The organism is Pseudoduganella rivuli, assembly GCF_009674485.1.
Classification (GTDB): Bacteria; Pseudomonadota; Gammaproteobacteria; order Burkholderiales; family Burkholderiaceae_D; genus Rugamonas; species Rugamonas rivuli_B.
The window spans coordinates 1-57,671 of record NZ_WKJJ01000030.1 but is presented as its reverse complement, the minus strand read 5'-3'; the positions used below and the strand labels follow the sequence as shown (position 1 = coordinate 57,671).

Annotated in this window: 46 protein-coding genes and 1 pseudogene (1 of these 47 running past the window's edge); 14 read left to right on the top strand and 33 right to left on the bottom strand. The window is 60.1% G+C overall.

Going from position 1 to position 57,671, the window contains the following annotated elements; genetic code table 11:
* Positions 1–645, top strand: partial view of a LysR family transcriptional regulator gene (locus tag GJ700_RS31870; RefSeq protein WP_154381709.1) — the 3' portion only. 252 nt of this gene lie to the left of the window's left edge; 645 of the gene's 897 nt are visible here — the last part of the coding sequence; its start codon lies off the left edge, out of view; the stop codon is at positions 643–645.
* 64 nt (positions 646–709) lie between these two features.
* Here GJ700_RS31870 and mnmE read toward each other — a convergent pair whose 3' ends face one another.
* From mnmE to rpmH, 5 genes are all read right to left on the bottom strand, one after another.
* Positions 710–2,089, bottom strand: coding sequence for a tRNA uridine-5-carboxymethylaminomethyl(34) synthesis GTPase MnmE (gene mnmE, locus GJ700_RS31865; protein WP_154381707.1), 1,380 nt, complete (start codon positions 2,087–2,089; stop codon positions 710–712).
* Between the two features lie 71 nt (positions 2,090–2,160).
* Positions 2,161–3,849, bottom strand: a complete 1,689-nt coding sequence (yidC, locus tag GJ700_RS31860; protein WP_154381705.1) for a membrane protein insertase YidC — start codon at positions 3,847–3,849, stop codon at positions 2,161–2,163.
* Positions 3,850–3,860: 11 nt separating this feature from the next.
* On the bottom strand, positions 3,861–4,109 hold the full coding sequence (gene yidD / locus GJ700_RS31855) for a membrane protein insertion efficiency factor YidD (RefSeq protein WP_229507368.1): 249 nt from the start codon (positions 4,107–4,109) through the stop codon (positions 3,861–3,863).
* A 5-nt stretch (positions 4,110–4,114) separates the two neighbouring features.
* Entirely contained in the window at positions 4,115–4,525 is a 411-nt protein-coding gene (gene rnpA, locus GJ700_RS31850; protein WP_371868226.1) for a ribonuclease P protein component, read from the bottom strand.
* Between the two features lie 24 nt (positions 4,526–4,549).
* Entirely contained in the window at positions 4,550–4,687 is a 138-nt protein-coding gene (gene rpmH / locus GJ700_RS31845; RefSeq protein ID WP_078035393.1) for a 50S ribosomal protein L34, read from the bottom strand.
* Between the two features lie 414 nt (positions 4,688–5,101).
* Here rpmH and dnaA point away from each other — a divergent pair, with 414 nt between their 5' ends.
* From dnaA to GJ700_RS31820, 5 genes are all read left to right on the top strand, one after another.
* The gene (gene dnaA, locus GJ700_RS31840; RefSeq protein ID WP_154381699.1) at positions 5,102–6,520 is read left to right on the top strand and encodes a chromosomal replication initiator protein DnaA; all 1,419 of its coding nucleotides are present in this window, start codon (positions 5,102–5,104) and stop codon (positions 6,518–6,520) included.
* Between the two features lie 178 nt (positions 6,521–6,698).
* The gene (gene dnaN / locus GJ700_RS31835; protein WP_154381697.1) at positions 6,699–7,805 is read left to right on the top strand and encodes a DNA polymerase III subunit beta; all 1,107 of its coding nucleotides are present in this window, start codon (positions 6,699–6,701) and stop codon (positions 7,803–7,805) included.
* 150 nt (positions 7,806–7,955) lie between these two features.
* Positions 7,956–10,460 carry a DNA topoisomerase (ATP-hydrolyzing) subunit B gene (gene gyrB / locus GJ700_RS31830; RefSeq protein WP_154381695.1) on the top strand — a complete coding sequence of 835 codons (2,505 nt, stop codon included), beginning with the start codon at positions 7,956–7,958 and terminating at the stop codon, positions 10,458–10,460.
* 115 nt (positions 10,461–10,575) lie between these two features.
* Complete coding sequence (locus tag GJ700_RS31825) at positions 10,576–12,270, top strand: TonB C-terminal domain-containing protein (protein WP_154381693.1); 1,695 nt, start codon at positions 10,576–10,578, stop codon at positions 12,268–12,270.
* A 267-nt stretch (positions 12,271–12,537) separates the two neighbouring features.
* Positions 12,538–13,002: a hypothetical protein gene (locus GJ700_RS31820; protein WP_154381692.1), complete on the top strand. Its 465-nt coding sequence runs from the start codon at positions 12,538–12,540 to the stop codon at positions 13,000–13,002.
* A 38-nt stretch (positions 13,003–13,040) separates the two neighbouring features.
* Here GJ700_RS31820 and GJ700_RS31815 read toward each other — a convergent pair whose 3' ends face one another.
* From GJ700_RS31815 to GJ700_RS31790, 6 genes are all read right to left on the bottom strand, one after another.
* Positions 13,041–13,922: an HNH endonuclease gene (locus tag GJ700_RS31815; protein ID WP_154381690.1), complete on the bottom strand. Its 882-nt coding sequence runs from the start codon at positions 13,920–13,922 to the stop codon at positions 13,041–13,043.
* Positions 13,923–13,989: 67 nt separating this feature from the next.
* The gene (locus GJ700_RS31810; protein WP_154381688.1) at positions 13,990–14,397 is read right to left on the bottom strand and encodes a very short patch repair endonuclease; all 408 of its coding nucleotides are present in this window, start codon (positions 14,395–14,397) and stop codon (positions 13,990–13,992) included.
* A 58-nt stretch (positions 14,398–14,455) separates the two neighbouring features.
* Positions 14,456–15,451 (bottom strand): PD-(D/E)XK motif protein, encoded by a 996-nt coding sequence (locus GJ700_RS31805; RefSeq protein WP_154381686.1) that lies wholly within the window; start codon positions 15,449–15,451, stop codon positions 14,456–14,458.
* Positions 15,444–17,810 carry a Z1 domain-containing protein gene (locus tag GJ700_RS31800; protein ID WP_154381684.1) on the bottom strand — a complete coding sequence of 789 codons (2,367 nt, stop codon included), beginning with the start codon at positions 17,808–17,810 and terminating at the stop codon, positions 15,444–15,446. The genes GJ700_RS31805 and GJ700_RS31800 overlap by 8 nt, the downstream gene beginning before the upstream one ends.
* Positions 17,810–19,813: an ATP-binding protein gene (locus GJ700_RS31795; protein WP_154381682.1), complete on the bottom strand. Its 2,004-nt coding sequence runs from the start codon at positions 19,811–19,813 to the stop codon at positions 17,810–17,812. Before GJ700_RS31795 ends, GJ700_RS31800 begins: the two co-directional genes overlap by 1 nt.
* On the bottom strand, positions 19,801–21,333 hold the full coding sequence (locus GJ700_RS31790; RefSeq protein WP_154381680.1) for a DNA cytosine methyltransferase: 1,533 nt from the start codon (positions 21,331–21,333) through the stop codon (positions 19,801–19,803). The genes GJ700_RS31795 and GJ700_RS31790 overlap by 13 nt, the downstream gene beginning before the upstream one ends.
* A gap of 542 nt (positions 21,334–21,875) precedes the next feature.
* On the opposite strand from GJ700_RS31790, the gene GJ700_RS31785 reads away from it, so the two are divergent.
* The 3 genes from GJ700_RS31785 (at position 21,876) to GJ700_RS31775 (ending at position 26,257) form a co-directional block, all read left to right on the top strand.
* Positions 21,876–22,958, top strand: a complete 1,083-nt coding sequence (locus GJ700_RS31785; protein ID WP_154381679.1) for an SMP-30/gluconolactonase/LRE family protein — start codon at positions 21,876–21,878, stop codon at positions 22,956–22,958.
* Positions 22,959–23,050: 92 nt separating this feature from the next.
* Positions 23,051–23,380 (top strand): helix-turn-helix domain-containing protein, encoded by a 330-nt coding sequence (locus GJ700_RS31780; protein ID WP_154381677.1) that lies wholly within the window; start codon positions 23,051–23,053, stop codon positions 23,378–23,380.
* Positions 23,381–23,395: 15 nt separating this feature from the next.
* Positions 23,396–26,257: a UvrD-helicase domain-containing protein gene (locus GJ700_RS31775; protein ID WP_154381675.1), complete on the top strand. Its 2,862-nt coding sequence runs from the start codon at positions 23,396–23,398 to the stop codon at positions 26,255–26,257.
* Positions 26,258–26,320: 63 nt separating this feature from the next.
* Here GJ700_RS31775 and GJ700_RS31770 read toward each other — a convergent pair whose 3' ends face one another.
* The 10 genes and pseudogenes from GJ700_RS31770 to GJ700_RS31725 form a co-directional block, all read right to left on the bottom strand.
* Positions 26,321–27,922 (bottom strand): tetratricopeptide repeat protein, encoded by a 1,602-nt coding sequence (locus GJ700_RS31770; protein WP_154381673.1) that lies wholly within the window; start codon positions 27,920–27,922, stop codon positions 26,321–26,323.
* A gap of 3 nt (positions 27,923–27,925) precedes the next feature.
* Positions 27,926–29,998 carry a phospholipase D-like domain-containing protein gene (locus GJ700_RS31765; protein ID WP_229507364.1) on the bottom strand — a complete coding sequence of 691 codons (2,073 nt, stop codon included), beginning with the start codon at positions 29,996–29,998 and terminating at the stop codon, positions 27,926–27,928.
* 467 nt (positions 29,999–30,465) lie between these two features.
* The gene (locus GJ700_RS31760) at positions 30,466–31,074 is read right to left on the bottom strand and encodes a lysozyme family protein (RefSeq protein WP_229507363.1); all 609 of its coding nucleotides are present in this window, start codon (positions 31,072–31,074) and stop codon (positions 30,466–30,468) included.
* A gap of 286 nt (positions 31,075–31,360) precedes the next feature.
* Positions 31,361–31,612, bottom strand: a pseudogene (locus GJ700_RS35785) (PAAR domain-containing protein); the annotation flags it as partial.
* 12 nt (positions 31,613–31,624) lie between these two features.
* Positions 31,625–34,363, bottom strand: coding sequence for a type VI secretion system Vgr family protein (locus tag GJ700_RS31750; protein ID WP_154381667.1), 2,739 nt, complete (start codon positions 34,361–34,363; stop codon positions 31,625–31,627).
* A gap of 89 nt (positions 34,364–34,452) precedes the next feature.
* A complete protein-coding gene (locus tag GJ700_RS31745; RefSeq protein ID WP_154381665.1) occupies positions 34,453–35,370 on the bottom strand; it encodes a hypothetical protein in 918 nt (305 codons plus the stop codon).
* A gap of 79 nt (positions 35,371–35,449) precedes the next feature.
* Positions 35,450–36,496: a bifunctional nicotinamide-nucleotide adenylyltransferase/Nudix hydroxylase gene (locus tag GJ700_RS31740; RefSeq protein WP_154381663.1), complete on the bottom strand. Its 1,047-nt coding sequence runs from the start codon at positions 36,494–36,496 to the stop codon at positions 35,450–35,452.
* The gene (locus GJ700_RS31735) at positions 36,493–38,217 is read right to left on the bottom strand and encodes an NAD+ synthase (protein WP_154381661.1); all 1,725 of its coding nucleotides are present in this window, start codon (positions 38,215–38,217) and stop codon (positions 36,493–36,495) included. The genes GJ700_RS31740 and GJ700_RS31735 overlap by 4 nt, the downstream gene beginning before the upstream one ends.
* Before the next feature lie 21 nt (positions 38,218–38,238).
* The gene (gene pncB, locus GJ700_RS31730) at positions 38,239–39,441 is read right to left on the bottom strand and encodes a nicotinate phosphoribosyltransferase (protein ID WP_371868225.1); all 1,203 of its coding nucleotides are present in this window, start codon (positions 39,439–39,441) and stop codon (positions 38,239–38,241) included.
* A 15-nt stretch (positions 39,442–39,456) separates the two neighbouring features.
* Positions 39,457–40,320, bottom strand: a complete 864-nt coding sequence (locus GJ700_RS31725) for a cysteine hydrolase family protein (protein WP_154381659.1) — start codon at positions 40,318–40,320, stop codon at positions 39,457–39,459.
* A gap of 138 nt (positions 40,321–40,458) precedes the next feature.
* Here GJ700_RS31725 and GJ700_RS31720 point away from each other — a divergent pair, with 138 nt between their 5' ends.
* From GJ700_RS31720 to GJ700_RS31710, 3 genes are all read left to right on the top strand, one after another.
* On the top strand, positions 40,459–41,115 hold the full coding sequence (locus GJ700_RS31720; RefSeq protein WP_154381657.1) for an NUDIX hydrolase: 657 nt from the start codon (positions 40,459–40,461) through the stop codon (positions 41,113–41,115).
* Positions 41,116–41,300: 185 nt separating this feature from the next.
* Positions 41,301–41,696, top strand: coding sequence for a DUF5675 family protein (locus tag GJ700_RS31715; protein WP_154381655.1), 396 nt, complete (start codon positions 41,301–41,303; stop codon positions 41,694–41,696).
* A gap of 6 nt (positions 41,697–41,702) precedes the next feature.
* Entirely contained in the window at positions 41,703–45,062 is a 3,360-nt protein-coding gene (locus tag GJ700_RS31710; RefSeq protein ID WP_154381653.1) for a patatin-like phospholipase family protein, read from the top strand.
* Here GJ700_RS31710 and GJ700_RS31705 read toward each other — a convergent pair.
* Genes GJ700_RS31705 through GJ700_RS31670 form a run of 8 tightly spaced genes read right to left on the bottom strand, consistent with a single transcriptional unit; the run spans position 44,973 to position 51,680 of the window.
* Complete coding sequence (locus GJ700_RS31705) at positions 44,973–46,247, bottom strand: NAD(P)/FAD-dependent oxidoreductase (RefSeq protein ID WP_154381651.1); 1,275 nt, start codon at positions 46,245–46,247, stop codon at positions 44,973–44,975. The genes GJ700_RS31710 and GJ700_RS31705 overlap by 90 nt on opposite strands.
* The gene (locus GJ700_RS31700) at positions 46,244–46,852 is read right to left on the bottom strand and encodes a c-type cytochrome (RefSeq protein ID WP_195764075.1); all 609 of its coding nucleotides are present in this window, start codon (positions 46,850–46,852) and stop codon (positions 46,244–46,246) included. Before GJ700_RS31700 ends, GJ700_RS31705 begins: the two co-directional genes overlap by 4 nt.
* A gap of 10 nt (positions 46,853–46,862) precedes the next feature.
* Positions 46,863–47,672: a sulfur oxidation c-type cytochrome SoxA gene (soxA, locus tag GJ700_RS31695; protein ID WP_154381647.1), complete on the bottom strand. Its 810-nt coding sequence runs from the start codon at positions 47,670–47,672 to the stop codon at positions 46,863–46,865.
* Complete coding sequence (gene soxZ / locus GJ700_RS31690; RefSeq protein WP_154381645.1) at positions 47,669–47,992, bottom strand: thiosulfate oxidation carrier complex protein SoxZ; 324 nt, start codon at positions 47,990–47,992, stop codon at positions 47,669–47,671. Before soxZ ends, soxA begins: the two co-directional genes overlap by 4 nt.
* Entirely contained in the window at positions 47,992–48,480 is a 489-nt protein-coding gene (locus GJ700_RS31685; protein WP_371868224.1) for a SoxY-related AACIE arm protein, read from the bottom strand. Before GJ700_RS31685 ends, soxZ begins: the two co-directional genes overlap by 1 nt.
* On the bottom strand, positions 48,480–48,989 hold the full coding sequence (soxX, locus tag GJ700_RS31680; RefSeq protein ID WP_154381643.1) for a sulfur oxidation c-type cytochrome SoxX: 510 nt from the start codon (positions 48,987–48,989) through the stop codon (positions 48,480–48,482). The genes GJ700_RS31685 and soxX overlap by 1 nt, the downstream gene beginning before the upstream one ends.
* Before the next feature lie 7 nt (positions 48,990–48,996).
* Positions 48,997–51,183 carry a xanthine dehydrogenase family protein molybdopterin-binding subunit gene (locus GJ700_RS31675; RefSeq protein ID WP_154381641.1) on the bottom strand — a complete coding sequence of 729 codons (2,187 nt, stop codon included), beginning with the start codon at positions 51,181–51,183 and terminating at the stop codon, positions 48,997–48,999.
* Positions 51,180–51,680 (bottom strand): (2Fe-2S)-binding protein, encoded by a 501-nt coding sequence (locus GJ700_RS31670; RefSeq protein ID WP_154381639.1) that lies wholly within the window; start codon positions 51,678–51,680, stop codon positions 51,180–51,182. The genes GJ700_RS31675 and GJ700_RS31670 overlap by 4 nt, the downstream gene beginning before the upstream one ends.
* 142 nt (positions 51,681–51,822) lie before the next feature.
* Here GJ700_RS31670 and GJ700_RS31665 point away from each other — a divergent pair, with 142 nt between their 5' ends.
* The gene (locus GJ700_RS31665; RefSeq protein ID WP_154381637.1) at positions 51,823–52,449 is read left to right on the top strand and encodes an OmpW/AlkL family protein; all 627 of its coding nucleotides are present in this window, start codon (positions 51,823–51,825) and stop codon (positions 52,447–52,449) included.
* Here GJ700_RS31665 and GJ700_RS31660 read toward each other — a convergent pair.
* Positions 52,437–52,895, bottom strand: a complete 459-nt coding sequence (locus GJ700_RS31660) for a DUF2244 domain-containing protein (RefSeq protein ID WP_154381635.1) — start codon at positions 52,893–52,895, stop codon at positions 52,437–52,439. The two genes, GJ700_RS31665 and GJ700_RS31660, sit on opposite strands and share 13 nt — an antisense overlap.
* 161 nt (positions 52,896–53,056) lie before the next feature.
* Between GJ700_RS31660 and GJ700_RS31655 the strand changes: the two genes are divergently transcribed.
* Complete coding sequence (locus tag GJ700_RS31655; protein ID WP_154381633.1) at positions 53,057–54,745, top strand: methyl-accepting chemotaxis protein; 1,689 nt, start codon at positions 53,057–53,059, stop codon at positions 54,743–54,745.
* Between the two features lie 182 nt (positions 54,746–54,927).
* Here GJ700_RS31655 and GJ700_RS31650 read toward each other — a convergent pair whose 3' ends face one another.
* From GJ700_RS31650 to GJ700_RS31640, 3 genes are all read right to left on the bottom strand, one after another.
* The gene (locus GJ700_RS31650; RefSeq protein ID WP_154381631.1) at positions 54,928–55,560 is read right to left on the bottom strand and encodes a chemotaxis protein CheB; all 633 of its coding nucleotides are present in this window, start codon (positions 55,558–55,560) and stop codon (positions 54,928–54,930) included.
* Positions 55,557–56,372: a CheR family methyltransferase gene (locus GJ700_RS31645; protein WP_154381629.1), complete on the bottom strand. Its 816-nt coding sequence runs from the start codon at positions 56,370–56,372 to the stop codon at positions 55,557–55,559. The genes GJ700_RS31650 and GJ700_RS31645 overlap by 4 nt, the downstream gene beginning before the upstream one ends.
* Positions 56,373–56,381: 9 nt before the next feature.
* Positions 56,382–57,671 (bottom strand): response regulator (locus tag GJ700_RS31640; protein WP_154381627.1); only part of this gene is annotated, 1,290 nt, incomplete at its 5' end.

Genomic DNA, 57,671 nt, shown 5'->3' with positions numbered 1-57,671 from the left:
GCCGCCACGGGCGAAGGGCAAGGTATTCATGGCGTGGTGCGGGTCACGGCCAGTGAAGTGATCGGCGTGGAAGTGTTGCCGCCCGTTGTGGCGGCGCTGCGCGAACAGCATCCGGCGCTGAAAATCGAACTGGTGCTGTCGAACCGCGTGCAGGATTTGCTGCACCGGGAAGCGGACATCGCCGTGCGCATGACGCCGCCGAAGCAGACGCAGTTAATCGCGCGCCACGTCGGCAATATCGAACTGGGCTTGCATGCCCGCGCGGATTACCTGGCCCGCCATGGCACACCTGCCACGATCGAAGACTTGTCCTCCCACACGGTGATTGGTTTTGACCAGGTCACGCCCTTTATCCGCAAGGCGTTAAGCAGCATGCCCGCCTTCAGCCAAGACGTGTTTTCCGTGCGCACCGACAGCGACCTGGCGCAACTGGCGATGATCCGCACCGGCGTCGGCATCGGTTTTTGCCAGGCGCCACTGGCCCGGCGCGATCCGGCCCTGGTGCGCGTACTGCCGCAGGCATTTGCGCTGCAATTGGGCACGTGGATCGCCATGCATGAAGATTTGCGCAACAGCCCGCGCTGCAGGGCTGTGTTTGATGCGCTGGCGGGGGGATTGCGGGCTTACCTGGATACTGAGATTTGACGATGTTGAGCCGCATTGGCTGAAATGCGCCTCACAACATGAGGCGTATTTCACTGATGCTGACTTACTTGCCAATACAGAACCGGCTAAAGATCACCCCCAGCAAATCATCCGGCGTAAACTCCCCGGTAATGCTGGACAACTGGTTCTGCGCCAGCCGTAACTCTTCCGCGAACAAGTCCAGCGACTGGTCCGACACGGCTGCATGCTCGCCCGCCAGCGCCAGGTGTTTGGCGGCCGACTTCAGTGCGATCAGGTGCCGCTCGCGCGCCAGGTACAGCGATTCGCCCGTCTGCTGCCAGCCCGCGATGCGCAGCAGTTCCGCGCGCAGCAGGTCGATGCCCTCGTGCTCGTGCGCGGACAGGTAAATGTGCGTGGCGTCTTCCGCCGCGTCGACACCCGGCTTGTGGCCGGACAAGTCGATCTTGTTCCACACGCGCACCACCGGCACGCCCTCGGGGAAATTGGCGACGATGGCTTCGTCCTGCCGCGTCGGGCCCTGGTCGGCGTCCAGCAAGTGCAGGATCACGTCCGCCTTTTCCACTTCGCCCCACGTGCGCTCGATGCCGATGCGCTCCACCAGGTCGGTGGCTTCGTCATGGTGGCGGATGCCAGCCGTGTCGATGATGTTGAGCGGGATGCCTTCGATCTGGATGGTCTCACTGACCTTGTCGCGCGTGGTGCCGGCGATCGGCGTGACGATGGCGACGTCGGCGCCGGCCAGCGCGTTGAGCAGCGACGATTTGCCCACGTTCGGCTGGCCCACCAGCACCACGTTCAATCCTTCGCGCAGCAGCGCGCCCTGCGCCGCCTGGCGGAACACGGTGTCCAGCGCTTCCACGATGCCGGTCAGTTGGCCACGCGCATTGGATTTTTCCAGGAAGTCGATTTCCTCTTCCGGGAAGTCCAGGGTCGCTTCCACCAGCATGCGCAAGTTCGTCACGCGGTCCACCAGCGCGTGGATGGTTTTCGAGAAAGCGCCCGACAGCGATTGCGACGCGGATTTCGCGGCAGCTTCCGTCGACGCATCGATCAAGTCCGCCACCGCTTCGGCCTGCGCCAGGTCCAGCTTGTCGTTCAGGTAGGCGCGGCGCGTGAATTCGCCCGGTTCCGCCAAACGCAGGCCGGATTCGTGGCCCGCTTCCAGCACGCGCTGCAACAGCATTTGCAGCACGATGGGGCCGCCGTGGCCTTGCAGTTCCAGCACGTCTTCGCCGGTGTACGAATGGGGCGCCTTGAAATAGATCGCGATGCCCTGGTCGATGACCGTGCCATCCGCCTGCTTGAACGGAATGTAGGTGGCGTGGCGCGCTTTCAGGCTGGTGTCGCCGAACAGCGCCTGCGCCAGCGGCTGCAAGTTCTTGCCCGAGGCGCGGACCACGCCGATGCCGCCGCGGCCGGGGGCGGTGGCGATGGCGGCGATGGGGGAGGTGTCGAGTTTCATGTCGTCGATTCTAAAGAAAAAGCCCGTGGGGGACACGGGCCTTTGGTACAGCTTGTGGTGTTGACGCTGCGTTACTTCGCGTCAGGCGCAAACTTCTTGGTGATCACGTATTGCTGGCCGATGGACAGCACGTTGTTCACCACCCAGTACAGCACCAGGCCGGACGGGAAGAAGAAGAACATCACGGAGAATGCCAGCGGCATGAACAGCATCATCTTCGCCTGCACCGGATCGGCCGGCTGCGGGTTCAGCTTGAAGGTCACGTACATCGAGATCGCGTACAGCACCGGCAGCACGAAGAACGGGTCAGGCTGGGTCAGGTCGGTAATCCAGCCCACCCATGGCGCGCCGCGCATTTCGACCGACGCGTTCAGCACCCAGTACAGCGCCAGGAAGATAGGCATCTGGATCAGGATCGGCAGGCAGCCGCCGAACGGATTGATTTTCTCCGTCTTGTACAGTTCCATCATGGCCTGGTTCAGCTTTTGCGGATCGTTCTTGAAACGCTCGCGCAGCGCCGTCATTTTCGGCGTCACGACTTTCATGCGCGCCATGCTGCGGTAGCCGGCTGCGGACAGCGGGAACAGCGCCAGTTTGATCAGGATGGTGAACGCAATGATGGTCCAGCCCCAGTTACCCAGCACCACGTGGATCTGGTCCAGCAGCCATTGCAGCGGCTTGGCCACCACGGTCAATTTGCCGTAATCCTTCACCAGCTCCAGGCCGGTGGCGACTTTTTCCAGCGCCTTGTCGTCCTGCGGGCCGGAATACAGCTTGGCCGTGTTCGACAGTGTCGCGCCTGGCGCCACGGTGCCCAGTGGTTCCAGCACGCCGATCGCGTACAGGTTGGTGTCGACCTTCTTGGTGAAGATCTCGCGCTGCTGCTTATCCTGCGGCACGAATGCCGACACGAAGAAGTGCTGCGAAATCGCGATCCAGCCGTTGTCGGCTTTCTCGGCATGGCCTGGATCGAGCTTGGTGCCTGGATTTTTCTTCAGCGATTCGTCGTTTTTCTCGACCTTATCGAAGGTCAGTTTTTCATAGTGCTTGTCTGCCGTGTACAGGGTCGGGCCCGTGTAGCTGGAATTGAACCAGGTGTCGCCTTCCGGCTTGTTGCCGTCGTGGACCAGCTGCATGTACAGCTGCGGCGCCAGCGGCGCGGTGGACAGGTTGGTCACGTCGTGGCGCACGTCGATGGTGTAGTCGCCGCGCTTGAAGGTGAAGGTTTTCACCAGTTTCACGCCGCCCTGCTCCGACTCCAGCACCAGTTGCACCTGGTTGCCGTCGCCCAGCACGCGGGCGCCCGGTTTCGCGGTGAAGCCGCTGGTGTGGTTAGGCAGGCCAGGCGCGCCAACCAGGCCGGTTTGCGCCAGGAATTTGCGGTTGCCTTCCTGCTGGAACAGCACCTGGTTTTTCTTGGTATCGAGCTTGTCGTGGTGCTTCAACAGCTCCAGGCGCGTGATCACGCCGCCCAGGGTGTCGATGTCGGCCTTCACCACGTCGGTGGTGATGGTGACGGTTTCGCGCTTGAATGGCGCAGCGTCGGTCGCGCCCGATGCGGCGGCCACCGCGGCCGCACTTGCGGCAATCGCGGAGGTGGACGCAGGCAGGTCCGATTTCTTGGCGGCTGCCGTGCTTGACGCCGGAGCAGGCGGCGCGAACATGGAAGGACGGCCGGTGGAGATCATCCAGTTGTTCCAGAGCAGGAACAGCGATGCGCCGAACACGATCCACAGTATGGTACGTTTATTGAGTTCCATTACGACACTTATCAGGAGTGGTTGCAACCGCAAGCGGTCGAAGAATGCTTGGCCGGGACGGGATCAACTCCGCCCGCGTTCCAGGGGTGGCAGCGGCACACGCGGCACACTGTCAGCCAGCTGCCACGCGCGGCGCCGTGGACACGGAGCGCTTCCAGCGCGTAGTTGGAACAGCTGGGATAGAAACGGCAGCGCGGCCCCAGCATGGGGCTGATGGCTACCTGGTAAAAGCGCAGCAGCAAAGTCAGCAGCTTGCTCATGTGGCTCATTTTGGAATGCGTGCCTTCTTTTGGGAGGCAAACAGGCGCGTGAGTTCCTGGCGCAGTTCCACCTTGAGTTTGGTGGTCGTGGCCGGCTGGTCTTTGCTGTTGACGGGGCGCGACAAGCGCACCACGCAGTCGATAGGAGGCAGAGCGGTCACGCGGAACAATTCGCGGGTGACACGTTTGATGGTGTTGCGCGTAACGGCGCGCGGCGCAAATCGTTTCGCCACCACTACCCCGAGCCGCGCATGCGCCAGCTCATTGGGACGGGTGTAGAGCACGAAGTGCGCGCTTTTTTGCACAGGGCGCAAACGAAAAACGGATGAAAATTCATCCGTTTTTATGATGCGCCGAGCGCGTGCGAAGTCGTGTGAACCTTCGCCTGTCGAGCCGTTCGTCTGAAGGCTGTCCACGCGATCAGCTAACAAGCGGATGGCTTATACCACTGCCAGACGCTTGCGGCCTTTGGCGCGACGCGCGTTCAGGACCTGGCGGCCACCACGGGTAGCCATACGAGCACGGAAGCCGTGGGTACGCTTGCGGCGCACTACGGAAGGTTGGTAAGTACGTTTCATGTTGGTCTCGCTGAAAAAGCAAACAAAACCGGAGCAAAAAGCCCCGTCTTTAATATGGTGCCAATGACATTTCGCGCACCTATGCCGTCCGGCACAGCTGGGTCCATCTCATCGCCCGCTACTGTAAATCCACGCTTATCCATATATGTTCATGTGAATAAACACGGCATACGGGCGGGGAACCCTGAATTATCAATAGATTGGCGGCCCTTGTCAACCATCAATGCGTTTCGGCACGGAGATGCATCCCCGGCCACAGTGCATTTCCAGCCACAAATCGACCGCAGAGTATACCCTCCAAACACAAAAAAAATCCCCGCGCGCCTGTGGATAACCTTGTGCATAGGGAGTAGAATAGCGCGTTACGCTTGGCGATCGGACCGCCTTGCAGCACCTTAACTGATAGAAGATTCAATGGAAAATTTCTGGCAGACCTGTTCCGCGCAACTGGAACTGGAACTGACCCCGCAACAATTCAATGCGTGGATTAAACCGCTGGTCCCTCTCGATTTCGAAGAGGGAAAGCTGCGCATTGCCGCGCCCAATCGCTTCAAGCTGGACTGGGTGAAGTCCCAGTTCGCGAGCCGCATTACCGCGCTGGCCTGCCAGTACTGGGAAGCGCCGACGGAAGTCCAGTTCGTGCTCGACCCGCGCCTGTCCGCCAATAAAAAACCGCCCGTGGCGACTGCCGCAGCCCCCGCCGCGTCCGATGCGGCGAGCGCCCCCGGTTTCAATGGCGCGCCGGCGGCACCGGCCATCACCGGCATCTCGAATGCGGTGCAGGAAAACCTGGCCAACTCGCCGCGCCGCGAACAAAGCCGCATCAACACCGACCTGACGTTCGACAGCTTCGTGACCGGTAAGGCCAACCAGCTGGCGCGCGCCGCCGCGATCCAGGTGGCGAACAACCCGGGCGTGTCGTACAACCCGCTGTTCTTCTACGGCGGCGTGGGCCTGGGCAAGACCCACTTGATCCACGCGATCGGCAACCAGGTGATGGCGGACCAACCCAATGCGCGCATCCGCTACATCCACGCGGAGCAATATGTGCGCGACGTGGTGACGGCGTACCAGCGCAAGGGCTTCGACGACTTCAAGCATTACTACCACTCGCTGGACATGCTGCTGATCGACGATATTCAATTCTTCGGCGGCAAGAGCCGCACGCAGGAAGAATTCTTCTATGCGTTCGAAGCGCTGATCGCGGCAAAAAAACAGATCATCATCACGTCGGACACGTATCCAAAAGAGATCACGGGCATGGACGACCGCCTGATCTCCCGTTTCGATTCGGGCCTGACGGTGGCGATCGAGCCGCCGGAGCTGGAAATGCGCGTCGCGATTTTGCTGAAGAAGGCAAAATCCGAAGGCGTGACCCTGAACGACGACGTGGCCTTCTTCGTGGCCAAGCACCTGCGTTCCAACGTGCGTGAACTGGAAGGCGCGCTGCGCAAGATCCTGGCTTATTCGCGCTTCCACGGCAAAGACATTTCCATCGACATCGTCAAGGAAGCGCTGAAGGATTTGCTGTCGGTGCAGAACCGCCAGATCTCCGTGGAAAACATCCAGAAGACGGTGGCGGACTTCTTCAACATCAAGGTCGCCGACATGTATTCGAAGCGCCGCCCCGCCAACATCGCGCGGCCGCGCCAGATCGCGATGTACCTGGCCAAGGAGCTGACGCAGAAAAGTTTGCCGGAGATCGGCGAGCTGTTCGGCGGCCGCGACCACACGACCGTGCTGCACGCCGTGCGCAAGATCGCCCAGGACCGCACCAAGAACCCGGAATGCAACCACGAACTGCACGTGCTGGAGCAGACGTTGAAGGGTTAATGGGATGCGGGCATGGCGGCGTCGCTGCGCGAAACCGCCCTACGGAATACAGGAGTTGGCCATAACAAAATCCGTGGCCCGGAATCCGTAGGTCGGTTTTGCGCAGCAAAGCCGACAGCCTTCCGCAAAATTTGTTATTAGAAGAATATCGTTAATTTTTCACATTGAGGATACACACATGCAATTGGTCAAAACCACCCGAGATACGTTACTTCGGCCACTGCAGATCGTGAGTGGTATTGTCGAGCGTCGGCACACTATGCCGATTCTGGCCAATATCCTCATCCGCAAAGATGGCGAAAACGTATCGTTCCTGTCGACCGACACGGAAGTGCAGATCACCACGCACGCGGAAATCGGTTCGGGCGCCGACGTGACCGGCACCACCGTGGCCGCGCGCAAGCTGCTGGACATCCTGCGCGCGCTGCCGGAATCCGGCGACGTGACGATGACGCTGCTGAACAAGCGCCTGACGGTACAAACCGGCAAATCGCGCTTCGCGCTGCAAACGCTGGCGGCCGAGGAATTCCCGACCGTGCAGCAAGCCGACAGCTACACCGCCTCGTTCGCCCTGCCGCAAAAAACCCTGAAGCACCTGTTCAACATGGTGCACTTCTCGATGGCGCAGCAGGACATCCGCTACTACCTGAACGGCCTGCTGCTGGTGCTGGACGGCCAGAACGTGATCGCCGTGGCCACCGACGGCCACCGCCTGGCGTTCTGCCAGGTGGCGACGGAGCAGACGTTCGAGCGCCAGGAAGTCATCATCCCGCGCAAGACCATCATCGAGCTGCAGCGCCTGCTGGAAGAAAACGACGAGCCGGTGCAAATGGACATCGCCGCCAACCAGGTGAAGCTGACCTTCTCCGACATCGAACTGATTTCGAAGCTGGTGGAAGGCAAATTCCCCGACTACACGCGCGTGATCCCGAAGGGTTACAAGAACGACTTCACGATTTCCCGCGACGAGCTGCTGCGTTCCCTGCAACGCGCGGCCATCATGACCAGCGATAAATTCAAGGGCGTGCGCTGCATCCTGGCGCCAGGCAGCCTGAAAATCAGCTCGACCAACGCGGATCAGGAAGAAGCCGTGGAAGAACTGGAAATCGACTACGGTGGCGACGCCATCGACATCGGCTTCAACGTGACGTACCTGCTGGACGTGCTGAACAACCTGAAGTGCGACCAGATCAACATCTCGCTGGGCGACTCGAATTCGTCGGCGCTGATTTCGATTCCTGAGAACCAGGACTTCAAGTACGTTGTGATGCCGATGCGGATTTAAAATGCCCGCGTGCCGCGGGAAGCAACGGCGGACGGCGGCTTCGTAGAAACCGCCCTACGAAACGCCTGATTCCCGTAGGGCGGCTTTTACAAAGCCGCCATGCCAGCAGCAACCCAGAATTAAACAGTTTCGCTATAGAGAAAGCAGTCCATGTCCGAAAGCCCTAACGAGAAACCCGTACCAGCAGCACCAAAGGCGGAAGAATACGGCGCCGCATCGATCCAGATCCTGGAAGGCCTGGAAGCCGTACGCAAACGTCCAGGCATGTATATCGGCGACACTTCGGACGGCACCGGCCTGCACCACCTGGTGTTTGAGGTGCTGGACAACTCGATTGACGAATCGCTGGCCGGCCACTGCTCGGAAATCCACGTCACGATCCACTCGGACAACTCGATCTCGATCACCGACAACGGCCGCGGCATCCCGGTCGGCCTGAAGATGGACGACAAGCACGAACCGAAGCGCTCCGCCGCGGAAATCGTGCTGACGGAATTGCACGCGGGCGGCAAGTTCGACCAGAACTCGTACAAAGTGTCGGGCGGCCTGCACGGCGTGGGTGTGTCTTGCGTGAACGCACTGTCGAAACTGCTGCGCGTGACGATCCGCCGCGACGGCAAAGTGCACCAGATGGACTTCGTGCGCGGCGTACCGCAAAACCGCGAACTGGAAATGCGCGACGGCGTGCAAGTGTCGCCGATCAAGGTCATCGGCGAAACCGACAAGCGCGGCACCGACGTGCACTTCTGGGCCGACGAGGAAATCTTCACGCACGTGGAATTCCACTACGAGATCCTGGCCAAGCGTATCCGCGAACTGTCGTTCCTGAACAATGGCGTCAACATCAAGCTGACCGACCAGCGCAACGGCAAGGAAGAAATCTTTGCGTTCGAAGGCGGCACGCGCGGCTTCGTCGAGTACATCAACAAGGCGAAAACCGTGCTGCACCCGACCGTGTTCCAGGCCGTGGGCGAGCGCCAGTCGGACCAGAACACCACGATTACCGTGGACGTGTCGATGCAGTGGAACGACGCGTTCAACGAGCAGGTGCTGTGCTTCACCAATAACATCCCGCAGCGCGACGGCGGCACCCACCTGACCGGCCTGCGCGCCGCGATGACGCGCGTGATCAACAAGTACATCGACGAGAACGATTTCGCCAAGAAGGCGAAAGTCGAAATCGCCGGCGACGACATGCGCGAAGGCCTGACCTGCGTGCTGTCGGTGAAAGTGCCTGAGCCGAAATTCTCGTCGCAGACCAAGGACAAGCTGGTGTCGTCCGAAGTGCGCGGCCCGGTGGAAGAAATCGTCGCGAAAACGCTGTCCGACTTCCTGCAAGAGAAGCCGAACGACGCCAAGATCATTTGCGGCAAAATCGTGGAAGCGGCCCGCGCCCGTGAAGCGGCGCGCAAGGCACGCGACCTGACGCGCCGTAAAGGCGTGATGGACGGCCTGGGCCTGTCGGCCAAGCTGGCCGATTGCCAGGAAAAGGATCCGGCCCTGTCCGAACTGTACATCGTCGAGGGTGACTCCGCAGGCGGCTCCGCCAAGCAGGGCCGCGACCGTAAGTTCCAGGCGATCCTGCCGCTGCGCGGTAAAGTCCTGAACGTGGAAAAGGCGCGCTTTGAAAAAATGCTGTCGTCCGAACAGATCACGACCCTGATCGCGACGCTCGGCACGTCGATCGGCCCGGACGAATTCAACCCCGATAAGCTGCGCTACCACCGCATCATCATCATGACCGACGCGGACGTCGACGGCGCCCACATCCGCACGCTGCTGCTGACGCTGTTCTACCGCCAGATGCCGCAGCTGGTGGAACGCGGCCACATCTACATTGCACAGCCGCCGCTGTACAAGGTCAAGGCAGGCCGCGACGAGCGTTACCTGAAGGATGACGTGGAAGAAGCGAGCTACATGATGACGGTGGCGCTGAACACCGCGGCGCTGACGCCGCGCGAAGGCGCCGACATCATCCAGGGCGAGCAACTGTCCGAACTGGCGCGCCAGTACAACCTGGCCAACGCGATCATGACGCGCCTGACCCGCGTGATCGACCGCGCGGCGCTGACCGCCATCATGACCGGCGTGCAGCTGAACCTGGACACCATCGACAACGCCAACGCATCGGCGCGCGCGATGGAAGAGCGCATCAACGACGCCTCGGTACGCGTTTCCGTGCGTTCGGATGAACTGTCCGAGAAGCACATGCTGTGGATCGAGCGTATGCACCACGGTAACGTGAAAGTGTCGGCGATCGATGCGGACTTCGTGCAGGGCGCGGATTACCGCGTGCTGGCCGACGCCGCCGCCACCTTCGAAGGCTTGATCGGCGAAGGCGCCGTGATCCGCCGCGGCGAAGGCGAGCGCACCAAGGAATCGGCGGTGGTGGACTTCCACCACGCGATGCAGTGGCTGCGCGACGAAGCCGAGCGCGTGGTGTCCAAGCAGCGCTATAAAGGTCTGGGCGAGATGAATCCGGAACAGCTGTGGGAAACCACGATGGATCCGACCGTGCGCCGCCTGCTGAAGGTGCAGATCGAAGACGCGATTGCCGCGGACCAGATCTTTACCACCCTGATGGGCGACGACGTGGAACCGCGCCGTAACTTCATCGAGACCAATGCACTGCGTGCTGGCAACATCGACGTTTAAAAATTCTTGACACAAGAAGTGAAAGAGCCAACCCTTGAGGTTGGCTTTTTTATGGTCACGAACAACACGCCGCAGTGGCTTAACTAAATCGCGACCTCAACTCGGTAGGGCGGTTATGCGCAGCATAGCCGCCATCCCAGCAAACCAATACGCTTACAGCACCCACGTCATCTCCGAAAAGGCTCCCGACTTGAACACCGCGTTTCCAACGTACCGCGATCCCAGGCGAATGAGCGCTGCGCTGGCGCTGTCGCTGGTATTTCATGCGGTGCTGTTGAGCGTGACGTTTGGCGGATCGACGTTCGGCTTGCCCGGATTGCGGCTGCCGTGGAAAGAACGGCGCGCCGGGGCCGATGATCTACGGGTCGTGCTGGCGCCGCTGCCAGCGCCTTCTTCACTGCCTGCGGAGCCGGCAGTCAAGACGGACGTGGCGCCTGCCGCCGCCCCTTCGCCGGTGACACCGCCGGCAGTTGCGACGGCTCCCGCGCCAGTTCCCGCCCCCTCCTCTTCCATGACGGCAGTGAAGCTGCCTGAAGTCCGCCCGCCGGATACCGCCGATGTACCGCCACCGGTGCGAGTGCCCACTCCGCCCGTGGCGAAAACTGTTCCTGCGCCGGTTGTAGAAGCATCAGCGGCCGATGCGGCGCAAAAGCAGATCGAACAAGAGGCGCGGGAACGTGCACTGGAACTCGCCAGAATCGAACGCGAGAAGCAGCAAGAGGCGGAGCGACAGCGGCAGGCGGAATTAATCGCCGCCATGCAGCGGGAAACGGCGCGGCAAGAACAACTGCGGCAGGAAACCGTCCGGGCCGAGGAAGCGGCCAGGAACGAAGCCGCGCGGCTGGAGGCGGAACGGCAGAAGCTGGCGCGGGAAGAGGCGCTGCGGCGCGAAGCGGCATTGAAGGAAGCGGCACTGCGGCAAGAGCAGGCCAAACTGGCCGAGCAAGCGCGCCAGGATGCCGCCGCCCGGCAGGAACAAGAGCGTCGCGCCCAGGCTGCACGGCTGGAAACCGAACGGCAGCAAGAGTTGGCGCGGCAAGAAAATCTGCGCCGGGAAACGCTCCGCCAGGAGCAGGCACGGCAGGAGGAAAAGGCACGGCAAGAAACCGCTCGCCTGGAACAGGAGCGGGCCGAGGTGGCGCGGCGGGATGCCGAGCGCAAGGAAGCCCTGCGTCTGGAACAGGCAAAGCAGGCTGCCCAGGCAGAAGCGGCGCGGCTGGCGCAGCAGCAGGAAGCGGCGCGGCAGGACGCCAGCAAACAGGATGCGGCACGACAGGAAGCCGCCAAGCAGGAGGCGGCCCGGGCGAAACTGGAGCAGGCGCAGCGTGAAAAGGCCGAGCGGGAAGCCGAGCGCGAAGAACGGTTGAAGGCGATTGGCCGGCAATTGAATGAGGAAGCGGCGCAGCGGGATGCTGCGCTGAATAATCCGTCACGCTCGTCGCTGCCGTCGGCCAGCAATCAGCGCCGTGGCTGGCTGTTGGGACGCGCCGACCAGAATGCAGATCTGGTGCTCTATGCGGAAGCCATGGCCAAGAAGATCGAGATGAGCATGGCGTTCAATTCCATGCGTGAGCTGGTGAAGCAGCGGCATGTGTGGCCGGTGGTGACGGTGGCGATCCGGGCGGATGGGTCGGTGGAGAAGGTGACGTTTGTGACGTCCAGCGGGGTGCCGGCGATTGATGAGGCTGTGAGGAAGATTGTGGCTAGCCAAGCGCCGTATGGGGCGTTTCCGCCGGGGGTGGCGCGGCAGTTTGATGTGATTGAGATTCGGAGGACTTGGGTGATGGATACGGGGGTGAGGTTGCAGTGACAAAAATAGCTAATTACCGATTTATCAAAATATAGTAACTCGGCGACATTTTAGTCGCATATTAAAAAATACTATATGGCTCTCCCACCAAGGAGAAACTTAGTCCACCCCAAAATTTATATTGCAGCAAGGAATACTAGCTGAAGTAAATCACCATTATACGGAACATGCCACAGATCCGCAGTTACATTTTTAACTAGCATTGATTTAATAGTACTGCTCTATTCTTCAGCACAAAATTTAAAAAATTCGACAAAAAAAATAACTATGCTTAACCAAATTAGCGAAATATCTAACGAACAACTCCTTGAATTAAGACTAGCAGTAGACGAGCTATTAGAAATACGTGGACTAACTCTAAATGTTGGCGAACTGGGCGAAAAGCTAGTCCTTCAACATTTCAATAACACATTAGGTTTACCAACGTTAAAAGAAGCACCTAAAGGGACCAAGAACGTTGATGCGCTATCCAAGGATGGCGATCGCTATTCTATAAAAACAGCACTAAAGGCAAAAAAGACGGGAACCATCTATCCGGATTCAAACAATAGTGAGAAGCAATTGTTCGAATATATTCTTATTGTCACTTTGTCGAAAAAATACGACATTCAAACCATTCATCGATTTTCATGGGAGCAATTCACGCAAGCACGCTCCTGGGACATCCGAATGAATGCTTGGTATATTCCGATAAGTCAAAAAAAACTGGCGATGGGTGAGAGAATTCTATGACTTAAAAAAGACTCTTTACATACAGAAATCAGATGCCCTCAATCCTTTTCAAAAGGATACCAATCTTCGTATGATATTGAAGTGAATCCTTCCCCGTTACTTTTTCTCAAGTTACATGTCGCACATAGAAGCTGGATATTTGTCACATCATTAAGACCACCTCGTTCAAGTGGCACAATATGGTCAAAATGATCCTCTGACCAAATGTTCAATAAGCCAGATAGATCCACTCTACAGGAAACACACATACCTCGATCTCTATAGAAGACCGCCCGACGAACCCAATCCGGCATATATGCTCTCTTCAGAACCCCTGATCGAGAAAAATAATCTAAGAAATCCTCTGGGGAATCATCCAAAGAGCTATCACTTATGTGACCAGCCACCATATCGTTAAACAACAACAAAACGTGTCGATCCCTAAAGAGCAAGAAAAACACTTCACGAATAGAATGAGTAAGAAACTCCTCATAAGCACTACTTAAGCGAAGGTCGTTCAGAAATTCGTAAATATCGTCCGAGGTAGCTTCGTGAAATGAAATATTTTTACTTGAAAGCCAATCGTCGAAAGTCTCAAAATCATACCCATGATGCCGCAGTGCTAGTTCGATTGGCAGCGCTGTTGGTTGCATATCTTCAATCGCACCTGGAATATTTTTAAATTTTTCGGCAATACTGGATCGCTCTTCAATATCAACATTTTCCGTCGCATCTCTTAGCAATCCATCAATAACAAATGCCAAAAACGAATGGAATGCCGAGTAACGTTGATAAGGCTTGGTCAAGTAAAAATACTGATCATCACAAAAAAATTCATGTAATGACCCAAGAAATTCAAATTGATCCTTAAGAATATTTTGAACAACATTGGCAAAATAGTATGTTTCGTAGAAGCGGACTTCTATTATTGGTCGATTCATTTAAATAGTTATTACGTAAGAATTTTCTGAAGAACCATGCCAGAAAAACATTATCATCACAGCGTTCTCAAGGAATAGGCTTGTAAGCCTCCTGCTTCAGCTCTTCAATTATTTTCTGAAGAAAATCATTCTTATGCGCTTGACATTCCCAAATGACAATGACACGCCATCCAGCATCCTGAAGTACGCTACAGATGTCCTTGTCTCGCTGCTTGTTACGCGCAAGCTTTTCAGACCACCATTCCGAGCGGGTCTTAGGTATTCGAAAATTATTGCAGCCTTCATGGCAATGCCAAAAGCACCCATGAATGAAAACAGCTATCCGCCTAGTGGTAAAGACGATATCTGGCTTACCCGGCAGTGATTTTTCATGCAGACGGTAACGAAGCCCAGCGGCCCAAAATGCCTTACGTACAGTCAACTCTGGCCTCGTATCCTTGCCCCTGATCCGCGCCATATTCTCAGAGCGGGTCATTGGTGTTTTCTTGGCCGCCTGTCGTCGACGTACTCCTGTTTTCCCTGTGAATCCAGCCTTATCCGCATTCATTTAATTGATTGGCGTCTTTAATAATCTCTATGACCTCGTCAATATCCAGTGATGGCAAATTAGCAAGGTTAACCGTGTACTTTACAGAGACTACTCCAGATGGCAGCTCAAAGTCGTCCGGCAGACGAGGAAAGTCCCCATCAACTGCAAAAATCTCTTCCGTCCTCGTAAAGAAGCGAAGCAACTCTCCAGAACTCCTGAGCTCATCAGACCACCCTACGTTTGTCAACTTGGCCATGAACAAGTCTAATGCGGCGGCGTCAGAACGCAAAAGTTCAATCACCGCATCGATTTGTGTAGCCAAAGATTCATCGCCACTTGCACTCTCGTCCAGTTGGAGTGAGACAAATAGCAATTGGCGGCCCGTCGGCACTCTCAACTGATCCAGTCGAGAGATTTCATGCTCAGCACGGCTTTTCCTCGTTGTTTTTACCTCGATGTGTAAATGCTCGCCAACAAAATCATGTCGCTCTGAGTCCGGCCCGCTCCATTGATCAACAGCAACGGCCCCGAGTGCAGGAATCATCAGTGAGCGCAGCACCAACAGTTCCCCGAAAAGGCCGACTTGTGTGATCTTGTCCATTGCTTGCCGCATTGGTTTCCAAGCAGATTGCCAAGCACGCACTATTGCGGCTACGGCCTTCCATGGATCACGCAGTTGCAGCACTACCGCATCTATAACTTCAGCGCAAAACGGTGTGAAAACCTGCTCATGCGACGACGGAGCGGACAAATCAAGAACCTCTCCAATGGCCAAGCTTCGATGTCGCACTTTCAACCCGTTTAAGTCTGAAGGAGGGTTTCCAACTGGTCCATGCACTACTGGTATGAGCAAATGCAAATGTCCTGCCTGGTCAAGCGCTGCGGATAACGAGGTTTCACTACCTTGGATGCTAATCGCAATCGTTGCCAGTGCATCTTCGCTCTGCGGGCGCATGGAACGAAGGAGAGTCCAATGCTGAGGTGTAATACTGTCAGTCATTGCTCACCATACTATTCATAACCCAGGTAGTACTTGCATCAGAGGTCTGCGGGAGGCTCAGTGCCAGCGCAATAACCGGATCCGTTTGTGGAATTTCAAGATATCCGGGATCAAGAGGGTAAATCAAAAGAAGCCCTTGCGTTGCTGGCCGTGCAGCGCGCATAGCTTCCGAGTCGAATGCTCCACTTTCCCTCTTATATGCATCAGGCCCTTTCATCAAGTCAACGCCTTCATGCGCAGGGTCTGTCAGAATACCAATGCTTTCGCTGCTTATACGTTTGCGGCGAACCAACCCGATCTCCTTGCCGCCTAATTCAGCAGGTTTTCCTTCCGCTGGTGAGGCAATAAAGACTGCCCAATCAGTAAGCTCACCAGCCACCGCTCTTTCCATGATCCAATCAGCGAGGAGGTCATTGCGAAAGGTAACGATATCCTCATGAATCTGATAATCACGCAGGAATTTCACAATGGTTTCAGGCTCGACATCATGTGCCAGTAGGCCCCCATGACAGCGCACTGAGGGAGCCGTATTGGCAATAAATTGATCGGTCAGCTCAACGTTTTCGCGCAGTTTTTTTGCATCAGATAAAGGTAACAAAACTGTCTGCGGGTGTTCCCCTGACCACGAGTCTTGCTGCGACTTAGCAGTCCCGGACTTGTTGCGGGCAGTTAGCAATAAATCGCTGTGGGCACGCAATCGGATTGCCATTTGATCTGGCCTGCGACCTGCGCGGGCAAGCGCGATAATCGAGTCGCGCAATGATTGCTCAACCAGGGCCAACTCAGCAAACCAGCGAGCGATTCCATCAGTCGTCCAAATGCGAATCAGGTCTTCATATCCATGCCGGAAACCATACCAACGCGCCATTTGCAACAAAGTGTCGCACATGGTTGCGGTCCGTAAAAAATAGGATATCGTGAGTCCTTCCAAGGTGAGGCCACGGGACAGTCGATTACCGCCCACTGCTACGATATGCCGTCCAGGCTTTTCTTCATACTCCAGATTTTCGCCAGTCGAGCTGTTAAGCTCCAAAACTACGATTTCCCGCAGCACTCCAATCGCAGCAGTCATAACGGCTTCGTCGCTGAATGCAACATCCAAGCCGGCCTTCATTTCATGCCACACTGGCTCAAACACTATATCCAGGTGTTGTCCCTGCCGCTGCGCCTCACGCCACAAATCCAATTGATCGCTGATCGCGCCGGCTATCCGGGCCTGATCATCTGTTCGGTGGCTCACATGCACCAACATTGTATGAGGTTTGCCTGAGTGGCCCCTCAGAAGTCGTACTCCGCCTGCCAAACAGAACGAAGCCAGCGCATCAACCAATGAATCCGGAAGTGCGTCATTGGCCTGCTCAAGAACAATTTCCGCCTTCCTTCGTCGGCGTGTCCCCCGTAGTGCTTTTACATCAATTTCCGGCACTGTTCTTAGGACATCTCTTGTCTGCGCCGAGACCCCGAACAACTCCTCTGTTCCGGTATATCCCTTGGGCCTGGGCAGTTGAATTACAAAGTCTTTTGGGAACAGGTCAATCCCTACGCGGCGATCCTCCGCCTCCGGATCTATCAAGATGTTAGCAAAAGGAGTGGCGGTATAAGCCACGTATGCTACCCGGTTCAACTTCGAAAGAATGGAGCGAATCAATTCGTTCGTACGGGAAGGGGAGAGATCCTCATCTTCCGTCTCGTCTTCACGCACTGACGGATCAAGAGGACGATTACCTTTCGTATTGATTGACGCTTGATCAGCTTCGTCATCAATTACAAGCACGGGCTTGTCTCGAAGGAAATCAGCATTGGCTTCGATCCAGCGATCCAACCGTTTCAATACCGGAACAATCTTCTTTACCACCGAAAGAAATGGCCCCTTGCTCTGAAGAATGGAATCTGGCGGATCTTTGAAGTCCTCCTCAGGAGCCGTCAGCGTGATCCATTGACGCGTGGGGCCGGATTCAGATTGAGTTATGCCTTGGTTACCAATGAGTTCGCGCTCCAGGCGCAATTGAGTCTGATTACGAAGCGAATCATGTATCCCCGAAAGAACAATCACGACACGATAGCCAGCATCTACCGCACGTGCAGCAACTGCAGTGTAGTTAGCGGTCTTACCGCTTTGCACATACCCAACGACCAGTCCGCGTCCTTGGAAGGAGGCTGCATTTTGCGGGTCAGGCAGCTGCGTAAGCACCTTGAATGATTCTGCTGCAACGGAATCGACTTGCGACTCCTGCCACTTGGGATCTGCGCGTAACAGCGCTTCGAGCTGCGCCCAACTTCCTGCCAGCGCTTGATCTGCAAGGCGGGCAGTCCAATTGGAGCGCGATGCCGCTGCTCTGACGATCCGAACCTCACTCATCAAGCATCTCTTCCAGCGATTAACTTCTGCTGAGCTTCAGTATCATCCAGCTTGCCGAGGAACGCCGCTAAGTGCGCCAAGGCATGAGGATCAGACTGGATCTGTTTTATCAAAGCTGCCAAGTCTGGATTGAGCTCGCTAACTTGGATGTCGAGTGATCCCGTTAGCGTCTTCGTTACTTTCCAAACGAACTTTTCTGTTTTCACTTCCTTTACGCCGATCTTAGGCACTGGCGCGGGCGACGATGAATTACCTGGAGCCGGAGACGTCTGTGATCCCTTTACCGGTTTTCCTGTGCTCACAGAATTGCTTCCAGCGCCAGTTGGCGAAGCAGAAGAGCCCGGGGCAGTTGTCGTAGAAGTACGTGGCTTTCTATATTTTCGTTGACTGTCAGTTCTAGCCACCTTAGCCAATGTCTTGATTTCAGCCTGCAATTGCAGCGGCAGCTGGACGATCTGCTTGCTAATGTTGATTTTGAACGCGTCGTCCAAGACCGCGTCAAAGTTCACCACTACGCGGGCAAGTTTTGTCTTCTCGTCATTGGTTTCCCACATCTGATGCCACCCGCCCCACTTGATGAGACGGTCGTGCCTATAAATGAAGAGTCCCTGTGTTTCATTACGTTTCCCATGAAGCCCGATCAACTCAACAGCTCGACGTGCAGATTCGCTGTCCGGATGAAAGGCGGCAATTTGATCTTCTGTTGGAAGAAGAAACGCCTGCACAGATACTTTTCCATCATTATCCGCGGTTGGAATACGAACTGTTTTGGCATCGTATTGCTCAGTAAGCGGGTGACCAACCGGGTTATTGGGCTCGACAGGAATCTTGTTAATTGTAATTCTGACTTTCTTGCGACCTGCCGCCTTTCCCTCCAGGAAGCGATGAAAAACCAGGGCCAAGTGTCGCTCCAGCAATCTAACCTCAGCGGAATAGGGATCGAGTCCACGTGCGGCTGGCATCAGTTCCGGCGGACGCATTTCTTTCCATATCACGACTGTCCCGTGATTTTGAATTAAGCTGGCTTCTTCTTCCCATGTTTCTAATGGATCGGCTTTAGCCCGCCAGCCTTCCATGTCATCAACATCCCATGTGAGATGATGGACTGGTGCGTTGGCAGGTTTGGACACAACGGTAAAAATCTTAGCCTGTGACCAGGAAGCGCCCTTCAAACCATATCCGTACTTGCCCAGGCTATTTGCTTCATAATCCGAATTACTACCGATTCTCATCGCTTCAGCCAAGACAGCTGGAGCCATTCCAGAGCCATTGTCTGCGATGCTCATCCATCGTCCATGACCTGCATCCGGGCGCCCAAAATGTATGGCGATTTCTGTGGCATCCGCACTAATTGCGTTGTCCACCAAATCAGCGACGGCCGACGGCATCGTATGCCCAACTGCAGCGAGTATTGCAACAAGCCGCGCAGGATTGGGCGCCAGCTCAACGCCATTGGAGGATGGCTTAACAGCGGCATTCATGTCGTTAACCACCTTCTTAGGAACAGTGAAAAGATCTGGTCTCGCTCGATTAAGCGTCTGCCAGGTTTGAGAACCTTCTTCGTCGTGCAGGGCGATCATGGCTGACTTCGCCAACCTACTGCTCTCCCCATCGGCCAGAATCGCCTGGGTTACTTCGTGCTCAGCAGGAAATACTGCCCATGCCCCAACTGCGGGAGTGGAGCCTGCTTCAATTTCCATTACAAAAAGGCATCCAGGCATGACGAACCGATAGCACTCATCCTTGGGGCAATTACCCTCCAGGCGCCAATTCTTGTCCTGCCTTTTCAACCGTTGATGAGACACCGCGACTCCACTATCAGTGTCATATTGCAACTCCATTTCAATTACATCAGAGTCTTTTGCAGCTGGAAAAACACGGTCAACAACATCCCAGTCAAAGTTCACTGCACGCTGTTTTGAACCTTCCCGTCCCTGCCGCCGATACTCGTGGAACATGCCGAGTTCACTATGAGTAAGTAGTCTCAATATCAGGAAACGCATAATGCTTCGTTCAGCCCTATTGTTGTCGCAAACGTCTCATGGTTTAAATTAAGCAATTCCCGCCGCATATCCGGTATCGTCCGGCAGCCAATCGCCGAACGGATAGACATCGCAATCGCGTAAGCAACGAGTGGCGGAACTGCATTTCCAATTTGCTTGAATGCAGGGTTCATGCTACCACGCAATACAAAACCGTCCGGGAAAGATTGAAGTCGCGCAGCTTCTCGCACGGAAATTGGTCGTGCCTGATTACTATCAAAATGAATGTGACTATATGAATCTTTACCCAGGTGAGCTAACAATGTCCGGACTGGTTTATCGCCATACAATTTCCACCATTTGTTAGGAAACTTACTAGGATCGTATGGCAATGTCCATGCCTTAATAAAGCTCTGAATCTCTGCAGCATCCTTTTTCAGCGAACCACCGGATTTCCATTCCTTCTCCAACAGCTGCTGCCGCTTTTCCTCGACAAATTGCCATACTTGCGGGTATTGCCAGCCCTCTTCCATCAGTTGAAATATCTTATAGTCGCGTGGAAGGTACCTGATGACGTGACCGGTCGTATATTCCTTAGTACCGAAAGCTGGCCACTCTCTCATCAGTCGGGACCAAGTTGTAGTGGGCTTCTTAGATGTGTATTTGACGAGCTCAGCTGGATCTTTACGCCCCCGGGAGATCAAACCGTTTTTCAGTAACTCAAGAGCATTAATCGGAGGAAGGTCTGCCAGTGCCTGACGTGCAGTTGTTGCGGGCGGAAGACCATCCTCAATGGCAGGGTCATTAATCCAGCAATGGCTGTGCTGAACCTCCATGCCATCCAGCACCTGTTGCGGAATCAGCTTGCGCGCCGTAGCTCTGGTGCCCTCGTAACCTGATGGCAATACGGAGAAGTGAGTAGGAGTAGGGAACAAGACATCGTGGTCCAGGTCTTTATGCACCCCAATCAAGAACATACGCTCCCTCGTCTGTGGGACACCAAACCAGGATGCGTTCAGCAACGTATAGCGGACCACATATCCTTCTTTTTGAAGGTGCTCGGCCACTGTTTCCGCAACGTTCTTTCCCCCATGATTCAAAATGTCTGGCACGTTTTCCATCAGCAGCGCCAGCGGCTTCGTTTCACGTACATAGTGGAGATAGCGCTGCCATAAGTTCACACGACCATCGACGAGGAAGGCGATGTCGGCATCATCATCTTCGCGACGATGTGCCTCCGCGCGAAGCTTTGCTCGACCAACCCTGGCAAACGCTTGGCACGGCGGTCCGCCAACAAGTACATCCACTTGTTCATCAACTGCACCGCCGATACCAAGATCGGCAAAAATTGAGGCCGGATCTTCTTTCGTTATGTCCCGCGCCTTGAAATGCGCCTCAGCATTCGTACCATGGCTGATCCCAGCAAAATTGGCGCCATGTGACTCGGCAGCCCATGGGTCCATCTCGACGGAAGCCACCAATTCAAAGCCGGCCGTAGCAAAGCCAAGGGAAATCCCCCCACATCCTGAGAAGAGATCCATGAATCTTGGAGGATTCCCTGACCGAAGCCGTGAAATCTTCCGTTGAATTGCTTTAGACACAGCCATTAACCTTACCCCCAAAATTCCAAACTTGCGCCGATACACCCGGACAGCTAGAACAGCTGCCATCGACAGTGATACTCACCGAACACTATCCTCACGCACTGGTATGGCTTATCGATAATTCAGTCCGCGATATCCCCGCCATGAAGCACTTTCTTGACACGCGGGAATGTTGCGTAGATTACAATGATAGACGAGACCTAGCTGGAGGATGAAGACTCTTTTTCTCCAATTAAGGTTCTGCCCAGACAACTCAATACATGACGACCGTTGACTTGAGTCAAAACTCCACAGAATAGTGCAGAATTTTTAAGACAGCAATGGAAGGCAGTTAACTCTTCAACGGTATTTTTCAACAATGAGAAGGCTCCTCTTCCGGTAGCACGCGAGCATTCGCATCCCCAAAAAACGCAACAAACCTATTCCGTTCAAAAATTGCAAATTAACATCAAAATACTTAAAAATCAGAGTGCGCATCCATGCTCCCCGCCGCCCTCGCCCTCCTGCTAACCGGCTACCTCACCCTCTGGCCCTCCCCCATCAAGCCAGTTGCATGGCAGGCCCCCAAATCTGAAGGCTACACCGGCCCCCACGCCGAAAACCACAAACTGACCACCCTGCATAAAATCCCCCTGCAAGGCGAAACCGGCCCCGAACACATCACCCTCGGCCCCGACAACCACCTCTACGTCTCCGTCCTCGGCGGCCACATCCTGCGCATCCCCCAGGACGGCAGCGCACAACACCTCTACGCCGACACCGGCGGCCGCCCCCTCCGCACCGCCTTCGACCACGCCGGCAGCCTGGTCGTCGCCGACGCCTACAAGGGCCTGCTGTCCGTCACGCCACAAGGTACCGTGACGGTGCTGGCCAGCACCGTCAAAGACAACGACCCGATCCGCTTCGCCAACGCCGTCACCATCGCCCGCGACGGCACGATTTACTTCACCGACGCCTCCCGGCGCTTCGCCCCGGGCGACCATGGCGGCACGGTAAACGCCGCCATCCTCGACACGCTGGAACAATCCGCCACCGGCCGCGTCCTGGCCTACGCCCCCGCCACCCGGCAAGTGCGCGTGGTGGCGAACGGCTTCAGCTTCGCCAACGGCATCGCCTTGAGCAGCGACGAACAAACGCTGTTCGTCAACGAAAGCGCCCGCTACCGCGTCTGGAAAATCGCGGTCGACGCCCGGGACATCAACGTGCAGCAGCCATCGGCCCAGGCCCAGGTCCTGTTCGACAACCTGCCCGGCTACCCGAACAACCTGATGCGCGGGCGCGATGGCAGGATCTGGCTGGGCTTTGCCGGCATGCGCGACGGCCTGGACGCCATGGCGCCCCACCCTGCGCTGCGCAAGGTGGTGTGGCGCGTGCCGCAAGCGCTGTGGATCCGGCCCCGGAACTACGGCCACGTGATGGCGTTCACCGAAGACGGGACCATCGTGGCGGACTTGCAGGACCCGACCGGCAATTCGCCCGCTACCACGGGCGCCACGGAAACGGCGGACCGCCTCTACATCCATAACGTGACCGGGCAGGAATTGGGCTGGCTGCAGAAGTAACGCCAACATCTTTTTCGGAATTTCAGAAATAGTTTGATTTTCAGCCGGTTTTTGCGCACTATTTCTGAATCTCCGAAATTGCTGAGGCCCCCATGGACACTTCCAAGCTGAGCGCCCTCGAACTGGCAAACGCCCTGGCGCAAGTTCCTGCCGTGCAGGTGATGACCGATATGGCCGACGTGGGCATGCAGGTGCGCGCCCACCGCAAGCAGCAAAAGCTGCGCATCGACAATGCTGCGGATCTGATCGGTGTGTCCGTGGACCTGTTCTCGCGGCTGGAAAACGGCGCGGGCGGCATCCGCACCGACAAGCTGCTGACGATACTGGATAACCTGGGACTGGTGATGATCATCGCGCCCAAGGACCACAGCTATGTAAAACAGCTGCCGCGCGATAAAGTGTTCGATACTTACGGCAAGTAAGGTCCCCTCCGCCCCATGAAAATCCTGGAATACGCCGAATTCACCCCGCCCCGCAACAGCCCGCAGTACGACAAGGTCCGGCAAGCCATCGAGCGCGACGACTTCCGTTCGGCGCAGGTGAAAAAACTCGTGAATCTCTCGCACGGCAAGTTTTACCGGGCCAAGCTCGATTACGCGGACCGGCTGCTGTTTTCCACCGTGCGCTACCAGGGCGAGGTGTACGCGCTGCTGCTGGAAGTCATCGAAAACCACGCCTACGACAAATCGCGCTTCCTGCGCGGCGTGGCGGTCGACGAGGACCGCATCCCGGACATCGAAGCGGCCGAGGCGCAAGCCAACGCCGAACCGGTGCGCTACCTGCACCCGCGGCACAACCGGGTGCACTGGCTCGATAAGGCCATTTCGTTCGACGACGCCCAGCAATCGGTGTACCGGCTGCCCGCGCCATTGATCATTGTCGGCAGCGCCGGCAGCGGCAAGACCGCGCTGACCCTGGAGAAAATGAAGCACGCGCCGGGCGACGTGCTGTACGTGACCCACTCGGCCTACCTGGCGCAATCGGCGCGCGACCTGTATTACGCCGACGGCTTCCGCAAGGACGGCCAGCAATGCACGTTCCTGTCGTACCGCGAATTCGTCGAATCAATTCACGTGCCGGCCGGACGCGAAGCGAGCTGGCACGATTTCTCCGCCTGGTTCGCGCGCGTCCGCCAGCAATTCAAGGGCATCGACGCGCACCAGGCGTTCGAGGAAATCCGCGGCGTCATCACGGCCGATGCCAACGGCGTGCTGTCGCGCGAACAGTACCTGAACCTGGGCCAGCGCCAGTCGATCTTCGCCGAGCGCGAACGCGCCACCCTGTACGACCTGTTCGAACGCTACCGCGCCTGGCTCGGCGAAGCGCAGCTGTTCGACCTGAACCTGGCCGCCCACGAACGGTTGCCCCAGGCGGCGGGCCGCTACGACTTCGTCGTCATCGATGAAGTGCAGGATTTCACCATGGTGCAACTGGCGCTGGTGCTGAAGACCTTGAAGAAGCCGGGCCAGTTCCTGATGTGCGGCGATTCGAACCAGATCGTGCACCCGAATTTCTTTGCATGGAGCCGCGTCAAGACCCTGTTCTGGCGCGACGCCGCGCTGGCGGAACAGCAGCAGCTGCAAGTGCTGCGGGCCAATTTCAGGAACGGCACGCAAGTGACGCGCATCGCCAATACGCTATTGAAAATCAAGCACAGCCGCTTCGGCTCGGTCGACCGCGAGAGCAATTTCCTCGTCGATGCCGTGGGCGGCGACACCGGCGCCGTCTCGCTGCTGGCCGACAGCGACAAGGTGCGCCGCAATCTGAATACGCAAACGCGCCGTTCCACGCGCTTCGCGGTGCTGGTGCTGCGCGACGAGGACAAGGCCGAGGCGAAAAAGCAGTTCGATACGCCGCTGATCTTTTCCGTGCACGAAGCCAAGGGCCTCGAATACGACAGCATCGTGCTGTTCCGCTTTATCTCCGACAACCGCGCGCCGTTCGGCGACATCGCGGATGGCGTCACCATCGCCGACCTGGCGGCGGAAGAATTGCAGTACAGCCGCGCGAAGGACAAGGCCGATAAATCGCTGGAGATCTACAAGTTTTATGTGAACGCGCTGTACGTGGCGCTGACACGGGCGGTGCGCAACGTCTACCTGATCGAGTCGGACGTGCTGCACCCACTGCTGCGGCTGCTGGAGATCGCCGACAGCGGCGCCGGCGCCAGGGTCGAAGCGCAGGCGTCCAGCCTGGAGGACTGGCAAAAGGAAGCGCGCAAGCTGGCCTTGCAGGGCAAACAGGAACAGGCCGACGCCATCGAGCGCATGATCCTGAAAACCGCGCCGGTGCCGTGGCCCGTGTTCGACGAAGCGCGTCTGCGCGACACGCTGCGCAAGGTGTTCATCGACAAGACGCCCGGCAGCAAGCACAAAAGCCAGCTGTACGACTACGCGCTGGCCTACGACGAACCAATGCTGGCGCTCGCGCTGGATGCGGACACCGGCTACGCGCAGGCCGGCAACTTCGCGCAGGCCGGCTTCGCCCCGGCGCGCCGCCACTTCCTGCCCTACTTCGCACTCAGTTTCAAGGACATCCTGCGCCAGTGCGACAAGCATGGCGTCGAGCACCGCACGCCGATGAACCTGACGCCGCTGATGGCGGCATCCGCCGCCGGCAACGTGCCGCTGGTGGAAGCGCTGCTGGCGCGCGGTGCCGACGTGGAAGCGGTCGACCACCTGGGCCGCAACGCGCTGCACTGGGCCATCGCCACGGCGCTGCGCGATCCCGCCTATGCCGAGAAATCGCTGCCGGCCATCTGGCAGCTGGTGGCGCCGGCCTGCATCGACGTACAGGCCGACGGCCGCCTGGTGCGCATCGAGCGCCACCAGTCCGAATACCTGCTGTGGCAACTGATGTGGGTGCTATTCAAATCGTGCTTCGGCAGCCTGGAAGGCGACGACCACGGCGCGTTCGATGCGGGCATGCTGGCGGCGGCGCTGGACAAGCTGCCGGACGCCATCGCCGCGCCCGAACGCAGGAAGCGCGCGTACGTCTCCGGCGTGTTGTCGCGCAATGAGCGGGACCGCGAGTATGCATACAACCGCCAGTTGTTCCTGCGCGTGACGACGGGGCTGTACCAGTTCAATCCGGCGCTGTCACTGCGCCGGCGCGGGGCGGAGGGTGGCGATGCGTGGGTATCGGTGTTTGCCTGTCTCAATCTGGCGCTGGTCAAGGAACTGGCCGAGCCGAGTTGGGAGGGGCATATTGATGTGTTGTTGAATGAGGCGGAGTTGCCGGCGGCGCCTGAGGCTATGATGTTTGTGCATCATAAGGAGAAGTGGGGGGCGCAGGACTAATTTGCGCCGGGTACCTTGGGCACTGCAAATTGGCCGGGTACCCGACCGCCAACACGCGTCATCTCATCCTCCAATTTTCGGCACCATACCCGGCCCGGATTGCTCCATCAGATGCCACGTCAAGTCTTTCTCGTCCAACTCCAGCAGCCAGTCACGTCGCGGCTGCGGGAACGGCTGCCCCTTCAGCAGGAATACCTGCCGCCAAGGCTGGTTGACAATCGCTTGCAGCGGGTGCGATTCCGGCACCCATGGCTGCCATATACCGCCAACAGTGCAAACTTCGTGGCTGCGATGCGTTACCGGTTTTGCCGGGCGCGGGACGGTTCGGGTCAATCCAGGCAACGCGATGGGATCGACTTCATATTCCGTGTTGCGGATGGTGATGTGATATACCCAAGTCACATCCGTTAAAGGCTTGCTAGCGTATTCACCCGGCACATACATCACTGGGAAGGGTTCATTTTTTTCGTACAGGGCAGGTGGCCGGTCTTTGACTGCCTGGCCATTCACCAATGGCTGCCAGTAGCCACCAAATGGCGCTTTCTGTGCATTCGTGGTTTCCGCAGTTTTGCGCAAGCGATAGGCAGGATCGACGAAATAGCGGTCGCCGGCGGGACGCGGTGTTTCCGGCGGCAAGGCTGGTGAAAAGGTGACGCCCATGACGGCGTTCAGCAAAGAGTCGCGCGTACCGTCCCATGGCGGCAGATCCGCAGGGGGCAGAGGGAGCATTTTATCGAGATTGGGGAAGCGGCGGCGGTGGTCAAAACCAAGGGCATCGCTTAGTTTGACGTACCGCTTCGCCCTTGCTTTATCTATAGCTGCGGGCAACATATGGTACTTATCTGATGAACCATCAAATTGCAAGTAAAGCTTACTGGCACTAGGCTCCCCACCTTGCTTGGTTGCTTCGTGTAACAAGCGTAGTGCCTTGCTTTTGGTTTCTGCTGTCGGTGATTCAACAATCTTTCCGTCAGCCCCTCGCGGAACCCGGTATGAATCATGCAACCAGAAGGCCACTTCCATATTGCCTTGGCCGAATGCACACTCCATCATTTTCGTAGCGACAGGTATATTGGACCAGCTATCGCCTTCATCCCTGTTGGTATAAAGCTTTTTCGCCAGGTATGCCAGTGCATAGGAATTTCCCATCTGTGCAGCCTTTTGCAGGAATGCATAGGCACGCGTTGCGTCCGGAGTCACTCCTGTTCCATTCATGTGGTAGATACCCATCCGGTCATAGGCCGCAGGAATACCAAGTTGCATTGCCTCCTCGACCAGCATCACCGCGTCTCCCACACCATGTTTCGGGTCGAACCCTTCAATGTAAAAACTGGCCAGATTGATCATGGCTTGCCAGTGACGCCGATCGGCGGCCTGGCGTGTGAGCCGCACAATCTTCGGATAGTCGCGCTCTTCTGGAAACAAATGGAAGTCTTCCAATTTGCGGGCTTCAAGAAACCAAGCGTGCGCTTGGGCATCTACAGGCGGTACTGCCGCCACTTCAGAAACACAGTCAAATTTTTCTGTATGGGGATGAAATAGCGGTAATTCCTGATTACGGGGCAATTTGTAGATTGGGTTCGTCATCGCATTTCCTATCACACCAGCGGCTATTAGTAAAACGCAACCAATTAATCGAAGTTTGATCTCAACCGACTGTTTCATTTTTTATCCCAGCCGGTAGGTCGAGAAACGCTGTTCTTCGAACAGCATCAGAAAACCGATCATTTTCTTTTCATCAGCACTCTCTCCGCGCCCGACCTTCTTCGCCTTGTTTTCAAGCCCCCGATTTACCCACTTTCTGAAAAACTCCTCACGATCTACTTCCTGCGTAGCGAATGCTTCACCGCCCAGTAATCCCCAAACCCGCCGTCGTAATGTGCTTGCCAACGCAGCGTCCTGCACAGCAATGTTCAATTCACTATCAACCGCCATGCTCCGCTGGTTCATATTGGCGCTACCCAGCATGAAGAAGGTATCGTTGGCAATCATCAGCTTCGAATGAATATAGATTTCCCGATAACGCCAACGTCCATTTTCAAAGCCGCAGGTATTGAGCATGGAGATGCTAATTTTCAGTCCGTAAGTTGCCTCCATCTCCGATACGCTAGGCTTGTAAATCGTGTTCGCGTGTTGAACCACATCTGGCAGTTCATCGACCATCGGCGTAGACGCCCCGAATTCATCCTTCGTCTGCCGTGGCTTGCGCAAATGACGCTCCTTGATCATGTCGTTCTGACCAGTCATCCCCTGATCCTGTCCCAGGGTTGCCAGCATGTCGTGCGTGCGCGGAATCATTTGCTCCCGCTCCGGAGCCGGGATCACGACCAGCACATGCATGACCGGCAAATCTTCGATTGTCTTCCCGGCTGCCGCGCAGCCTTGCCGCCACTTGGCAATTGCCGCTTTCCGCGCTTCCAGCAAATGCTTCGCCCATGCCTCGTATTGAAAATACTGGTTCTCGATATACAGGTAGCCCGCCGTGTTGGCTGCCATGCTGGTCGCCAGCCAGTACATTTCCCGGATGCTCCTGTCGTTCTCTTCCGGTTGCGTCCGCACCACCTGCACCGTCGAGTCGCCTGGCTGCGCCTTGCGCAGCAATGCAGCAGGAGGGCTGGCGCAGCCGGCCTCCTTGCTCGTGCACTCCTTGGATGCCTCTTGGGTCCGGTCATCGATCGCACGGTCCCAAGCCTGCACAAAATTGCGATATACCGCGATCAATGCGCCGCCGCTATCCAGCCTGCACGCATAGTCCTGATAGGGCTTCAGTGTGTGGAAGCCGGGATCATCTTTGCGGTCCTGCACGCATTCCCTCGCCTCGGCGTTACCGCCCTGCTCGCGCCGTACATCCTCGACAAGGTGCGACGTGGTATCCCAATAATCGGTTACGGAGTTCAGCCCGATCACGTAGCCAACCGCGTGGCGCCCTTCGTCGTGCGCATAATCGATCAAGATAGTCTTCTGGTGGTGGCTGCCGAAATGCTCGATAAAGCCTCTCTCCAACTCGGCTTTGGTCAAGCCAGCAGGCTGTACCGGTTCACTTCTCAGGCTGCGAACAATGTCGTCACGGCTGCCGCTACGGGTGCGAAAACGTATTCTTGTCAGCAGATTTTTTTGAGCAGCCTTGTACCAACTATGGCAATACTCTTCTCGTGCGTGCTGGTGAATGGTATTTTTGGTGACCTTGAGGAGATGGACATAATCTGCCCGCTGCATTGGCTTGGTCGGTACTGGCGCACTTTTCATGGCGTCTTGCAACCGCTGCAAACTGGCTTTGGCATTGATCTCGTCCGCCCCCGCGTCACCACTTCTGTAGTACCAGGGATAGGTTCCATGGGTGTAGCCCGGCATATTTTTCGCTGTCCCGCCACCCAGCCGGTCGTACCAGACCAGCAGGCGCACGGTGACGCCACGCTTTCCCGCCGCAATCAACAAGTCACCGAACGTTTCGCCCCGTGGCCATGCTGCGTTCTGGTCACGTTCCAGTTCCATGCCTGGATCGAATCCCCAGCAAATCAAATCGATGGACTCCCGGGCCGCCTTGATACTCTTTGCGATATCGGCAAAACCCTGCTCGCCGCAGATGAACATCGTCAAACGGTTGTTGTGCGTGATTGGATGCGTAGCGTCTTCTCTGGCGTTGCGCAGCTCCTGTAACCACTGCACCGAACACGCAGCAGTGCGCTTCACCTCATCGATATGCGTCGTCTCTTTCCTGGTGTACTCCTTGGCCATCGCCATGCTCCTCATGGTAGTTGTGCCAGAAACTGTTCCATGCACTTTGCCATTCGTCCTGCAGCAAATGCAGTGACGGGATCAGCGGTTCTCACTAGCTGGGCAAGTCTGATCCCAACGCGTCACACGCATCGCATCTACCTGCTCGCCAACGGTATCGACCCGCAGGCATCTCCGTTGCTTCTCGTAATAAAAAATGCACAGGCTCCCCCTGTCCATCGAACATACTTCGACCTCATAAATGTGTCGTTCAGCGAGGAGCCTTTCCGTTCCTGTGTATTCGTACTCGGGACTATGCATCCGGGCAGGCTTCCAGCCTCTCTTGATGAGTCCAGCACGTACCGCCAGAAACAAGGCGCCTCTTTGCAGGCCCACGCTTCTGACATTGCCTGATCGCTCGGCAGCGCAAGCTTCGCCATCGACGACAAGCAAACACAGCAACATAAGGGCACACCCCATTACGTTGACAGACTTCATTTTCCTGTCCCTCCAGCAGCCTTATACATTGCAAGGAATTTTTCATAGACCACGTAAGGCTGTTTGGGATAATGATTCCGCCGACCTGGTCCTTCCGGAAGAGCCGCCCATCGTCCGGCGGCCCTTGGCATGGCGCCTGCAATATCGCCGGCGTTGATCTTGTCAATGATGCCGAGATGCCGCAGGAGATCCACGGCGATAAGATCCTGGGTTCTTGGCGTAAAGTCCGTTAGCCCCATATTCTTTCCCGCATGGTCACGCCATGTATCGATCGTAATTTGGTACATGCCTGCCGCAGTAGACTGGCCTCCACTGCCAGGGCCGGGATGCGTCGACATGTCAGTAAAGCGCCACGGGTCATTACGCTTCCCTCTCACCGCGCCATACTTGAAGTCGTAACCGCCGCCTTCGGCCTCGGCGACCGCTTTCAGAAATGCCGAAACATTCGCATTCTTCAGCCACGCTTCGTTCTCCGCCATGCGAACCTTCGGATCGGAAGTGACGTGGATGGCCTTGGCTTTATTGTCCTTCTTTGGTGTAGTCGTTCTGCTTGCCTGATAGTTCAAGGTCTTTCCGGAAGGTGCAACGATACGCGTGTCCGTCATCGATTCCTCCTTTGCGATTCAGAAGCTCGCTTTGAACTCAAATATCGTTCGCAATGTAAATCCTGATCTGCTCAGGCTTTGCCGTCAGGGAAAGAAGATGGGTTTCCCCCTTCTCGTTCGTCTTGCCGTACTCGATTTTTCCATTTTCACGTTCGATGGCATATTCGATGAACGGCACCGGATCACCGGCTTGGCTTAACAGCACGAATCGGTCATCGAAGCCGGAATCATGTAATTCTTCGGTCTGCTCCTCCTCGTCGCTCGCTCCGGCTCCGCCACTTGAAACAAGTGACGAAATCAGCCGGGCGCCACACTCGGTAACGTCATCGTGATATGCGTAGGGCTTGCCTTCATGCCGGGCTCCGGCCCCATCCGGCTTCAACGCGAACTTGCCTTTGCACTGAGGGCAAACCGACATGTCGCCGTCGAGCGCCGCGAGTTTTCCCATCACTACCGTACCGGACGATGCAGATATCACTTGCCCACCGTGGCTGGTCTTGTCCCCAATCCGGATAACGCCGCGCCCTTCATGCTTCATCTGATCCCTCCATCATTCGTGGCGCCGTCCCTCGGCAGTTCCATCCATCGCGCGCCGCCCTTGGTTCGACAACACATGTTCCTCGTAGTCAACCGTCCCGTTCGCCGCCAGCTTCGGATGCACCTTCAACTCAAACTCCGCCCCATTGGGCAATTCGATCCGGTAATCAGTCACGCCATCGTCATGCTCAAACTCGATACATCCGTCGCTATCGGTCAGCGATTCCTGCACCAGCGTGTCCCCCTTGTAGAGCGCATACGGCACATCGGCCAGACCTGCCGTATCCTCAGGGTGCGCAAGCAGCGTGACCTGCATGCGCTTTTTCGGGTCGACCATTTCCTTTTTTTCCGGCTCCGGTTGCGGCCTGTTCTTGGGTCCCAGCGTCTCCAGATTCCCGTGGAATAAGGTCGGCTTCGGTGTAAAAAACTGCACCCGCTCACTGATTTCCACCATGCAGTCGCCACCGTGTAGTCGCACGCCCTTGCGTCCACGGATATCCACCCAGTCGGATTGACTCAACAAGGTCAGCACCTTTTGCGCGACGACTTCCACGTCATCCGATTCGGCGCGCACACTGACTTTTCCTGCCGCAGCCACGAGTTTCATGCCTGCCTTGTGCACGAACAGGCGGAAGGTTTCACGGATGCTGGCGAACAGGCTATCCCCGGCTGCCAGCGATAGGCTTCGCCCCGCGCTGAGCGCTGTATGCTCGCCGCTGGCGACGTGCGTGGATTGCGGTGTGACCGTCTCAATGCCGGCAACACCTGCCAATACCAAATGCGGCTGCGCCAGTTCGGGATGCGCGTTTCCGTCATGTCCTTTCACGTCGTCCTTCTGCTTCTTCAATTCCAGCACCACCGCTCCCTGCTGGCTCATCGCATCGAGTGCGCCGTGGCGTTGCGCTTCTTCCGCCATCTGCCGATGGACTTCGCTTGCAGCGGCCAATTGCCGTATTGGCCCTCCCATGCTTTTCGCATGCGACGCTGCACCTGCACGCTCCTCCGTCGTCACCAACATCCCCCGTCCCGCCCGCACCACCCCATGCCCATCCGTCCTCAACTCAAACCCCTCCCCCCGCACCTCGCCCCGGCCAGCCTTGCTTTCCACCCGCACGATATGCCCCAGCGCCAACTGGCTATGCAGATGATCACTGCGCAACTGCGCCTGCAACTGATCCCGCGTGTCATCCATCACTAATTGGTTCCCACGCGAACCGCCCAACTCCCTGCTCCGCCACCCCGACAACGCCCTTTGCCCCCGCAACTCCCACGGTGGCGCATGCCTGCCGTTGTAAACCACCCCCGTCACAATCGGATGATCCACATTCCCGTTGACAAACTGCACCACCACTTCCTGCCCCACCCGCGGCAACCCGATCTGCCCAAACCCCGCACCAGCCACCGGCATCGCCACCCGCACCCACGGCTCGGTGCCGCCCGTCCCCGTTCCCAACCGGTCCCAGTGGAACTGCACCTTGATCCGCCCCAGGTCATCCGTGTAGATCTCTTCCCCCGCAGGCCCCACGACGATGGCCGTCTGCACACCCGGGTCGGCGCAAGGCTGGCTGTGATAACCCCGCTCCGGATACCAGCGCCGCTCCTGGCGGATACACGTGAACCGGTTCGTGTAGCGCGATTCCGCGTGGCGCCCGTCCTGGTAGTTGTTGCTGGCGTTGTGCTCCACGGCCAGGATCAGATAGCTGCGGCCCTCGCGCGAAGCGTCGCCGATTTCCTTGGCGGGCGCCTGGCCGCTGAAATGCTCTTCCAGCTTGAAGCAGCGCCCCGGCTGCGCATTGCGGTCATTGCCGGACGCTTCGAAGGTCTGGTACAGCGCTTCCCGCCCGTCGCTGCGCCGCTGCGCCAGCGGTTCCCCTTCGCGGCTGCCCTGGTATGCCCTGGCGCCCGCGTATTCGTGCACTTCATGTTCGAACAGGTCGCCCTGCAAATAACGGGTCTGTGCCGAGATATGTTGTGGCGACGGGTTCTTGTAATCGAACGTGGACAACGTCAGCCTGTTCGCGCCGATGCGGCGCACGGCCTGCCATTGATGGATGCTGTCGTCTTCCTTCGATCCCGCTTCGCTGCGGAACGGCATGCCGTCCGGCGCTTCCGTGCCGTCGCGCGCATCGATGGGGTCCAGCATCATCGTGTCGTCACCCAGCCACAAGGTATGGCCATTGGCGCGGTGCTCGTACCAGTAATGCCAGCCGCGCGCTTCCCAGCGCCGGTGCAAATGGTTGTAGTCCGTCTCGTTGTACTGGTTGGCGCAGGTGATGGGCGGATCGCCGTGATACAGGCGCGTTTGCCAGTCGTGCTGCACGCAGTGGCGCAGCGTCAGTTCCGTGATCTGCTGCAGCGTACGGCCATGGAAGCCGACGCAATCCTGGCGCAGCCGGACAAACGCCATCCACGGCTCCAGCACCATGCGGTATTTCGCCAGGCCGCCATCGGCGCCCAGCAGGCTGAATTCCGTCACGTAGCCATTGAAATGGCGCAGCGAGCCGTCGTTGCGCACCAGCGAGATGGTCACCATCTTGCCCATCATCGACGTCAGCGCGATATGCGCGTCGTCCGACAGCAATTCCGCTTCGTAGCGGAATGAGCGCGACATCTCTTCACGCGCATGCAGGGTATTGACCAGCAACACCGCATATTCCGGGCCATCGCCGCGCGGGAAATCCATCGTCAGCAAACGGCCATGCTGGCTTTCGCCATCCAGCACCGACTGTATCCACGTCCTTGCGCCATCCATACCGGGCCCTTTCGATAATTGCTGACAGGAATCGGATCAGGGGGCCAGTATGCTGTTCATATCCAATAGGCAATTTGCGCAAAAGCAAGTTATGAAACGGGTGTGGTTTCGCCCAGACATTCCCAGTACAAGCGGTTCCAGTCCGGCGCCCGCTCCATGGCAAAGAACCAGTCGCCTTCCGCTCCGTTCGGGTCGTCCGGCAATTCATAGGCATCCAGCCGCGCCTTCAGCGTGCCGATATCGTTGAACGCTTCCAGCTGGCGCATGGCAACGTCCATGGCGGCTTTGACTTCCCGTCCATCCTGCCGCAGGTAGTGGATGGCGCCGGCCGGCGTGATGTCATCGAGCGGCAATTCCCACTCTTCCGACAGCGGCAGCAACTGGCTGAACAGCACCGCCGACACCGCCTGCAATTCACGGCGGACCAGGCTGCAATACGTGTCGAGTTCCGTGTCGTCCATCCGGTCCAGTCCCGCCTTGTCGTGCCAGATTTCACGCAGCATCCACAGGGTTTGTGCGTGATCGATTTCCGGCGGCGGTTTGACCGGGAACGCTGGCGAGGCCGGTGCGGGAATGTGCGTGACGCCGGACGCGGCAAAGACATCTTCGTCATCCCAGGCAATGTCTTCTTCCCAGCGCGACACGTCATGTTTGTCCAGCAACGCCACCATGCCGGCGTCATCTTCCAGCGCCAATACCTGTTCGGCAAAGGCGCAAATCAGCCAGGCCAGCTTGATGCGCTGCAGGTCATCCAGCGCGCTGTCGGCATGCACGGCGTCGAAGCGCAGGGCCAGCTGTTTCAGGCAGCGGTGATATTCCCGAGTGAGCGGCTGCAATTCCCACGCGGCCACCTTGCGCACCGACGCGCGCTGGTCGGTCCACTGGGCCGCCAGCAGCGTGATGCGGTACAACTTGCGCATCGTGCGGTCGAAGCGCCTGCGCGCGCGGGACGGCGCCCTGGGCGGCACCAGCGACAGGCAAACCGGATACAAGGGCGGCTGGGTCATGGCGTGTCTCCTTGGCGAAAATCGCGATGGTGGCACGCCGGGTGACGCCGGCTTTGATGAAGCTCAGCTACAAGGTGAGCTACCGCGGAGTCAACTTCAGGAAATGGTCGAGGATATGGAAATGGTCGTCATACAGTTGGTCTTCCATACCGGCCACCTGGGCAAGCGGTATCCATTTCGCCTCCGCCGCATCATCCGCCCCTTTTACTTCCGGCAAGTGATCCAGCCGCAAGTTGAAATGGTGCGCATGCGTGATGGTGCGGCCCCGCTGGCTGCGGTCCGGGTGGTCGAATACGCGCACACCGGCCAGCGCTTCTTCCAGCGTGGACGGCAACAGCGCCAGTTCGGTTTCTTCCCGCAATTCGCGCATCGCCCCTTGCAGCAAGCGTTCGCGCGGCTCCAGGTAACCGCCCGGCAATGCCCACAAGCCCCTGCCGGGCGCGCCGCCACGGCGGATCAGCAGCACGTGGCCGGCCGTCTGCACCACGGCGTCGACAGTGGTGAAAATCACCGGATACGGCGTACCGGCCCACGCGGCAAGGGTTTGCGCGATCACCGCATGTTCTTCCGCCAGCCGCGCGCAATGCGGCAGCAAGGTCCACGCTTTCAGGTATTGCAGCACGGCAGGCGGCACTTCGCCGGCCAGCGCATCCAGCGACGGGCCGGTGTGCTCCGTTTCAAACAGTACGCGGCGCAGCGCGGTGGCGTCGGCGAAGCCTTCGCGCGGCGCTTCCACCAGTTGCCATTGCGGGAAATGGTTCAGGTAATAGCTGGAATCGTCCTTGAAGTGGCCGACCAGCGCGATTTCCGCGCCCTCGTCCACCAGCGCTTCCACCGCGTCCTGCACGCGGGCCGACCAGCGCTCGTCGTCAAAGTAATCGCGCACGGGAATGAAGGAGACGCAGGCGCGCTCCTCTTCCGACAGCGAAGCGGAAATCATCGCCACCCGCTCGTCGAACGTGAACGGGTTCCTGGCGCTGCGGGCGCGGTGCGACGAGCCGATCACCACCGCCACTTTCGGCGCGCACGTCAGCGCCTGGCGCAGCAGCGCCGCATGGCCGATGTGCCATGGCTGGAAACGGCCGATCACCACGGCAAGTTCGATGGGTAAAGGCGCCGTCGTCATTCGATTCCTCCTGCAAATTTCGCCGCAATCGGCACTTGCCGTCCACTGCCGAATGCGCGGGCGCGTACGCGGATGATGGGCGGCGCCTGGCGGCGCTTGTATTCGTTGCGCGCCACCAGCGACAGGATACGCCGGACCAGCGCGCGCCCGTCGTCCGTTTGGCGCAACCGTTCGACGAACGCGCTGGCTTGCCGCCATTCATCGGCAGCCAGGCGCGGCCCTTCAATGTGCCATTTCAGGATTTCGTCCAGCACCTCGTACGGCGGCAGGCTGTCCGTATCGCGTTGCCCCGGCGCCAGTTCGGCTGATGGCGGTTTTTCCAGTACGGCGGCGGGAATGATTTCCCGGCCCGCCACGGCATTCACGTGCCGCGCCAGCGCGTAGACCTCGGTTTTATACAGGTCGCCGATCAGGCCCAGGCCGCCGTTGGTGTCGCCATATAACGTGCAATAGCCGACCGAGATTTCGCTTTTGTTGCCCGTGGTAAGCAGCAATGCGCCATGGGCGTTCGAGTATTCCATCAGGATGGTGCCGCGGATGCGTGCTTGCAGGTTTTCCAGGGGCAGACCTTGCAATGGGTGGCCGAATGTCTGCTCGTAGCCGTCGGCGTATTGCTTGACCAGCGCGGCGATCGGGTGGGTGTGCAGGCGGACGTTCAGAGCATCGCACAGTTTTTGCGAATCCGTGACGGAGCCAGAGCTGGACCAGTCGGACGGCATCGTGATGGCGGTGACGTTGTCCGGGCCCAGGGCTTCGGCGGCCAGGGCGATCGTGATCGCGGAATCGATGCCGCCTGAGGAGCCGATGACGGCTTTGGTGAAGCCGCAGCGGCGGGCGTAGTCGCGCAGGCCCAGCAGGATTTGCTCGTGGTAGAAGGCTGGTGGTGTGCTTGGCGGCTTCGCTGCGCGAAACCGCGCGACGCAGTCGGCGCCGGTGTCCATATCGCGCAGGGTTTGGCCGTCGAAGGAAACCATACGCAGTTCTTCTTCGAACTGGCGGCAGGTGAAGGTTACGCCTTGCTGTGGCGTGACGCCGAAGGAGGCGCCGTCGAAGACCAGTTGGTCCTGGCCGCCCACCTGGTTGACGAACAGGATGGCGAAGCCGTTGTTGCGGGCCGCGTCGCCGAACAGTGCATGGCGCTGCGCCAGCTTGCCGATGTTGCTGGGGCTGGCGTTGATACTGACGACCAGTTCCGGCTGTGCCTGGCGCAGTGCGGCGAAGGGGTTGACCGCGTAATCCTTGCCTGCGTCGTTCCAGCCGTCTTCGCAGACCAGGAAACCGACTTTATGACCGCTGATTTCCAGCACGCAGGCGCGTTCGGGGCCTGGTTCGAAGTGGCGGTATTCGTCGAAGATGCCGTAGGTCGGCAACAGCTGCTTGTAGTACTCGGCCACGATGGCGCCGTTGCGGATGGCCAGCAGGGCGTTGTGCAGCGGCTTGCCGGGGCCGGGGTTTCTGCGGGCGGCGCCGACGATGGTGGTCAGTTTCGGCCATTGCTCGGATTGCCGGACGATGCGGGTGATGCTGTCGTCCATCATGTCCAGGAATGCCGGGTCTTCCAGCAGGTCGCCGGGGTAGTAGCCGCAGACGGCGAGTTCGGGGAAGATGGCCATGTCGGCTTGCGCCTGGGCCGCTTGCTGCATGGCGGTGAGGATGGCTGCTGTGTTGCTATTGAAATCGCCTACTGTGGGGTTTTGTTGAGCTATGGCTATGTGCAGCATTTTGTGGCTCCGGTGGGGGACCTACGGAATGACGTCGTGGTGGAAGACCTGGCGCAGGTAAGCTAAGAACGTTTCGTCTTTGCACAGCGTCTTGCCGGGGGCGTCGGACAGCTTGGCGACGGGCTGGCCGTTGCAGCTGACCAGCTTCATGACGATGTTCAGCGGAACCAGGCCGACGTCGTTACTCAAGTTCGTGCCGATGCCGAAGCCTGTCATCGTGCGGTCCGCGAAGTGGCGGTACAACACGTAGGCCTTGTCGAGGTCCAGGCCGTCGGAAAACACCAGGCGCTTGGTGTGCGCGTCGAGGCGCAGTTTCGCGTAGTGGGCCAGCGCTTTCTCTCCCCAGATGACCGGGTCACCGGAATCGTGGCGCAGGCCGTCGAACAGTTTGGCGAAGTACAGGTCGAAGTCGGCCAGGAAGGCATCCATGCCCACCACGTCGGTCAGCGCGACGCCGAGGTCGCCCCGGTATTCCTGCACCCATCCTTCCAGCGCGGCCTTTTGAAAATCGCGCAGGCGCACGCCGAACGACTGGTAGCTTTGCAGGTATTCGTGCGCCATCGTGCCGATCGGCACCAGCCCGTATTTCCTGGCCAGGTACACGTTCGACGTGCCCTTGAACCATTGCGGCGCTTCCCGCGCCAGCGTCGCCACCACTTCGTCGTGCCAGGCGCCGGAATAACGGCGGCGCAAACCGAAGTCGAAGAATTCAAACGGGTGGCGGCACGGCGGCTGTTCACCCAGGGCACGCAGCCGGGTTATTTTGCCGGACAGGCGGCGGCGCCCTTCCGCCAGCGCGGCTTCCGCGTCGAAACGGCGGAAATACAGTTCATTGACGATGTACAGCACGTAGATTTCAAAACCCATCACGTGCACTTGCGGGCCGCGCGCCACGATGGTCAGCGCTTCGCCATCCGCCGTGACTTCAATAAAGCGGAGCTGGAAGCGGAACACCGTCAGAAAGTCGACGAAGTCGCTTTTAATGTAGCGCAGGCCCCGCAGGTACGCCAGTTCATCGTCCGTGAACGACAAGGTGCACAAGTGGTCCAGTTCGCGCTCAACGTCGGCTTTCAATTCCGCCAGCGGATAGGCCGGCGTATTGCGGCAATTGAATGCATATTCCGTCTGCGCGCCGGGATGGCTGTGCAGCAGTGCCTGCCACATGGTGAATTTGTATAAATCGTTTTCCAGCAGACTTTTGACGACCGGTCCTGCGTACTTCACGATATTCCCCTTTTTTTACGCGTTGTCCTTCAGTTCTTGCAATGCTTCGGCCGACGTCGCCAGCCGCACGCCCTGTTCCGCCATCGCGGCCAGGAACGCCTGCTGCTGCGCCTCGAAACCCGTCACGGGGCTCATGCAATCGGTCAGCAATACCAGCTTGCCGCGCCGCGCGGGACCGAACTGGCGGACGATGTCTTCCACCGTGGCCTTCACGCAGTGGCTGCCCGCTTCGCCGGCCACATAAATGCGCTCGGCCTGGCCCAGGTGCGCAATGAATTCCGTGTTCAATTGCGTGCCCTTGTCTTGCGGGTCGGGTACTTCGGCCAGCACGGCGGAATAGTGTTCCGTCCACGGATTGGTACCCTTGATGACCTTGTGCACCGGGCGCAGCGTGCTTTCTTCCCAGCGGTTGTAGGCGGCGCGCACGTCGGCGTGCACGTTGTGGCCCCACGAACCGATTTCACAGTGCACCGGCCACACCATCAGCTTGTAGCGCCCCGCCGCTTCCAGCGCTTCCAGGTACGACAGCGCGCGGGCCATGGCGGCCGGCTTGCGCGGCGCGTAGCGCCCTTCGCGCACGTCGCCGGCGGTGATTTGCGTGAATGGCGCCACGGCGCCGCCATCGGCGGTCTGCCAGAACGCCGGGTGCGCGATATCGATGCGGTGGTGCGAATCCAGGGTCACGCTGATGCCGGCGATACCCGCGGCTCCTTCCCGGATCAGGTGCGCGGTGCGCTGCATGTCGGCATGGGCGCCGGCCACGGGCAAGGCCGGGCTCACCCTGCCGCCACCGGAAGCCTCTTCCGGGCGGTAAGCGTCAGGCAAGTCGCAGAAGTCGTTTTGCGGGTCGATCAGCAGCAGGTGCAATTGGCGTTTCATGGATGACTCCGGTTGGTAGGTGAACTCATTCTAGTTCACTTAGTTTACAAGTGCAACTAAGTATTTTCACTTTGCTGCTTTGTTGAATAACGATTAAGATAATCCTGTTACTAAGTCAAAAGAAAGCTGGAGCAGCCCTTGGATCCTGTCATCTGCACTGTCGACGTAGTACTGCTGACCTTGCAGGACGACGGTTTGAAAGTCGCGTTACTGAAACGCGAACGCGAACCCTACAAAGGTGTGGCAGCGCTGCCCGGCGGTTATATTCACGTGGACTCGGACGCCGATACCCACGATGCGGCCATGCGCATGCTGCGCGACAAGGCCGGGATTGTTCCTCCGTACCTGGAACAACTGGCGTCGTTTTCCGGCCCGGCCCGCGATCCGCGCGGGTGGTCGATTTCCATTGCGTATTACGCGCTGGTGCCGGCCACCTTGATTCAACAGGAACGCGTGCTGCTGGCCGACGTCGACAGTGCACTGCAATTGCCATTCGACCACAAAACCATCCTCGATGCCGCCGTGCAGCGCTTGCGCAGCAAGAGCCAGTACTCATCCTTGCCGTGCTACCTGGCGGGCGAATCGTTCACCTTGCCGCAACTGCAAAAGGTGTATGAAGTGCTGATGGGCGAGCCGCTCAACAAGGTCAGCTTCCGCCGCAAAATGGATGAGATGGATATGCTGGAAGCCATCGAAGGGCAGATGCTGGCGACCGGTGCGCACCGGCCGGCGCAGGTGTACCGGTTGAAGGCGGCGTTCCGGAAACGCTTACAGTTGCTGGAGCGCGGGCTTTGACTTGATGCTGGCAATGGCAGCTCAGCCGTTAAGAATTATTTGTCGTACAAAGCGCACATCGCACGAACTAAATCTATTCAATCCGGTCCAAATCCCATCGCTGTGACAATGCGCGTATTTCTGCCCCGGGGCAGCGCGCTAAGTTGAACGTATAACTTGAACGTATAGCGCTATGGGAGGCGACCATGAACCTGGACCTGCAACGCACCACGCTGTCCGGCAAATCCACCATCGGCACCTTGTCCGTCAACGGCCAGTTCGAATGTTTCACGCTGGAAGACACCGTGCGGCCAAAAAAGATTCCGGGAATCACTGCCATTCCCGCCGGCGACTACGAAGTGGTCATCACGTACTCGGAACATTTCCGGCGCATGCTGCCGATGTTGCTGAACGTGCCGGAGTATGACGGTGTGCGCATTCATACCGGCAACACACCGGAAGACACGCAAGGCTGCATCCTGGTGGGACTGGAACAGGGCCAGGACCGCATCCACGCGAGCAAAATGGCGTTCGACCATTTATTCGTCCAGCTGGAAGCGGCGCTGCGCAGCAAGGAAAAAATCCTGCTGCACGTGCATTGAAAGGCCATGGACACGCACTACACATGGCTTGCGGACCAGGCGCTGCCCCTTCCCATGCAGCAGGAAGAGTTGCGCAACATCGCTTTGCGGCGCGCCCTGCAACAACCGCCCGGTGAAGCTCAGCAGGCGCCCCGCGCCGTTGCCGACTCGCTGACGGGACTGGCGCTGTCCGGCGGCGGCATCCGCAGCGCCACTTTCGGCCTCGGCGTGCTGGAAGCGCTGAAGGAGCAGGACCGGCTGCGTTCAATCGATTACCTGTCCACCGTCTCCGGCGGCGGCTATATCGGCGCCTGGCTGAGCGCGAATTGCCGCCGCGCTGCGGGGCGGCGCGATGCGCTGGCCAATGACAAAGTCCCTGCTGCCATCGGCGGCAACCGGCTGTACCGCCATTGCTATGCACAGGCCGCCACCGACTGGCTGTCGCGCACGGCCAACTGGCGCGAATCGATTGCGCACCTGCGGCGCTATTCGAATTACCTGTCGCCCCAGTTCGGCATCTTCAGCGCGGACGCCTGGTCGATGGTCACCACGTGGGTGCGCAATGCGCTGCTGGTGCAGGTGACGGTGATCCTGTTCATGGCCGCGCTGCTGCTGGTGCCGCGCCCCCTGCTGTGGCTGTTCACGGCATGGCCGGACATGGGCAACTGGCGCTGGACGTCGGTCGTGCTGTTCGTGCTGGCCGTGTCCGGCGTGGCGGCCAACCACTGGCGCCTGACCACGCGGCGCGACGTGCCGCAATTGAAGGCCCGCCACTGGAAAGCGGGCGTCCTGTGTTCCGCCGCCTGCATCGCCGTGGCGTACGGCATTTGCTACTACATGGATTACAGCCCGTTCGAAGACAAGCGCAACAGCCTGACGCTGTCGCTGCTGACGGCCATTCCCATCATGCTGGCGGGGCTGTTCCTGCTGCCGGCCGGCGTGCGGCTGGCCAAGCCCATGCTGTACGCGGGACGGCGCCTGATCCCCGGCTGGATCGCCGCGCGGGCGCCGCGCCGCATCGATTACGGCCAGGGACTGACGCAGGCGCTGGTCATCATTCCGCTGCTGCTGACGGGGTATTTCCTGTCCGCCGTCATGTGGGGGCTGGCGGTCGGTTCGCACGTGCCGTCGTCGATGGTCGATCTCGGCACCTATGGCCAGTTCTTCATGGAGGGCTGGCGCTACTGGCCCTTCCCGCTGGCCCTCACGTTTGTCGCCTTGTGGCCGCTGTCGTATTTTTCCCGCGTGCCCAGCCGGCGCAGCCTGCTGGCCGCGCTGCTGGCGCCCCTGCCCTCGATGGTGGTGCTGCACGCGCTGCTGTCGTTCATCATGCTCTTGATGCACCAGTGGGCGCAATTGCCGGACCAGCGCAACTGGCAGCAGGGCGCGTGGTATGCGCTGGTGTGGGGGCCGGCGCTGGTGCTGTATGCGTTTTCCCTGACCATCGTGGTGCAGATCGGCATGCTGGGGCGCCATTCGCCGGAAGGCGTGCGCGAGTGGTGGTCGCGGCTGGGCGCGTGGCTGCTGGTCTACGGCGTGGCGTGGATGCTGGTGTCGGTGGCGGCCGTGTTCGGCCCGTTGTGGGGGCTGACGGCGCTTAACAGCGACTGGATTTCGCTGCCGGCGCTGGGCGGGTGGCTGGTCAGCACCCTGGGCGGCCTGATCGCAGGCAATGCCGGCAGTACGCAGGGGCCGAAGGTCAGCGTAGCCGACACCACGTTCACCGGCCGCCTGCTGAACCTGTTGGCGGTGGTCGGACCCTACGTGTTCATCGCGGGCATGTGCATCGGTGTGGCGGCGCTGCTGCACCTGGTCATGGTGTACACGGCCAGCGACAGTTGCTGCACGCTGGCGGGCATGGAGCGCTATTACTGGCTCGACATGTCGTTCCCGTCGCCGATGGTGATCCTGTCCACCCTGGCCGGCCTGCTGCTGGCGGCCAGCGTGTTTGCGTGGCGGGTCGACATCAATGTCTTCAGCCTGAATTCGTTTTACCGGGGCCGCCTGTCGCGCTGCTACCTGGGCGCCACGCGTTTTGTGCCGCGCGAACGCACGCCGCAGCGCTTTACGCTGTTCGACGACGACGACGACATGCCAATGCCGGACCTGGGCGGCGAAGGCTTGACGCCCTCCACGGGCCCGCAGCGGGCGCTGGCCGGGCCGCTGCATATCGTCTGCTGCGCGCTGAACCTGGGCGGCTCCAGCGATTTGTCGCTGCATTCGCGCCATGCCGCATCCTATGTGCTGACGCCGTACCGGGCCGGCACCGGTTATTACCTGCGCACGGATTGCGGCGGCTATGTGCCGCTGGGTTACCGGCCCATTGCGCAATATTGCGGGCGCGCGTCGCAACCGACGCTGGCGCAGGCGATTTCCGTTTCCGGCGCGGCGGCCAGCCCCAACATGGGTTACCACACGTCGCCCGGCACGGCCTTCATGCTGACCATGTTCAATGTCCGCCTCGGCTGGTGGTTCCCCAATCCCAAGCTGGCGCACATCACGCGTCCCTCTCCATCGTTCAGCATCCGCTACCTCGTCAAGGAATTGTTTGGCGCCGCCGAAGGGCGCTCGAATTACCTGATGATTTCCGATGGCGGGCACTTTGAAAACCTGGCCGTCTATGAACTGGTGCGGCGGCGCTGCAAGGTCATCATCGCCAGCGACGCGGAATGCGACCACCATTACCGCTTCGAAGGCCTGGGCACATTGATCCGCATGTGCGAAGTGGATTTCGGCGTGAAGGTCGATATCGATTTCACGGAAATCGTTCCCGTCACGGCGGCCGGCAGTGAAACGCCGTGGGCGCGGCGGCGCTTTGCCATCGGCTCCATCGATTACGGCAATGGCGAACATGGCGTGCTGATTTACCTGAAAGCCGCCATGACGGGCCGCGAAGATGCGGCGGTGCTGCAATACAAGGCGCGCCATCCGCGCTTCCCGCACGAATCCACGGGCGACCAGTTTTATGGGGAGGACCAGTTCGAGAGTTACCGGCAACTGGGCTATGACATCGCGCAGGCCGTGTTTGCGCAGGTGGCCATGTATCCGGACTTGATCAGCGCCGCGCAGGCGCTGCAGCAGAAATACTGCGGGCACCGGCCGCACCATCCGCATGGACCGGGCAACCTGCCTCCGCACGTGCCGCCACCACTGCCAATCCACCGACCCCAGCCACACCGTCTGCCCACGCACGCATCGCAACCGCATGGGCTACACGCGCAGGTATCGCAGGCGCACTTGGTGCAGGAGCACTTGGTGCAGGAGCAATTAGCCCAGGCACAGTTAGCTCAACCGAGTTTATCCCAACGTATCCCGCCAAATGTTGCGCGCCCAGGACATCGCGTACACGCCTTCCGTTTCATTCGCGGCGGCCGACACGCCCCCTGATCCCGGCACCACCAGCAAGGTTTTCTTGTCCGCGTCATAGGCGTGCACGGACGCCACGTGGATCACGTCGCGGTCCGAGACGAAGCTGTAGCACGTGTTGGTCAGCGTGGGTTTCGGTTCCGGCGCGCGTCCTGCCAGCAAGTCCACGATGGCGGCGGCGCACACTTTCGCATGCTGGTTCGCCATGTGCGCGGATTTCGGCATCAGCGGCGCGGCCTGCAAGGCATCGCCCAGCACGTGGATGAAAGGCACGGCGGTCGATTCGAACGTGAGGAAATCCACCACGCACCAGCGCCCGTTGCCATTGGCGACGCCCGCCTGCACGGCAATGGCGGCGGCGCGCTGCGGCGGCACCACGTTCAGCACGTCGGCCTGGACTTTGTCGCCCAGTTCTGACACGGCGGTGTTCGAAATGGCGTCGATATCCACGGTCTTGAAGCCGGGCCGGTATTCGATGATGCCGCCATAGCGTTCTTTCCACGCTTTCTTGAACAGCGGACCTTTCGATACCACGTCGTCATTCGCGTCGAGCAGCAGCACCTTGGATTTCGGCTTGTGGCGGCTGAAGTAATGGGCCACCTGGCAGGCGCGCTCATACGGGCCGGGCGGACAGCGGTATGGCGCGGGCGGCACTGTCAATGCATAGACGCCGCCATCGGGCATGGCTTCCAGTTGCGCGCGCAATGCCACGGTTTGCGCACCCGCTTTCCACGCGTGCAGCACGCGGTCCTGCGCGCCGGGTTTCAGCATGCCGGGCAACTGGTCCCACATGAAATCGACGCCGGGCGACAGGATCAACCGGTCGTATGCGATCACATTGCCGCCGGCCAGCGCTACCGTGCGTTTAGCGGCATCGACCACTTGCACGGTATCCTGCACCACCTTCGCGCCATGCCTTTCCGACAGCGCATCGCGGCGCAGGGTGACATCCACCAGCGCTTTGGAGCCCCCAAGCACCAGGTTCGACAGCGGGCAGGAGATAAAACGGGGCGTCGGGTCGATGATCGTGACGTCGACTTCCCCTTCGCTCCACAGGCGGATGTAACGGGCCGCCGTGGCGCCGCCATAGCCGGCGCCGACAACGACCACGTGCGGGCGGCTGGATGTCGGCAGCGATGCGCAGCCGACGGCGGACATGGCCGCCAGCCCGGCCGCGCCGGTTTGCAGGAAGGCGCGGCGCTTCATGGCTGGCCCCCGGTGGCGCGCAAGATGGGTGAGACATGGCCGTATCCGGCGAACGTGCTGTGTTCCTGTGTCCAGCCGGTGACGGCGACGCGCAATGCCGGGGGCGGTTCCGCCGCTGCCGCCTTGTCCTGCAATGGCGGCAGCGCCGCGACCGGCACCGGGGGCTGCGCGGCAAAGAATTCCGCCAGTTGCGCCAGTTGCTCGTCCGTGTAGCCCTTGGCGATCTGCGGCATGATGGTTCCCTGCCGGGCGCCCGACTTGAACGCTTTCAGCGCCACCAGCAACACGCCCTTGCCCTGCCCCGCCAGCGATGGCAGCGCGACACCGTCCGTCATGCCGCTGGTGCCGTGGCACGCGGCGCAATTGGCGGCCAGGCGGGCGCCTGCGGTGATGGCCGGCAGCGACGTGTAGCGGGTGGGTGCTTGCAGTGCCGATGCGGGGACAATCGCAGGCTGCGCTGCCGTGGCTGCGGCCCGCGACTGCGGCTGATCCTGCGCTTGCGCCTGTGCCGCCATAACGGCCATGCAGACCCATGCTGTCGCGCGCACAGCGGCGCGCAACGGGCCGCGTTCCCGCACTTGCTTCCAATACCGCAGTCGATTCATTGCTTGCTCCTCACGGTCGTACGCCCGGGGTTTCCAGCGGCATCCCCCGGGCGCGCAGGGCCAGCCAGGCTTCGAGTTCCACCAGTTCCATTGCGCCGTAGGGCGGCGCTTCCGCGCGCACGCCATTCATGCAATTGCGCAGGCGCCGCTGCAATGAGCCCAGCGACTGCCATTCCAGCCGGTAGATCGGGTAAGCATTGGCATGCGCCTGCGGGATCACGGCGCTGGCCAGCTTGCCACCCCAGTGATCGTCATGGCACTGCGCGCACGACAAGTTCAACTGGCCGATGCGCTGCTGCCAGCGTAACCTCCCCCGTTCCGCCGCGGCGCGCGTCTGTTCGTCCTGCGGCGGCGCCAGCGGCATGCCGCGCGACTGCATGCCGACATACGCTTCCAGGCTCAATAAGTCGTCGCTTTCCGGCGCCAGCGGCGGCGCCTGCTGCGCGCCCTGCCGGCACAGTTCGATGCGCTGCGCCAGCGTGATGACTTTGCCGGCCTTGCTGTCGTACGCGGGATAGCGTGCCGCCACGCCGCGCATGGCAGTCTTCGCGTCGCCGTGGCAGGACATGCAAGAACGGCTGGCCTTGCCCGCCGCGGTCTGCCACAGCGTTTCACCGCCCGCGACCCACAGCATGGCGGGGTTTTGCCGGTCGTCCTGCTGCATGGCTTGCGTGGCCGCGCTCATGAAGTGCGTGCCGGACTGGCGGGGGTCGCCGCTGTCCGCTGGCCTGGGCGGTGACGGGTGGATGACGGCGGCCAATAACGGGGCGGCGCCAGCCAGCGCGCACAGCCAGGCAACGAGCCGTGCCGCCCTCTTCATGGCGCCACCGTGAGCGTGACGCGCTCGGTCTGCGCAAAACCCTTGTCGCCGGTCCACGTGAATTCCAGCGTGCCCGTTTCCACCGCCACGGTATAAAACGCGATATACGGATTGGCGGAAACGGCAGGGTGCAGTTCCGCGCTGAACACTTCCTCGCCGTTGTAGCGGCAGCTGAAATACGTGAGGATGTCGCGCGGCAGCGGCTTGCCGTCCGGGCCGGGACGGTAGCCCGTTTCCATCGGATGGCCGATCAGTGCGCGGATTTCCACCACGTCATTGCGCTTTGCCGTCGACGGCATGTGGATCAGGGCGCGCGCCATTACATCGGCTCTCCTTCGATACAGGCGGCCAGCGCCACGATGACGTCCACCGTTTGCTGCCAATAGCTGCCATCGCTCATGCGCACCACGGCCGCCAGCTTTTGCGACGTGGCCAAGCGGATGCGGGTCGACACTTCCGCCTTGCCGCTGCGGGCCGTCAGCGTAAAGCGCACGATGTCCGTTTCCGGGTTGCGTTCGTTGAACAGCGCGATGCCGGTCACGTGGTCTTGCTGCGTCATCGGGCTGTCGGCGCGGATGGTGACGGGGACCGCGTTGCCGTTGTCGATCAGTTTGGCGATGTCGAACGTGACTTTGCCTTCGTTCGGGACTTTGTTCCCGGTCCAGCGGGCGATGGCGGCGCGCATTTCGTCCGGCGTGGCGGATGCGGGGCGGACCAGCGCCAGCAGCGGCAATGCGCCTGCCGCGCGCAGCAGGGTGCGGCGTGTGGCGGCATGGTCCATGCATGCAGGGGTGCTGTCGCCGGCCACTACGGTTTCTCCTTGGACGGCCCGGCCGGTGGCGTGGGCTGCGGCGGCTGCGCAAACAGCGTGCGCAGGGTTTGCAGGTAAGCCACCACGTCTTCGACCTGCTGCGCCGTCAGGATGGTCTTGCCCCGGTATTGGGGCGCCACGTGCGACAAGCCTTCCGTCTTGTAATACGCGGGCATGATGGTGGCGGGATTGATGCGGCCCGGGTCGACGATGCGCAGCCGTAGCTGGGCCGCCGTCGAACGCTCGCCCGCGCCCGTCAAGTCGGGGGCCAGGTTGCCCTGGAACGGTTCTTCCGGGATCGGGCCGGAGTGGCACAGCAGGCACAGGCCGAGCTGGCGGTTGGCCACGATGGCGCGGCCGCGCTCGACGTCGCCGGGGGCGGTGCCGGGTAGCGGGTCGGGGATACCGTCGGTGGCTGCCGTGGCGGTGGACAACAGCAAGGTCGTGAGCGCTGCCGCAAGGCCCCGGCGCGGGAGCGGATTGGACAGATCGCGCCGGGCAGCCATGATTGCGCTATGCCTTGGCTTTGAGGCTGTGATTCTTCAGCGGCAGGTCGCGGATCCGCTTGCCCGTCGCCGCAAAGATCGCATTCAGCACGGCGGGCGCCGCCACGGCGATGGTCGGTTCGCCCACGCCGCCCCAGAAGCCGCCGGACGGCATCACGATGGTTTCCACCTTCGGCATTTCATCCATGCGCAATGGCACGTAGGTGTCGAAGTTGGTCTGTTCGACGCGGCCATCCTTCACCGTGCATTCGCCATGCAGCGCGGCCGACAGGCCGTAGACGAACGACCCTTCCACCTGCGCTTCGATCTGCTGCGGATTGACGGCGTGTCCCGGGTCGGTGGCGGCAATGATGCGGTGGATTTTCAGGCGCCCTTCCTTGCTCACCGAGACCTCGGCGCAGGCGGCCACGTAGCTGCCGAAGCCCATGCACTGCGCCAGTCCCCGGTAAATGCCCTTCTTCGGCGGCTTGTTCCATCCGGCTTTTTCCGCCACCGCGTTCAAGACGGCCAGGTGCTTCGGATGGTTGGCCATCAGCTTGCGGCGCAGCGCCAGCGGGTCCTGCTTCGTGGCGTGGGCCACTTCATCGAGGAAGCATTCCAGGTAAATCGTATTCTGGTTCAGGTTCACGCCGCGCCAGAAACCGGCCGGCACCGGCGGGTTGCGCATCGCGTGGTCGACCAGCAGATTCGGGAACGTGTAGCCGATCGATGCTTCCGGCCCCGGTGGATTCAAGCCCTGGAACACGGCCGGGTCCTTGCCATCCTTGAGCGTGGCGCCCAGCGAAGCCAGGATCGACTGCCCGGAAATGCGCATGTGCAGGCCCGTGATATTGCCCTGCTCGTCCAGCCCCGCCGTCAGCTTGCACTGCGTGACCGGGTGGTAGCGGCCATGCTGCATGTCTTCTTCGCGGGTCCAGATCAGTTTGACGGGCGTGCCGGGCAATTCCCTGGCGATCAGCACCGCCTGGCGCACCCAGTCGTGCGTGGCGCCCCGGCGGCCGAAACCGCCGCCCAGGTGCAGTTTATGGACGTCGCATTGGGCGGGCGGCAAACCCGCCGCTTCCGACGTGGCGGCCAGCGCCGCTTCGCCGTTTTGCGTGGGCGTCCACACTTCGCAGCGCTCCGGTGTCCAGACGGCGGTGGCGTTCATGACTTCCATCGTCGCGTGGTTCTGGAACGGATACGAATACACGGCTTCCACGGTCCGCCTGGCGGACGCAATGGCGGCGCGCGCATCGCCATTGCTGTTGCCGACCACGCCTTCCGGCGCGTTCAGTCCCTCTTTCAGCATGGCGGCGATATCGGCGCTGCTCAGTTTCGCATTCGGGCCTTCGTCCCACACGATGGGCAAATCCGCCAGCGCGCTGCGGGCGCGCCACCACGTGTCGGCCACCACGGCCACGGCGCTGTCGCCCACCTGCACGACTTTTTTCACGCCGGGTCGCTGCGCGATCGCGGCCGCATCAAAACTTTTGACCTTGCCGCCGAATACCGGGCAATCCTTGATGGCGGCATTGACCATGTTCGGCAGCTTCAAATCCATGCCGTAAACCTGCGCGCCCGTGGTCTTGTCGACCGTATCGAGCCGCGCCAGGCGCTTGCCGGCCAGCTTCCAGTCTTTCGGGTCTTTCAGTTTGACGTCCGCAGGCACCGCCAGCTTGCCCGCCGCCTCGGCCAGCTTGCCATAGGTGGCGCTGCGCCCGGAGGCCGCATGGGTCACGGCGCCATTGGCCGCGCGGCATTCCGCCACCGGCACCTGCCACTGGTCGGCCGCCGCCTGCATCAGCATCATGCGGGCCGCCGCGCCGCCCTTGCGCACATATTCGTTGGATTCGCGGATGCCGCGGCTGCCGCCGGTCGAATAGCTGCCCCACACGCGTTTGCGCGCCAGGTTACGGCCGGGGCTCGGGTATTCCGTCGTGACCTTGGCCCAGTCGGCATCCAGTTCCTCCGCCACCAGTTGCGCCAGGCCGGTCAGCGTGCCCTGGCCCATTTCGGAACGGGCAATGCGGATCACCACCGTGTCGTCCGGTTTCACGACGACCCACGCGTTGATTTCCGGCGGCTGCTCGCCGGCCTGCTGCGCCTGCGCATCCAGCGGGATGGCGAATGGCACCACCAGGCCGCCCAGCGCCAGGGTGGAGATTTTCAGGAAGCCGCGCCGTGATGTAGAAACTGGCAACGGCGCGTTCATGCCTTGTCTCCCACGTGCTGGATGTCCAGGCCGGCCGACTTCGGACTGGCCTTGGCGGCCACCACCTTGATGGCGGCGCGCACGCGGTTATACGTGCCGCAGCGGCAGATATTGGTGATGGCGGCATCGATGTCCGCGTCGGTGGCTTTCGGCTTGTGCTTCAGCAGTGCGCTGGCGGCCATGATCATGCCGGACTGGCAGAAACCGCACTGCGGCACGTCCAGCGCGGCCCATGCCTTTTGCACCGGGTGGCTGCCATCTTTCGACAAGCCCTCGATGGTGGTGATCTTCTGCTTTTCCGTCAGCGCGGACACCGGCAGCACGCAGCTGCGCGTCGCTTCGCCATCGATGTGCACCGTGCACGCGCCGCATTGCGCGACGCCGCAGCCATACTTGGTGCCGGTCAGTCCCAGCTGCTCGCGCAGCGCCCACAGCAGCGGGGTGTCACCCTCCGCATCGATTTCCCTTACCACCCCGTTGACGTTGAGCCTGGCCATGCGTTCTCCTGCGATGCGTGATGTGAACTGCGATCTTACTCCGCACCTTTTCGTTTTGGAACTTTTGACATGTATCAAAGTTTTTACTGCTTGGGATTCATACACTTTGTTTCGAACTCAACAGCAACGAAGGAAAATGTGTATGAAAGTCACCATCGCCGCCATCCTGGCCTCTCTTTTCAGCCTGTGCGCAGGCAGCGCGTATGCCGCCGATTATGCCGCCGGTAGCGGCTCCCTGCTGGTCCGTGCGCGCGCCGTGCATATCAATCCGGCCGACCATTCCGATCCTGTCGGCGGCGCCGGCGCATCCGACCGCATCGCCGTCAGCAGCAAGACCATCCCGGAAGTGGATATCTCGTATTTCTTCACGCCGAATGTGGCGGCGGAACTTGTGCTGACCTATCCGCAAAAGCACACCGTGTATCTGGACCGCAAGGACATCGGCACGTTCCGCCATTTGCCGCCCACGTTGCTGGCGCAATACCATTTCATGCCGGGCCAAACCGTCAGCCCATACGTGGGTGCTGGCGTCAACTGGACCACCTTCTCCAAAAACAATCTGTTGAATGGCGGCGCCAGCCTGGAACACGACAGCATCGGCCTGGCATTGCAGGCAGGCGCCGACGTGCGGCTCGACAACCGCTGGTCGCTGAACTTTGACGTGAAAAAACTGCGCCTCCGCAGCGACGTGCTGATCGGCGGAGCGAAAGCCAGCCGTGTCAAGGTCGACCCGGTCCTGTTTGGCGTTGGAGTCGGCTACCGCTTCTGATCCAGCAGCGCATCCTGCAATTCCTGCGCCAGGCGCCGCCGCTGCGCATCCGGCGCGTACACGCCCACTTCCAGTGACGTACCCTTCGCTTCCAGCAACACCAGGCTGCGGGGCGAATCCGGCTTGGCGACGCGCGTAAAGTACGGTTCCAGCACGGTCTGCGACGCGCGTCCCGCCGACACCCGCTCCACGAGCAGGCAGCCGGCGGTCAGCACGATGTGTTCATAGTCGGACGCGTGGCGCGCGTACAGGATGAAGGCGGTGGTGACGGCGGCCAGCTCGATGGCCGTGAACACCAGCACTTGCCACACGCCCTGTAGCAGGAACACCAGGGCCACACCCAGCGACAACGCGCACAGCGCCGCATACGCTGTCACCGTCTGGCGCGGTGTCAGCGAACAATTGCGGCGCAACAGCCATTCGCGTTTTTCTATATCGCGTTGCATACCGTATTTCCAGGTCCCCGTACATGGATTTTACTGCTGCTGTGAAGGATCGCCCGTTACCGTTGTTGCATGGCGACAACCAGCCCGCGTCCCTGTCCGTGGCGGGAAGACACCCGGGCCAGGATGTGACATTCTTCTGGAAATTACTACACGGGGGAGTCATGTCGCTTGCGAATTTGAAGATAGGGGTGCGCCTGGGCGTTGGATTTGGCGTGGTATTGACGTTGCTGACAGCCATGATGCTGCTGGGATTGGCATCGATGTCGCGCATCGGCAGCCGCACGCAGGACATCCTGAACGACAAAAGCGTCAAGATGGCGGCCGTACGGAGCATGGTCGGCGATGTTCGCACCATTACGCTGGCGTTGACCACGATGACGGTGGTCTCGACGCCGGAGCTGATCAATGCGGAACTGGCCAAGGTCGATGACGCCCGCAAGCGCTACAAGGATTCGCGCGACAAGCTGGCCGCGCTAATGACGGACGACAAGGAAAAAGCGCTGCTGGCGGCGGTCGATGACGCGCTGAAGACCGGCGCGGAAAAGAACAACCAGCTGATCAAGCTGCGCAAGGAAGGCATCGCCGAAGAGGCGGTCGACTACCTGCTGAAGGAAACCGGCCCGGTGCAGGCCAAGGCGCTGGCTGCGCTGAACGACGTGTTCACGCACGAAACCAGATTGATGGATGAAGCGGGTGCGGACGTACAGGAGGTCTACAGCAATTCCCGCATCATGCAGCTGGCGCTGGGCACGATCGCCATGGCGATGGGCATCAGCGTGGCCTGGTTCATCACCCGCTCCATCACCACGCCGCTGAACCGTGCCGTGGCCGTGGCGGAAACCGTGGCGTCCGGCGACCTGACGTCACGCATCGATACGGAAGGCAAGGATGAAATGGGCCGCCTGCTGCAGGCGCTGAAGAAAATGAACGATGCGCTGCTGGGCGTGGTGGGCCAGGTGCGCACCGGCACGGACGCCATCACCACGGCGTCGCATGAAATCGCGGCGGGCAACATGGATTTGTCGGCGCGCACCGAGCAGCAAGCCAGCTCGCTGGAAGAGACCGTGTCGTCGATGGAACAGCTGACGTCCACCGTGCGCCAGAACGCGGACAATGCGCGCCAGGCCAATACGCTGGCCCACTCCGCGTCGGAAGTGGCGTCGCGCGGCGGCGCCATCGTGGCGCAGGTGGTCGATACCATGGGCGCCATCAATACGTCGTCCGGCAAGATTGCCGACATCATCGGCGTCATCGACGGCATTGCGTTCCAGACCAATATCCTGGCGCTGAACGCGGCGGTGGAAGCGGCCCGCGCGGGCGAACAGGGACGCGGCTTCGCCGTGGTGGCGTCGGAAGTGCGCTCGCTGGCGCAGCGCTCCGCGGCGGCGGCCAAGGAAATCAAGGAATTGATCGACGCATCCGTCGCCAACGTCGATGCCGGCTCGCGCCTCGTCAACGACGCGGGCCAGACCATGGGCGACATCGTCGACAGCATCCAGCGCGTGGCCGACATCATGGGTGAAATCACGTCGGCCAGCCAGGAACAGACGCTGGGCATCGAGCAGATCAACAAGGCCATCGCGCAGATGGACCAGTCCACGCAACAAAATGCCGCGCTGGTGGAAGAAGCGGCCGCCGCATCGCAAAGCATGCAGGAACAGGCGGACAAGCTGGTGCAGGTGGTCGGGTTCTTCTCGACAGGGGCGCATGCAGCGCCGGCGCCGGCACCTGCGCGGTCGCGGGCGGTCGCATTGGCGCCGAAGGCGCCGAAAGCGCCCGTACGGACGGCGGCCAAGGCCGCGCCAAAATCCGCTGCGCAACCTAAGCAGGATGAGTGGGAAGAGTTTTAAGAATGCAGCCGGCTTAACTCCGTAGGGCGGTTTGCGCGCAGCGCAAGCCGCCATGCATGCGCCGCGTTGACGCATGCAGGCGGCTTCGTAGAATCCGCCCTACGGACTCGGCGCATCACATATTTCCGCGTTCCGGCCTGGCCAGCAGCGCATGCGGCCCGTTGACGCCAACAATCAGCGCATCACGAATTTCCACGTTCCAGCCTGGCCAGCAGCGTACGGATATCCCTCAGCGGCAGCACCAGGTCCGGCTGCCGCAGGCGGATCGCCGCTTCCGGCATCAATGGCGATTGCGCCTCGTGCGGATCCTGCACCACGGTCAAGCCACCCGCCGCGCCGATCGCCGCCAGTCCCGCCGCCCCGTCGTGGCTGGCGCCCGTCAGCAGGATCCCCACCAGATTGGGGCCGTACGCATCGGCCGCCGATTGCATGGCGAAGTCGATCGCGGGGCGGGAAAAGATGTGCAGCGGCTCGTTGCTGAGCGAGAACGTGGCGTCATTTTCAACCGACAGATGATAATCGGCCGGGGCGAAATACACGGCGCCCGGCGCCACGTCTTCCTTGTCGCCCGCTTCGCGCACCGGTATGGCCAGGCGCGATGCAAACAATTCCGCCAGCTGGCTGGAACGCCCCCGCAGCATGTGTACCACCACCACGACCGGCACCGGCACTTCCCGGGGCAAGCCGGGCAAAATCTCCAGCAGCGCCGCCACGCCGCCGGCGGACGCGCCGATCACGGCCGCCTCGAAATGCCGTCCCTGCAGCAACGCCGCCAGGTAAGCTTCCAGCTCCGTCAGCGGCGCCGGCGTGCTCATGACAGCTTCCGGTAAATGCGCTCGCGCCGCGACACATCGTCGAAGCGGGACCGGAACCGGGAAAAATCAAGGGTCTCCTTGCTGCCCAGTCCCAGGAAACCCCGGTGGCACAACGATTCGTGGAACAGGCCGAACGCCCGTTCCTGCAAGGCCTTGGTGAAGTAGATCAGGACGTTGCGGCAACTGATCAAATGCGTTTCCGCGAACACGGCGTCGGTCGCCAGGCTGTGATCGGCATACGTGATGTTGTCGCACAGCGAGCGGTCGAACAGCGCTGCGTTGTACGCCGCCGTGTAATAGTCGGAAAACGCGTGCCGGCCGCCCGCCGCCTGGTAATTGGCCGTGTAGCCCCGCATCGCTTCCAGGGGGAACACGCCTTTGCGGGCCTTTTCCAAGGAGGCGGGGTTGATGTCGGTGGCGTACATGATGGTGCGCTCCAGCAGCCCTTCTTCCTTCAGCAGGATCGCCAGCGACAACACTTCCTCGCCTGTCGAGCAGCCAGCCACCCACACCTTCAGCGACGGATACGTCGACAGCACGGGCAGCACGTGTTCGCGCAGCGCCGCGTAATATGGCGGGTCGCGGAACATTTCCGTCACGGGGATGGTCAAGAATTGCAGCAACTGGGAAAACGCGGCCGGTTCGTGCAAGACGCGCGATTGCAGCACGGAGACCGTGGGGCAATTCATGTCGCGCATGGCTTGCAGCACGCGGCGCTTTTGCGAGGCGCCCGTGTATTCACGGAAGTCGTAGCTGTATTTCTGGTAAATCGCTTCCATCAGCATCGACAGTTCAATGTCCGTGTCCGACATAAGATTCCCTTACAAGCGCCCGGTACCAGGCATCCATACGCGCAGCAGCGAATACAGGCGCGACAGGTCGATCGGCTTGGCCAGGTAGTCATTGGTGCCGGCGGCCAGGCACTGTTCCTGGTCGTCTTTCATGGCCTTGGCCGTGATGGCGATGATGGGAAGCCGCGCAAAGCGGGCATCCTTGCGGATGCGGCGCGTGGCTTCCAGGCCATCCATCACGGGCATCATCACGTCCATCAGCACCAGGTCGATGTCCGGCACAGTATCGAGCTTTTCCAGCGCTTCCACGCCATTGCGGGCGATTTCCACGATTGCCCCTTTTTGCTCCAGCGCGCTGGTCAGCGCAAAGATATTGCGCACGTCGTCGTCAACCAGCAGGATGCGCCGCCCTTCCATCACCTGGTCGCGGCTGCGCACGGTCTTCAGCATGGATTGCCGTTCGCTCGACAACCGGGATTCCACCTTGTGCAGGAACAGCGTGACTTCGTCGAGCAGGCGCTCCGGCGAACGGGCGCCCTTGATGATGATGGAGCGCGAGTACTTGTGCAGGTCCGCTTCCTCGGCCCGCGTCAGGTTGCGGCCCGTGTAGACAATCACGGGCGGGAACGATGCGATTTCCTCCTGCGACATGCGCTGCAACAGTTCCCTGCCCTGCATGTCCGGCAACTTCAAATCGATGATCATGCAATCGAAGATCGTGGTGCGCAGCAGCGCCAGCGCCGCTTCGCCGGATTCCACGGCGGTGATGTCGATGTCGTCGTCGGCAATCAGCTGCACCACGCTGTCGCGCTGGCGCTGGTCGTCTTCCACCAGCAGCAGGCGCTTGATCTTTTGCGTGAATTTTTCTTCCAGCTTGCGGAACACGGCTTCCAGCTGCTCGCGCGTGGTGGGTTTCAGCGCATAGCCGATGGCGCCCATGTGCAGGGCGGCTTCCTCGTTGTCGGCGGCGGACACCACGTGGACGGGAATGTGCCGCGTTTCCGCGCAGTCCTTCAATTGCTGCAGCACGGACAGGCCGGAACGGTCCGGCAGGCGGATATCGAGCAGGATCGCGTCCGGCTTGTATTGCGTCGCCAGTTGCACGCCCTCGTCCGCGCCAAAGGCCACCAGGCAGCGGTAGCGCATGTCGTGCGCGAGGTCGTACAGGATGCGGGCGAACGCGGGTTCGTCTTCGATCACCAGCACCAGCCGTTCAGGTGGCGGCGGCAAGGCGCGGTCGTCGTCGAAGGGCCGGGGCGCGGTCGTCGGCGCCGGGGTTGCCGGCAAGGCGCCCGCCGGCAGCGCCATGGCGCCGTGGGC

What these genes read in the sequence shown, in the direction of transcription:
- yidC (WP_154381705.1), bottom strand. Translation starts at nt 3,849, where the DNA reads ATGGAACTCAATAAACGTACCATACTGTGGATCGTGTTCGGCGCATCG.
- GJ700_RS31675 (WP_154381641.1), bottom strand. Translation starts at nt 51,183, where the DNA reads ATGAACGCGCCGTTGCCAGTTTCTACATCACGGCGCGGCTTCCTGAAA.
- GJ700_RS31710 (WP_154381653.1), top strand. Translation starts at nt 41,703, where the DNA reads ATGGACACGCACTACACATGGCTTGCGGACCAGGCGCTGCCCCTTCCC.
- soxZ (WP_154381645.1), bottom strand. Translation starts at nt 47,992, where the DNA reads ATGGCGCGCGCCCTGATCCACATGCCGTCGACGGCAAAGCGCAATGAC.
- GJ700_RS31715 (WP_154381655.1), top strand. Translation starts at nt 41,301, where the DNA reads ATGAACCTGGACCTGCAACGCACCACGCTGTCCGGCAAATCCACCATC.
- GJ700_RS31825 (WP_154381693.1), top strand. Translation starts at nt 10,576, where the DNA reads ATGCGCAGCATAGCCGCCATCCCAGCAAACCAATACGCTTACAGCACC.
- GJ700_RS31810 (WP_154381688.1), bottom strand. Translation starts at nt 14,397, where the DNA reads ATGACCCGCTCTGAGAATATGGCGCGGATCAGGGGCAAGGATACGAGG.
- GJ700_RS31820 (WP_154381692.1), top strand. Translation starts at nt 12,538, where the DNA reads ATGCTTAACCAAATTAGCGAAATATCTAACGAACAACTCCTTGAATTA.
- GJ700_RS31780 (WP_154381677.1), top strand. Translation starts at nt 23,051, where the DNA reads ATGGACACTTCCAAGCTGAGCGCCCTCGAACTGGCAAACGCCCTGGCG.
- GJ700_RS31815 (WP_154381690.1), bottom strand. Translation starts at nt 13,922, where the DNA reads ATGAATCGACCAATAATAGAAGTCCGCTTCTACGAAACATACTATTTT.
- soxA (WP_154381647.1), bottom strand. Translation starts at nt 47,672, where the DNA reads ATGAAGAGGGCGGCACGGCTCGTTGCCTGGCTGTGCGCGCTGGCTGGC.
- GJ700_RS31790 (WP_154381680.1), bottom strand. Translation starts at nt 21,333, where the DNA reads ATGGATCTCTTCTCAGGATGTGGGGGGATTTCCCTTGGCTTTGCTACG.
- dnaA (WP_154381699.1), top strand. Translation starts at nt 5,102, where the DNA reads ATGGAAAATTTCTGGCAGACCTGTTCCGCGCAACTGGAACTGGAACTG.
- GJ700_RS31775 (WP_154381675.1), top strand. Translation starts at nt 23,396, where the DNA reads ATGAAAATCCTGGAATACGCCGAATTCACCCCGCCCCGCAACAGCCCG.
- gyrB (WP_154381695.1), top strand. Translation starts at nt 7,956, where the DNA reads ATGTCCGAAAGCCCTAACGAGAAACCCGTACCAGCAGCACCAAAGGCG.
- GJ700_RS31705 (WP_154381651.1), bottom strand. Translation starts at nt 46,247, where the DNA reads ATGAAGCGCCGCGCCTTCCTGCAAACCGGCGCGGCCGGGCTGGCGGCC.
- GJ700_RS31760 (WP_229507363.1), bottom strand. Translation starts at nt 31,074, where the DNA reads ATGACGGACACGCGTATCGTTGCACCTTCCGGAAAGACCTTGAACTAT.
- rpmH (WP_078035393.1), bottom strand. Translation starts at nt 4,687, where the DNA reads ATGAAACGTACTTACCAACCTTCCGTAGTGCGCCGCAAGCGTACCCAC.
- GJ700_RS31725 (WP_154381659.1), bottom strand. Translation starts at nt 40,320, where the DNA reads ATGAAACGCCAATTGCACCTGCTGCTGATCGACCCGCAAAACGACTTC.
- GJ700_RS31745 (WP_154381665.1), bottom strand. Translation starts at nt 35,370, where the DNA reads ATGACCCAGCCGCCCTTGTATCCGGTTTGCCTGTCGCTGGTGCCGCCC.
- GJ700_RS31740 (WP_154381663.1), bottom strand. Translation starts at nt 36,496, where the DNA reads ATGACGACGGCGCCTTTACCCATCGAACTTGCCGTGGTGATCGGCCGT.
- yidD (WP_229507368.1), bottom strand. Translation starts at nt 4,109, where the DNA reads ATGAGCAAGCTGCTGACTTTGCTGCTGCGCTTTTACCAGGTAGCCATC.
- GJ700_RS31735 (WP_154381661.1), bottom strand. Translation starts at nt 38,217, where the DNA reads ATGCTGCACATAGCCATAGCTCAACAAAACCCCACAGTAGGCGATTTC.
- GJ700_RS31645 (WP_154381629.1), bottom strand. Translation starts at nt 56,372, where the DNA reads ATGTCGGACACGGACATTGAACTGTCGATGCTGATGGAAGCGATTTAC.
- GJ700_RS31785 (WP_154381679.1), top strand. Translation starts at nt 21,876, where the DNA reads ATGCTCCCCGCCGCCCTCGCCCTCCTGCTAACCGGCTACCTCACCCTC.
- GJ700_RS31765 (WP_229507364.1), bottom strand. Translation starts at nt 29,998, where the DNA reads ATGGCGATGGCCAAGGAGTACACCAGGAAAGAGACGACGCATATCGAT.
- GJ700_RS31805 (WP_154381686.1), bottom strand. Translation starts at nt 15,451, where the DNA reads ATGACTGACAGTATTACACCTCAGCATTGGACTCTCCTTCGTTCCATG.
- GJ700_RS31750 (WP_154381667.1), bottom strand. Translation starts at nt 34,363, where the DNA reads ATGGATGGCGCAAGGACGTGGATACAGTCGGTGCTGGATGGCGAAAGC.
- GJ700_RS31770 (WP_154381673.1), bottom strand. Translation starts at nt 27,922, where the DNA reads ATGAAACAGTCGGTTGAGATCAAACTTCGATTAATTGGTTGCGTTTTA.
- GJ700_RS31795 (WP_154381682.1), bottom strand. Translation starts at nt 19,813, where the DNA reads ATGCGTTTCCTGATATTGAGACTACTTACTCATAGTGAACTCGGCATG.
- GJ700_RS31670 (WP_154381639.1), bottom strand. Translation starts at nt 51,680, where the DNA reads ATGGCCAGGCTCAACGTCAACGGGGTGGTAAGGGAAATCGATGCGGAG.
- mnmE (WP_154381707.1), bottom strand. Translation starts at nt 2,089, where the DNA reads ATGAAACTCGACACCTCCCCCATCGCCGCCATCGCCACCGCCCCCGGC.
- GJ700_RS31650 (WP_154381631.1), bottom strand. Translation starts at nt 55,560, where the DNA reads ATGAGCACGCCGGCGCCGCTGACGGAGCTGGAAGCTTACCTGGCGGCG.
- GJ700_RS31700 (WP_195764075.1), bottom strand. Translation starts at nt 46,852, where the DNA reads ATGAATCGACTGCGGTATTGGAAGCAAGTGCGGGAACGCGGCCCGTTG.
- dnaN (WP_154381697.1), top strand. Translation starts at nt 6,699, where the DNA reads ATGCAATTGGTCAAAACCACCCGAGATACGTTACTTCGGCCACTGCAG.
- GJ700_RS31665 (WP_154381637.1), top strand. Translation starts at nt 51,823, where the DNA reads ATGAAAGTCACCATCGCCGCCATCCTGGCCTCTCTTTTCAGCCTGTGC.
- soxX (WP_154381643.1), bottom strand. Translation starts at nt 48,989, where the DNA reads ATGGCTGCCCGGCGCGATCTGTCCAATCCGCTCCCGCGCCGGGGCCTT.
- GJ700_RS31660 (WP_154381635.1), bottom strand. Translation starts at nt 52,895, where the DNA reads ATGCAACGCGATATAGAAAAACGCGAATGGCTGTTGCGCCGCAATTGT.
- GJ700_RS31800 (WP_154381684.1), bottom strand. Translation starts at nt 17,810, where the DNA reads ATGAGTGAGGTTCGGATCGTCAGAGCAGCGGCATCGCGCTCCAATTGG.
- GJ700_RS31655 (WP_154381633.1), top strand. Translation starts at nt 53,057, where the DNA reads ATGTCGCTTGCGAATTTGAAGATAGGGGTGCGCCTGGGCGTTGGATTT.